Raw genomic sequence first — 57,671 nt, forward strand, 5'->3', positions numbered from 1 at the left:
GCGATCTTTTGATCCTGAAAAACAACATTAAAAGATCGCAGCCTGCGGCAGCTCCTACAGGGGATTGTGGGTATTAAAAAGCCCCGGGACTTGCGTCGCCGGGGCTGTGTATAACCATGAAAGAATCAGTGCCCGCCCAGATAGGCGTTACGCACCTCCTCATTCACCAGCAACTCCTTGCCGGTGCCGGTGAGGCGAATCTCGCCGTTGACCATCACATACGCGCGATCCGACAGCTTCAGCGCATGGTTGGCGTTCTGCTCGACGAGGAAAATCGTCATGCCGGTTTTCGCCAACTCCCGCAGGGTCGCAAAAATCTGCTTCACCACGATCGGCGCCAGGCCCAGGCTCGGCTCATCAAGCAGCAACAGCTTCGGCCGACTCATCAACGCGCGGGCAATCGCCAGCATCTGCTGCTCCCCACCGGACATGGTCATCGCCCGCTGGGTGCGCCGCTCTTCCAGCCGAGGAAACAGCGTGAACATGCGCTGCATGTCCTCTTTGGCGTACTTGTCGCCAATCGGGATGGTGCCCATCAGCAGGTTTTCCTCGACGGTCATGTCGGGGAACACCCGCCGGCCTTCCGGCGACTGCGCGATGCCGTGGGAGGCGATGTAGTGCGAGGACTTCTGGGTGATGTCGACGCCCTGATAAATGATCTGCCCGCCGGCCGCCCGTGGCTGGCCGAAGATCGACATCAGCAACGTCGATTTGCCGGCACCGTTGGAGCCGATCAGGCTGACGGTTTCCCCCTCGTTGATCTGCAGCGAAACACCTTTAAGCGCCTGGATCGGTCCGTAGAACACGTCGAGGTCTTTGAGTTCGAGGATCGGTTGCGTCATACCAGCTCCTCTTCGTCGGCGCCGAGATAGGCGGCAATCACTTTCGGGTCGTTACGAATCGCTTCAGGCCCGCCTTCGGCGATGACGATGCCGTGGTCCAGCACCACGATGTGGTCGGAAATGCTCATAACCATGCCCATGTCGTGTTCGATCAGCACCACGGTCAGATCGTGCTCGTCACGCAGCAGCCTGATCATCGCGCTCAGCGCTTCGGTTTCCTGAGGGTTGAGGCCGGCGGCCGGTTCGTCGAGGCAGATGATCTGCGGGCGCGTGCACATGGCCCGAGCGATCTCCAGACGGCGTTGCTGGCCGTAGGAGAGTTCACCGGCGAGACGGTTGGCGCAGTCGACCAGATCGACCACTTCCAGCCAGTAGAACGCAACGTCCAGCGCGTCGCTTTCAGCCTTGCGGTAGCCCTTGGTATTGAGGATGCCGGCGAGCATGTTGCGGTTGACCCACATGTGTTGGGCCACCAGCAGGTTTTCCAGCACCGACATTTCCTTGAACAGGCGAATGTTCTGGAATGTCCGCGCCAGCCCCGCACGGTTCACCAGGTGCGTACCACCGAACATCTTGTAATACAGACGGCTGAGGAAGGATTTCGGCGAAACGAAGTCGGTCGCTTTAAACGACTCGCCCAACAACTGGATCACGTTGGTCTGCTGGCCGCGCACATTGAGTTCGATCTTGCCGCCGGAGGCTTTGTAGAAACCGGTCAGGCAGTTGAACACTGTGGTTTTGCCAGCGCCGTTGGGGCCGATCAGGGCGAAGATCGAGTTGCGTTTGACCTTCAGGCTGACATCGCTCAAGGCCTTGATGCCACCGAAATGCATCATCAGTTTTTCAACAGAGAGTACGACTTCACTCATGGCGCAGTCCTCTCATAGTGAATGGCACCTTTGCGTGGAGTGACCCCGGTGCGGCTGATGCGGATCAGCCCGCGAGGTCGCCAGATCATCATCAACACCATCAGGATGCCGAACAGCAGCACGCGATATTCAGCGAAACCGCGCAGCAGTTCCGGAGCGACGGTGAGTACGAACGCGGCGATCACCACGCCGATGGTCGAGCCCATGCCGCCGAGCACGACGATGGCCAGAATCAGTGCCGATTCGAAGAAGGTGAACGAGGTCGGGTTGACGAAACCTTGATAGGTGGCGAAAAACACACCGGCCAGACCCGCCGTCGACGCGCCAATGGTGAACGCCGAAAGCTTGACCAGCACGTGGTTGAGGCCCATCGAACGGCAGGCGATTTCGTCTTCACGCAAGGCTTCCCACGCGCGACCGACCGGCATCTTCACCAGACGATGCTTGATGTACAGCACGGCCAATACCACGAGGAACAACACCGCGTAGATGAAGTAGTACTTCACGTCCGGGTTGTAGGCGATGCCGAAGAACTCGTGGAACGGCACCCCGCCATCCTTCGCGCGTTTGCCGAACTCCAGACCGAAGAAGGTCGGCAGTGGCGCCGGCATGCCGTTCGGGCCGCCAGTCAGCGACAACCAGTTATTGAGGATCAGGCGAATGATTTCACCGAAGCCCAACGTCACGATCGCCAGATAGTCGCCATGCAGACGCAACACCGGGAAACCGAGGATGCAACCGGCCAGGCCCGCCGTAATCGCCGCCAACGGCAGCACCGTCCAGAAACCCAGACCGAGATACTGGTAACCGAGCGCCAGACCGTAGGCACCGATGGCGTAGAACGCCACGTAACCGAGGTCGAGCAGACCGGCCAGACCGACCACGATGTTCAGCCCCAATCCCAGCAGCACGTAGATCAACCCGAGGATGACCACGCCCAGCAGATAGGAGTTGGAAACAAACGGCACGATGACCGCCAGCACAATCAGCAGCGGGATGATCCAGCGCAGGCTCGATTTATGGTCGCTGGGCAGTACGTGCACACCGGAACCGGTGCTCTCGAATCCGTCGAGAATCTTCAGGCCCTTGGGCGTTTGCAGGAACAGGCTGAGGGCGAAGCGGCCAATCATGACGATGCCGATGATCCACGCCACGCGGGTCGGTTCGAGATTGAAGCTGTACCCCTCAAGGACGACACCGACAATCGGCCCGAATACGATCAGGGCAATCAGGCCGGCCAGAATCGCCTCAACCAGGCTTTTTTTGATATCAATGCTTTTTTTGGTGGTTGAAGACATCGCTTACACCTTCGACACAAGAGGACGGCCCAACAGACCCTGCGGCCGGAAGACCAGAACAAGTACGAGCAGCGAGAAGCTGAACACGTCTTTGTAGTCGGAGTTGACCAGGCCGGAGAACAGCGACTCGGAGATGCCGAGGATGATCCCGCCCAGCATCGCACCCGGCAGCGAACCGATCCCGCCGAGTACCGCAGCGGTGAAGGCTTTAATGCCGATGACGAAGCCTGCGTAGAAGTCGAACGTGCCGTAGTTCATGGTGATCAGCACGCCGGCCAATGCCGCCATGGCTGCACCGATGATGAACACGTAGGAGATAACGCGGTCGGTGTTGATCCCCAGAATCGAGGCCATCTTGCGGTCTTGCTGAGTGGCGCGGCACATACGGCCGAGCTTGGTGTATTTGATCACATAGGTCAGCAGACCCATGCCGACGAACGCGGCCACCAGGATGAAGATCTTGGTGTAGGTGAGCTGAACGAAACCGGTGCCGATGTCGACGCGCCAGGCGCCAGTGAGCAGCGTTGGAACACCCTGTTGACGGGCGCCCTGGCTGATCTGGGCATAGTTTTGCAGGATCAGGGAGATGCCGATGGCGCTGATCAGCGGTGCCAGTCGGGTGGAGTTGCGCAGGGGTTTGTAGGCGACTCGTTCAATGACCCAGCCATACACCGCCGTGACGACGATGGTGAAGATCAGCGTGCCGAGCATCAGCAGCGGGAAAGATTCGATACCGAAGTAAGCCAGCAGAGCTAGACTGATTGCCGCCAGGTAAGCGGAAATCATGTAAACCTCACCGTGGGCGAAGTTGATCATGCCGATGATGCCGTAGACCATTGTGTAGCCGATGGCGATCAGGCCATAGACCGACCCGAGGGTCAGGCCGTTGACCAGTTGCTGCAGGAAAATACCATCCATAACGCAATCTCACGCAGTGAGAACCTGCACACCTGTGGGCGGGCGGCTCTTCTAGGGAAAATACAGATTTACGTCGGAGCAATGTCAGAGCGCGATTGACCCAATCACTCCAAACCCTGTGGGAGCTGGCTTGCCAGCGATAGTGGTGGATCAGTCAACCTGTGTGTCGACTGACCTGACGCCATCGCGGGCAAGCCCGCTCCCACAGTTATGGGAGGGGATCAACTGATCGCGTCAGCCCTTACTTCTGTTTTTCCAGCTGGTGATATTTGCCAGTCGCATCCCACTGGTACACCACGTAGTCGGAGACTTTCAGGTCACCCTTCTTGTCCCAGGCCTTCTCACCCATGACGGTTTTCACCGGATTGGCTTTCAGCCACTCGGCGGCTTTTTCGCCACTGTTGGACTTGGCGCCATTGAACGCGGCCGCCAAGGTCTGAACCGAAGCGTAAGCGTACAGGGTGTAGCCTTCAGGCTCGGTGCCGGCCTTGCGGAAGGCATCCACCACGGTTTTACTTTCCGGCAGCATGCGCGGGTCGGCGCCAAAGGTCATCAGCACGCCGTCGACGTATTGCGGGCCACCAGCGGTGGTCACCAGTTCGTCGGTGACGATGCCGTCGTCAGACATGAACTTCACGTCTTTCAGGCCTTCAGTGCGCAGTTGTTTGACCAACGGGCCGGCTTCCGGGTGCAGGCCGCCGAAGTAGACGACATCGGCGCCGGCGGCGCGGATTTTGGTGACCACGGCGCTGAAGTCTTTCTCGCCACGGGTCAGACCTTCGTACAGCACCGGTTTCACGCCGCGCTTCTCAAGTTGAGCCTTGGTGGCATCCGCCAGGCCTTGGCCGTAGGTGTCCTTGTCGTGCAGCACGGCAACCTTTTTGCCTTTGAGCACGTCGACGATGTAGTCGCCGGCGACGATGCCCTGCTGATCATCACGGCCGCACATACGGAACATGGCGCTGAGGCCGCGTTCGGTCACTTGCGGGTTGGTGGAACCTGGAGTGATCGCGATCACACCGGCTTCGTCATAGATTTCCGACGCTGGAATGGTCGAAGAAGAGCAGAAGTGACCGACGACGCCAGCGACTTTCTGGTTGACCAGGTCCTTGGCGACCGTCACCGCCTGCTTCGGTTCGCAGGCGTCATCGCCTTTGACCAGAACGATTTTTTCCCCGTTGACGCCACCTGCCGCGTTGACTGCGTCAGCCGCTGCCTGTGCACCCTTCATGTACTGCTCGCCAAATGCCGCGTTGGCGCCCGTCATTGGACCCGCTACGCCGATTTTGATATCAGCCTGAGCAAACGCAGAAACACCCAACGCAGTAGCCACTGCGAGGGCCAGAAAGCCTTTCTTGTAAAACGTCTGGGACATGAGGTGGTGCTCCAAGGTTTTTTTTAGTTGGCACTGCGACTTCACTTCACTGAATGCTCAGAGCAAGGGCCGTGCCATCGGTTTTTTATTCTTCAAAAAGTCGCTGCTTTCTTGTTATTTCGACTGTTTCGTTCCCATTTTCATTGGGCGTGCAACCGTCTAAACCGCGGAAGGTGAAACCATTTATTTCTAAAGGCGCAACCCGCTTGCGCCATCATTGCAACCGCGGCACCAAACGACGTGCAACCAGCCTGTAACAGCCCGCGTCACCGAACTGCACACTGCTGGTGCGGGACTGCTACAACCCGCACCATTACAGGCTAGTCGCTGCATCGGAAAGCGCCGCTTCCGGCAACATATTTCAACACTCAAATGACGATGCGCAGGCACTGGCCCGCGTGATACAGCGAGAACCCGGCCTCGTATAGACAACTGCGCAAGCCTACGCCCGCCAAGGGCTGCATCGGTGCGAAGGGGATTGGCAGTGCTTGTGGATTGCCGTTACACAGATAGTCGGCGAAAGCCTTGCCAACCACCGTGCCCGTCGTGACGCCACGGCCGTTATAGCCAGTGACGGCCACCAGTCCCGGCGCTGGCTCGAACAGACGCATCAGGTGATCGGGCGTAAACGCGATGCGCCCGGTCCAGGTGCATTCCCATTCGACCGGTTTCAAATTGGGGAAGTAATGCTGTTGCACGCGGTCGGCCCAGGCTTTCAGGAACCATGTCGGTTTCTGATTACCGTTGCCCAGGCTACCGAGCAATAACCGCCCTTCTTTGTCGCGGCGAATGCTGCTCAACACTTGGCGGGTGTCCCACGAACCCTGCCCGCCGGGAAGAATCTCCTGCGCAGCGTCTTCGGTGAGCGGCACCGAGGCGACCTGATAGTAATAACCGGGGAAGAAGTTGCGCTTGAGTTCGGTCCAGTCGCCCTCGGTGTAGGCGTTGGAAGCGATGACCACTTGTTCGGCGAGCACCGAACCGTGCTCGGTTTGCACCGACCAGTTCGAGCCCTGACGTTCGAGCCGGGTGACCGATGAATGATCGAACATCTGCCCGCCGAGGCCGATCACGGCATTCGCCAGCCCGGTGACATAAGCCATCGGATTGAGCGTGCCGGCGCGACGATCGAGCAACGCGGCGGCGATTTTTTGCGTCCCGGTGGCTTGTTCGCAAGCCTTGCCGGTGAGTAGCTCGACCGGTGCGCCACGACGTTTCCATTGTTGCTCGCGACTGCGCAGATCGGCCTCGCCCTTGGCGTTGTGCGCCATGTGCAACGTGCCTTCGCGGCGTAACTGGCAATCGATGTTGTACTTGTCCACAAGGCTGAACACCAGCGCGGGCGCGGCCCCGAGCATGCGATTGAGCTGACTGCCAACGGCCTCGCCGAAACCGGCTTCGATCTCGTCCGGTGGAATCCACATGCCGGCGTTGACCAACCCGACGTTGCGCCCGGAACCGCCGTGGCCAGCGCGATGAGCCTCCAGCACGCAGACGCTTTTGCCTTTTTCCAACAGATGCAGCGCCGCCGACAACCCGGTAAACCCGGCGCCGATCACGCAGACATCGACTTTGACTTCGCCCCTGAGCGCGGTGTTATCCGGCCTTTGCGGCGTGAGCTTTTCCCACAGACATTCTTCGCGTAACGGCATTGCCAGACTCCAACAGAAACCTGCCAAACACACAATTCAATGTAGGAAAGAAACCATTTGTGATGTAAACCCTGTGGCGAGGGGATTTATCCCCGATCGGCTGCGAAGCAGTCGTCGCTCTTAAATTTTCAGGGCCGCTGCGCAGCCCGTCGGGGATAAATCCCCTCACCACAAAAGCCCGCTCCCACAGGGGATCGGTGTCATTCCAAACTCAGTCGAACGTAATGCCCTGCGCCAGCGGCAACTCCAGCGAATAATTCACGGTGTTGGTCTGGCGGCGCATGTACCCGCGCCAGGCGTCGGAGCCCGACTCACGGCCACCACCGGTTTCTTTCTCGCCGCCAAACGCACCACCAATCTCCGCACCGCTCGGGCCGATGTTGACGTTGGCGATGCCGCAGTCACTGCCGACCGCCGACATGAACTGCTCAGCCTCGCGCACGTCCGTGGTGAAGATGCACGACGACAAGCCTTGCGGTACCGCATTGTTCAGGCGCAGCGCTTCCTCGAAATCGTTATAGCCAACCACATACAGAATCGGCGCGAAGGTTTCGCTGCAGACCACATCACTCTGTTCGGGCATTTCAACAATCGCTGGCGACACGTAGTAGGCGTTGGGGAACTGATCTTCCAGTTGGCGCTTGCCGCCAAACACCCGACCGCCCTCACTCAACGCCTGCTCCAGCGCGTCCTGCATGTTTTCAAAGCTGTGCTTGTCGATCAGCGGGCCGACCAGATTGCCTTCCAGCGGGTTGCCGATGCGTACTTTCGAATAAGCAGCCTTGAGGCGAGTGACGATTTCTTCCTTTACCGATTCATGGGCGATCAGACGACGCAACGTGGTGCAGCGCTGGCCTGCGGTACCGACGGCGCTGAACAGAATCGCGCGCACGGCCATGTCGAGATCGGCGCTCGGGCCGAGGATCATCGCGTTGTTGCCGCCCAACTCCAGAATGCTGCGAGCAAAACGTGCGGCGACTTTCGGCGCCACTTCGCGGCCCATGCGCGTGCTGCCGGTGGCGCTGATCAGGGCGACACGCGGATCATCGACCAGCGCTTCACCCGCGTCGCGACCACCGATGATCACTTGGCAAAGATTCGCCGGCGCATCGGTAAAATTCTTCACCACACGATCAAACAGCGCCTGACAGGCCAGCGCGGTCAGCGGGGTTTTCTCCGATGGCTTCCATACCACCGGGTTGCCGCAAACCAGCGCCAGCGTGGTGTTCCACGCCCACACCGCGACCGGGAAGTTGAACGCACTGATGACGCCGACCACGCCCAGCGGATGCCAGGTTTCACGCATGTGGTGGCCAGGACGCTCGGAGGCGATGGTCAAGCCGTACAGCTGGCGAGAAAGACCGACGGCGAAATCGCAGATGTCGATCATCTCCTGCACTTCACCCAGACCTTCCTGGGTGATTTTGCCCGCCTCCCACGAAACCAGTTCGCCGAGGTCGGCCTTGTATTCACGCAACACTTCACCGAACTGACGCACCAATTCGCCGCGACGCGGGGCCGGAATCTTGCGCCATTGCTCGAACGCATGATCTGCGCGACTGATGTGCTGCTCGACTTCGGCCGGGCCTTCCCAGTTCACAGCGGCGATGCGGCTGCCGTCGATCGGCGAATGCACCGGCACTTTGCCGTTCTGATACAGGGCCGGGTTCACACCTAGACGATCAAGCAATGCGGCAACCATGGGTCACTCCTCAAGCAAAAAACTGAATGTGTGCGGCCGCTGTTTGCACGACCGGGCAGGCCTTTAGTTGTAGCGTCACATTGGCAAGGCAACAAACGACCTTTACGCGAGATATCATTCCGTTTATTCATGCTGAGCATAGAAAGACAAGAAAAGGATCGGCCATGCTGAACAAACGCCACTTGCCCTCGATCACTGCCCTGCAGTGCTTCGAAGCCGTGACCCGCCACCTGAGCTTCACCCGCGCCGCCGAGGAGCTGAACCTGACCCAGAGTGCGGTGAGCAAGCAGGTCGCGCAGCTTGAGGAATTGTTACAACACTTATTGTTCCTCCGGGTGCGCCGACGTTTGCAGATGACCCCGGCCGGGGATTTGTACTTGGTCGAAGTACGAAAAATCCTCACGCAGGTGGAGATGTCGACTCATTACCTGCGTTCCTACGGCGGCGAGACCGAAGTCTTACGCGTATCGACGCCATCGACCTTCGGCGCGCGTTGGCTGGTGCCGCGCCTGAAAGGCTGGCGTTTGCGCCATCCGTCAATTCATCTGGACTTGTGCAACGAGCAGGAAGCAGATGATTTACTGCAAGGGCGCAGCGATCTGGCGTTTTATTTCGGTCAGGGTTCGCGGCCTGGCACGGAATGCCTGAAATTGTTCGGCGAAGAGCTGGTGCCGGTCTGCGCGCCAGGCAGCATGCCCGACAAGCCGTTTACTGATCCGACGCAACTCACCGATCTGGTCCTGCTGCAAAATGCCTCGCGCCCGCAGGCCTGGCACGACTGGTTCGACAGCCAGGGCTACCAGACCGAACACAGCTATCACGGGCCACGGTTTGAAACCTTTTATATGTGCATTCGTGCCGCACAGGTGGGTTGTGGCGTGGCGCTGTTGCCAAGGTTTCTGGTGGAAGAGGAATTGGCCGACGGTAAACTGGTCATTCCCTGGCAGTATGCAATGCCGAGCAGCGACGCCTATTACCTGGCGTACCCCGAACACGCGGCGGAAGTACCGAAGGTGCGCGACTTCGTCAAATGGATGCTCGAACAGATCGACAATCCCCTGTAGGAGCTGCCGAAGGCTGCGATCTTTTGATCTTCAAAACCAACATCAAAAGATCGCAGCCTTCGGCAGCTCCTACGAAAATTTGTCAAACGATCACAAACAGGCCATCCACAACCTGAGCTTGAGCGAGACGCGCGCGCAGATCGTCATCAATGGCGCAATCATCAGGTTTGTACAACCGGACACGACGATAGGCCGCGACCCGATCAATTTCCTGTCCCAGATAATCCCAGACAACTCTTGAACAGGAAGGGGCGCGATGATCAGCAGCCGAAACGCCAAGCTTCAATCCATTTAACCGTGTAATGCAGCTTTTGAAACTTGGAATGAGAATAGTTTGACTGATCTCGTTTGAAGTCAGCGATTCATAATCTACGAAAAAAAGGCGATCTCGCAGGTAATAAGCAACACCTTTATATCGATATCGTTCAAACCCGCCTTCTACCCCAGACATCTGTAACTGCTCATTTCGTTCATACACTATGTCATCGCCTTCTTCCCGCACATGCACAAGTGAACACAGAATGGAACCCGGTTCAGTCATCGCGTGGTAGTACTCGTGGTAATACCCCGTGTGAGCCTTCAGTTCTGGTGAGGATTGTTTGCGCAGGTGTTTCAAAACTCTTTGTGACACTGTTTCTTCATCGAAGAGCCTGGCTTTGCTGGTTTTTACGCCAATCAATGCAATGAACTGCTCGCTTGGCAGGCGCATTTCAAACTCTTCCACACCAAAAAAATCGCAAATCCGCTTGAGGTTAAAAGGTGCGGGCATACTATTCCCACAAAGATACTTATTAAATTGCCCACGATTAATACGAACCTTCCTACAGACCTCTGCGACAGATCTGTAGTGACCACACAGAAACCTCAAGTTTGCGGAAAAAAACTCACACATAAATCACTCAGCAAGAAACCCAGGAGAACTCACCATAGCAGCAACCAGCATCACATTTGAGCAACTTGCGAAATTGCATCAGATTAAATATGGCTGGATATTACGACTCCTGAAAGGCTTCAGGACTGGCGACACCATTAATTCGCCAGCACTCACAAAGCAAGGAGCTTGGAATGCTAGACATCATCAACGACTTTCTGTCAGGCAAGGTATTAATACCTTTAGTGCTTGGCCTGGGAAGCTACTTCACTGTCCGATCCGGATTTGTTCAGTTGAGGTATTTCCCCCATATGTTTGGCGTATTACACGGCAGTTGGCGCGGCAACAGCCATCACTTGAGTTCATTTCAGGCGCTTATGCTCAGCCTTGCCGGGCGAGTCGGCACGGGTAACATCGTCGGCGTCGGGATCGCGGTAAGCATGGGCGGGCCTGGTGCGGTGTTCTGGATGTGGATGACTGCTCTCTTGGGCATGTCGAGTAGCTTTTTCGAATGTACGCTGGGACAACTCTATAAGCGTAGCGATGGCAAAGGCCTCTATCGAGGGGGCCCGTCCTGGTACATCCAGCACGGTCTGGACAAGCGCTGGCTCGGCATGATCGCAGCCGTACTATTGCTGGTGACTTTTGGATTTGCGATCAACGGCCTCGAATCGCATGCGGTATCTCATTCACTAAAAGATGCGTTTGGCGTAGCACCGATCTGGTCAGGGCTTGCACTTGCGCTGATGCTGGGGGTCGTTTTCATTGGCGGGATAAAGCGCATAGCGGCAGTTGCTGACCTTCTGGTACCTATTAAAGTTCTCGCCTACATCAGCGTGACGGCCTACGTAATGGTTCTGCAGTTCGACCAAGTTCCAGCGATGCTCATGACCATTATTAACAGCGCGTTCGGGCTGGATCAGGCTTATGGCGGGCTGGTTGGCAGCGCAATCATCATGGGGGTGAGACGCGGAGTGTTTTCCAACGAGGCAGGACTGGGAAGCGCCCCCAATGTCGCGTCAGTGGCGAAGATCGGCCACCCGGTTGCACAAGGCGTCGTACAAGCACTGAGTGTTTTCATCGATACTTTCATAATCTGCACCTGTACCGCACTACTGATTTTGCTATCGGGTTTCTACACACCAGGATTTGAAGGTGACGGGATTGCGCTGGCACAAAACTCGCTGGCAGCAGTCGTTGGGGAATGGGGACGAATGTTTATCAGCGTAACACTTGCGCTCTTCGTATTCACGGCGATGCTTTACAACTATTACCTGGGAGAAAACAGCTTGCGGTTCATGTTGGGTGAGCCTCGTAAGACGCTGCTCTTGTACCGTGCGCTAGTACTGATATTAGTCTACTGGGGCTCCGTCGAAGACCTGTCCACTGTTCTGGCTTTTGCAGACATCACCATGACGCTGCTCGCGCTTGTCAACCTGGTAGCGATGTTCTTGCTCTTCAACATAAGCATGCGTGTTGTGCGCGACTATGACGAACAACGCCGCGCCGGGATATAGCTGCCCAGACATAAATACTCATAGCGAGAACGTTATTTCTTCGAGCACCCGCAAACAGACTGCCAAACGTTAAACAGAACATGCAAAGTCATTAAATCAATTAATGGCTTTGCAGCTACTGCATCAAATGCACCTAAGAATAAAATCTCAAGAACCATGCTTTCTTCGAGCCGTCACGCCCAGAACAAACAGAAGGACTTTATCCCATGAATCGCTTTTACCCCCTCAAGGCAAATGCAACTAATACTCCAACATACTTTATAGACTCGCATGCCACACCCAATCAGTTATTTGAAGACGCTTGTTTCAGAATTCGCGCTTCCGCGGGCCTTTTGGAGGCTTTCACATTAGTCACCATCAAGGGCACCAACGATTCTGATTTTTATAAACTAATACTTCCAGCGTACGTGCTACTTCAGGACGGCGTCGACACGCTGGAACAGATCACCTTCAAAGGAGGAGTCATTCATGTATAAAATCGTGACCCAGGAAATGCTCAGAGCTGCTTTGGTTAAAGCAGTTGAAATCAAGCTGATACCCAAGCACTCGTTGCTGGCCGATTATTTAAAAAGCGGGGTACAACTCGAACAAGTCATTCAAGCGGCACTTGAGGCGCAACCGAAAATAGCCAAGTTTTGTGGGCTGAGATGTATGGCCTCAGAGGATCTTTCACCCGAGAGTAAAAAAGCGCTGGCAATCCCCACCGCTGATATGCGCCACTAGCGCCATTGATTGAGACCGCGCCACAGCGCGGCGCACCTGGAGACCCCGTTATGAGCGAGAGCGTGTTTGCCGATCGCATCGTGCAGAACCTGCTCGACACCGACTTCTACAAATTGACGATGATGCAGGCGGTGCTGCACAACTACCCCAACGTCGAAGTCGAATGGGAGTTTCGTTGCCGTAACAGCGAGGATCTGCGCCCGTATCTGGCCGAGATCCGCTATCAGATCGAGCGCCTGGCCGAGCTGAGCCTGAGCGCCGACCAGTTGAATTTCCTTGAACGCATCAGCTTCCTGAAACCGGACTTCCTGCGTTTCCTCGGGCTGTTCCGCTTCAACCTGCGCTACGTGCACACCGGCATCGAGAACGGCGAGCTGTTCATCCGTCTGCGCGGGCCATGGCTGCATGTAATCCTTTACGAAGTGCCGCTGCTGGCGATCGTCAGCGAAGTGCGCAACCGCTATCGCTACCGCGAAACCGTGCTCGAGCAGGCGCGCGAGCAGCTCTATCGCAAGTTCGACTGGCTGACCGCCAACGCCTCGGCCGACGAATTATCGCAACTGCAGGTCGCCGATTTCGGCACCCGCCGCCGGTTTTCCTACCGCGTGCAGGAAGAAGTGGTGAACGTGCTCAAGCACGATTTCCCCGGGCGTTTTGTCGGCACCAGCAACGTGCACCTGTCGCGCGAACTGGACATGAAACCGCTGGGCACCATGGCCCATGAATGGATCATGGCCCACCAGCAACTCGGCCCACGGTTGATCGACAGCCAGATCGCTGCGCTTGATTGCTGGGTGCGCGAGTACCGAGGTTTGTTGGGGATCGCGCTCACCGACTGCATCACCACCGATGCCTTCCTCGGCGATTTCGATCTGTTTTTCGCCAAACTGTTCGATGGCCTGCGCCACGACTCCGGGGATCCTGTGGTGTGGGGCGAAAAATGCATCGCGCATTACCACAAGCTCGGCATCGACCCGATGAGCAAGACGCTGGTGTTCTCCGACAGCCTGACCCTGCCCAAGTCGCTGGAGATCTTCCGCGCGCTGCACGGTCGGATCAACGTCAGCTTCGGCATCGGCACCAACCTCACCTGCGACATTCCGGGTGTCGAACCGATGAGCATCGTGCTTAAAATGACCGCCTGCAACGGCCAACCGGTGGCGAAGATCTCCGACGAGCCAGGCAAGTCCCACTGCAAAGATCCGAATTTCGTCGCCTATTTGCGACACGTGTTCCAGGTTCCTGCCGATTCCCGTCTATCTAGCAAGGAGTGAATTCATGCAAGCCGTACAGCGTGAGATTGCGCAGCAGCTCAAGGTGCAACCGCCGTTCGCCGACTACCAGGCCCTGCAGGCCGAAGTCGCCCGGCGCATTGCCTTTATTCAGGATTGCCTGGTCAATTCCGGGCTCAAGACGCTGGTGCTGGGCATCAGCGGCGGCGTCGATTCGCTGACCGCAGGCCTGCTGGCCCAGCGCGCGATGCGCGAACTGCGTGACCAGACTGGCGACAACGACTACAAATTCATCGCCGTGCGCCTGCCGTACGAAACCCAGTTCGACGAGCACGACGCCCAGGCCTCGGTGGATTTCATCGCCCCGGATGAACGCCACACCGTCAACATCGGCCCGGCCGTGAAGTCGCTGGCCAGTGAAGTCGCAGCCTTTGAAGGCAAGCACGCGGTCTCGGTGGATTTCGTCCTCGGCAACACCAAGGCGCGGATGCGCATGGTTGCTCAGTACACCATCGCCGGCGCAGCGCACGGGCTGGTGATCGGCACCGACCACGCGGCGGAAGCGGTGATGGGTTTCTTCACCAAGTTCGGTGACGGCGCCTGCGATCTGGCGCCGCTAAGCGGCCTGGTGAAAAATCAGGTGCGCGCGATTGCCCGCAGCTTTGGCGCGCCGGAGTCGCTGGTCGAGAAAGTGCCGACGGCGGATCTGGAAGACCTGTCGCCGGGCAAACCCGACGAAGCGTCCCACGGCGTGACCTATGCCGAAATCGACGCCTTCCTGCATGGCGAACCGGTGCGCCAGGAAGCGTTCGACATCATCGTCGCAACTTACAACAAGACCCATCACAAACGCGTGATGCCATTCGCCCCGTAAGTTGCAAGCCCCTGTAGGAGCTGTCGAGTGAAACGAGGCTGCGATCTTTTGATCTTCAAAAACAAAATCAAAAGATCGCAGCCTTCGGCAGCTCCTACAGAAAACAAAAAAGCGTCCCGAGGGACGCTTTTTTTATGCCTGACTCAATTACTTGACGGTAATCGTGCCTTTCATCATCGAGATGTGGCCAGGGAACGAGCAGAAGAAGCCGTAGCCACCGTCTGCAATCTTCGCCACATCGAAGGTCAGCGAGTCGGTTTCCTTGGCGCCGATGATCTTGGTGTGGGCGATGATGCGCGCGTCACCTTCCGGCAGGTAGTTCTTGTCGATACCGGCGGCCAGGCCAGCGGTAGCGATTGGCTGCATGTCAGCTTCTTTGCTGATCACCAGGTTATGGCCCATGACGTTTTTCGGCAGGCTGCCGGAGTGGGTCAGTTCGACGGTGAAGGTCTTGCAGCTCTTGTCGATCACGATTTCCTTGGTGTTGAAGGACATCTGATCGGTGGAGTCAACGGTGGTTTTGCACTCGGCAGCCATCAATTGGCTGCTGGCCAGGGCCAGCAGGGATACCGCAACAACTTTGGAAAACATGGTGAATCTCCAAGGCAGGGTTAACAAAAACACTAATGGTGGAAAGACTGCCTGAAATCTTCGCAAGTTCCTATGACTTGAGTCAAAAATTGTATACAACTTTCAGGCTATGACACTCATCGAGACAATCTAACGGCCAGATTCCCCGGCCCGCCCTATGATCGGCGCATCTACTGAGACGGAGTGCCTGTCATGTTCTTTAACGGTCTGTTGTGCAGTTTGCTCGCCGCCTACGCCTGTGGCGCCAGCGGTACCTTTGAATCACCGGAGCGCGAAGTTTAGTCCTTGGATCGAGGCCTGCCAGCCATTACCCTGTGACGGATTGACCCAGGAGGAAGGCATGTCTGTGAAATCCGTGTGTGTATTTTGTGGTGCCAACGCCGGCACCGTCCCGGCTTACACCGAAGCCGCCATCGCCCTTGGCCAAGCCCTCGCCGAGCGTAAGCTGACGCTGGTTTACGGCGGTGGCGCCGTGGGTTTGATGGGAATTGTCGCCGACGCTGCCCTGGCCGCCGGCGGCGAAGTGATCGGCATCATTCCGCAGAGCCTGATGGACAAAGAGATTGGCCATAAAAGCCTGACACGCCTGGAAGTGGTCGACGGCATGCACGCGCGCAAGGCGCGCATGGCTGAACTCAGCGATGCGTTCATCGCCCTGCCCGGCGGCCTCGGCACGCTGGAAGAGCTGTTCGAAGTCTGGACCTGGGGCCAGCTCGGTTACCACGGCAAACCGCTGGGGCTGCTGGAAGTGAACGGTTTTTACAGCAAACTCACTGCTTTTCTTGACCACATCGTCGGCGAAGGCTTCGTTCGCGCGCCACACCGTGACATGCTGCAAGTGAGCGAATCGCCACAAACGCTGCTCGATGCTCTGGATAACTGGAAGCCGACCGTCACGCCAAAATGGGTCGACCAAAAACCCGGCTAACCGCAAGGCACCGATACAGGGCAGAATACGCGCCGCTCAACCTCACCTTCGACCAAGAGGAACGCCCATGGCCAAACCCAATTACTCCTTCGCCAAACGTCAACGAGACCTGGCAAAGGAACAGAAGAAAGAGGAAAAGCTTCAGCGCAAGAAACAAACAGCTGAAGAAGCAGCACTGAACCCTGAGGGTGAAGTGGCAACAGAAGATGATGTTGATGCAATTGAAGCACCGAAAGATCAGGCGCCCGACGCCTGAGCCCCACCGGGTTTGATGATCGAATCAGACCCTGCGGATTTGTGACGGGGCTGGCGGTTCCACCGCCGGCCCTCACAGCCCTTCCCCTCAGAATTTGCCACAAAACCCTGTGGGAGCGGGCTTGCCCGCGATGATTGCGGCACAGCCAAAAAAGTCATCACAGACACTCCGCCATCGCGGGCAAGCCTGCTCCCACAGGGTGCTTTATCACTCATTGATGGGCATTACGGTGACGCGCACTTCCGGGTCGTGATTGCCGCCGCCAAGGATCACCCCGCGCAACGGCGATACATCGGAAAAATCCCGCCCCCACGCCAATGTGATGTGTTCCAGCGCCGGTTGCACATTGTTGGTCGGATCAAAATCCACCCAGCCCAGCACCGGACAAAACACCGACACCCAGGCATGTGACGCATCGGCGCCGATCAAGCGTGGCTGCCCCGGTGGTGGCTGAGTCAGCAGATAGCCACTGACATAACGCGCCGCCAGGCCTCGCGAGCGCACACACGCCAGCATCAAATGAGCAAAGTCCTGACAGACCCCGCGACGCCGCTCCAGCACTTCCACCAGCGGCGTCGCCACCTGGGTCGCTTCGGCATCAAAAGTGAATTCGCTGAAAATCTTCTGCATCAAGGCTTGCACGCCGAGCATCAATGGCTGCCCAGGTGAAAAGCAGCTTTGCGAGAACTCGACGAAGCTGCGCTTCAAATGTACATACGGTGACTGGAACCGATAGCGACACGCCTCAAGTATTTCGGCGGACAACGGCTGACTGCTGTAGGTCAACGCATCGCGGGTCTGCTCCCATGCCGGCGACTGCTTGAAATCCAGCGCAGGCCGCGCCAGCACTTCCACCGTCAGCCGTGCATTGACCTGCAATTCATCGTGCGGCCGTTCGAAGGCCAATCGGGTCAGCGGGTTGCCAAACACATCCAGCTCATCGCGGCGCGCCGTCGGCTCCGGGCTGATCAACAACGCTTGTTCAGTGCAGCGCTGCCAGGCGCATTCGCGCGGCCACAGATGCGCCAGTTGCTGCGCCAGCGATACCGGACTGTCGTAGTGATAACAGGTGTCGTGGAAGATCTGGTAATGCGCGCTCATCAGACGGACACCGTACGCTGGCTGACATCATCGACATGGGCGAAATGGCGCAACGCCAAACGATCCGAGACCTGACCACTGGCCTCGGCGATGGCTTGCAGTAGATCCGCCAGGCCATCGAGGGCCGCACGCACACTGTTCTCGCCGAACAACGGGTTTTCCAGGCAGCCCAGATCGAACCGCGCCAGACGTTCGACCAACTGCGGCAATCCCGCCTCCCGTGGCGCACCGAAATCATCGTTCAAACGCTTCAGTGTGCGCGTCACCAATTTCAACTGGAACAACACCGCGTGCGGGTTTTGCTCATCGAGCAGCAACAGATCAAGCACTGGAATCAATTGCGCCACCGCCAGATAACGCGAGCGATAGGTGATGCTGCTGTTGCCCAGTTCCAGCAGCCATTCCAGCCCCGACTGATCGAACGCGCCGGCGCCGCGTAGAAATGCCGCCAGACTGCTGCTGAGAAATTGCAGACGCTCAATGCGTCGACCAATCATCAGAAAGCGCCAGCCTTCGTCGCGGGTCATGTCGTCGAGGGCAAAACCGGACAACGCCGCCAGCGACATCACCAGGCGGTTGAGAAAATCCAGCAACTCGCCGAAATCCGGCTCGTCGGTGTCCAGCTCAGTGGCTTCGCGCTGCAATTCGACCAGTGCCTGCCAGTTCTCCCGCGAAAGCTTGCCGCGCACCTGCGAGGCGGCCCACTGCAAGCGTTGCAGGTTGGAGCGCAGGCTGAACGACCAGTCATCGCCGAGCAGTGCGGCCAGCAAACGTTCAGGCAACTCACCTTCGTCCGGTAACAGCGTCAGTCGTTCGCCGAGGTCGACGGCTGCCTGCAAGGCTTGCGGGTCATCGCCGTCGACATATCGCGCGAGCATGATCCGAAGCAGTCGCGCACTGTCGTCACAGCGCTCGCAATAACGGCCGAACCAGAACAGGTTTTCCACCACCCGCGACGGCAGATAGGGATCGCGCCTGACAAGATCATGCACGCCGACATTGCGCTGGGTTTTCCATTGTTCGCCACTCGGCGGACGCTCGCCCAGCACCCAGGTGTCCTTGCTTGCGCCGCCGCGCTGCATCGACACCACCTCGGCATCAGCCTCGGCGGCCACCCGGGTCAGGCCACCGGGCAGCACACGATAACCGTCGCGACTGGCGACGGCGTACATGCGCATGCCGATCGCTCGGGGTTGCAGTTGACCGTTCTCGGCCTGCCAGATCGGCGCGTGGGACAGTTGCGCCAATTCTTGCGCTACGTAGGCATAAGGCCGCGCTTGCATGCGCAAAGCGAGACCCTGGCGCTGTTTTTCGCTCAGATCCCGGCCAAATACGGGCGCAAAAGTCTGTGAGGGAAACGCCGGTTTGATCAACAGTTCCGGAAGTTTTTCCAGCGCCTGTGCCAGCACCGGCGCCTCGCCGCACCACCACGTGGCAATCGACGGCAGGATCAGTTCTTCGCCGAACAGGTATTGATTGATCTTCGGCAGAAACCCCAGCAACCCCGGCGACTCCAGCACGCCGCTACCCAACGCGTTAGTCACCAGCACGCGGCCCTGACGCACCGCTTCGAGCAGACCGGGAACGCCGAGTGCCGAGTCCGTGCGCAACTCCAGCGGGTCGCAGAAGTCGTCGTCGAGTCGGCGCATGATCGCGTGCACGCGGCGCAACCCGCTGAGGGTTTTCAGGTAGACCGTAGCATCGCGCACGGTCAGGTCACCGCCCTCGACCAGGGGATAACCGAGCTGGCGGGCGAGATACAAATGTTCGAAGTAGCTTTCGTTGAAGCGCCCCGGCGTGAGCAAGACCACCAGCGGCGCGTCATCGCCGCTCGGCGCCTGACGCACGAGGGTTTCCTGCAAGGTGCGGAAGAAACCGGCCAGGTGCTGCACCTTCAGGTCGCGGTACAGCTCGGGAAAGGCGCGAGAGACAATGGTGCGATTTTCCAGCGCATAACCGGCACCCGAGGGTGCCTGGGTGCGATCAGCCGTAACCCACCAGCGGCCGTCTGGCGTGCGCGCCAGATCCACCGCGTAAAGATGCAGAAAAGCCCCTTCCGGCGGCGCAATGCCCTGACACGGCCAGAGAAAATTGTTGTGGCCGAAGACCAGTTCCGCCGGCAGCAACCCCTCACTGATCAGCTTTTGTGGGCCATAGAGATCCGCCAGCACGGCATTGAGCAGGCGCGCACGCTGAGCGATCCCGGCTGACAACTGTTGCCATTCATTCGCCGCAATCACATGCGGCAGCAAATCCAGTTCCCACGGCCGATCTGCGCCTTTGGGATCGGCATAAACGTTATAGGTGACGCCGTTTTCCTGAATCTGTCGCGCCAGCAACGCCTGCCGCTGCACCAACTGCGCCGGGCTGCTGCGCTGCAACTGATCGAACAGCCGCTGCCAGTGCGGGCGCACCGCGCCACTGCCGTCGAGCAGTTCATGATAAGTGCCCGCCGTCAGCGGGTAGCGGTCTAGCAGGTCAGGCATGGAAAGCTCGGCAGACAGCAGGGAACGGTCAGACTAACGCAGGCACATGACGTGCGGATAGACGAAAAATCCGCATGTCGTGTAGGCCTTAGAAACGTCGTAAATCGATTGTCATCGGCAGCTCGTCACTGATTTCCACGTTCGGTATAGGAAGTTTCCCTGGCGTGTGTCCGACACGGAAGAATCGCGCCATGCGCCGGCTCTCCGCTTCGTTGGCATTGACCGGCAACGTCTCGTAATTACGCCCGCCGGGATGAGCGACGTGGTACTGACAGCCGCCCAGCGAGCGTCCCATCCAGGTATCGAGCAGGTCGAACACCAGCGGTGCGTGGACAGGTATCGTCGGTTGCAGGCAGTTGGCCGGTTGCCAGGCGCGGTAACGCACACCGGCGACGAATTCACCGACGCGCCCGCTCGGGTGCAACGGCACCGCGACGCCATTACAGGTCAGCAGATAACGCTGCGGCGGCAGCCCTTTGACCTTGACCTGCAAACGCTCCAGCGATGAATCGACATAACGCACCGTGCCACCTGCCGCGCCCTCCTCACCCAACACATGCCAGGGCTCCAGCGCCTGTCGCAGTTCCAGTTCAATGCCGTTGACGGCGTAATCGCCAACCTTGGGGAACCGAAACTCCAGGTGCGCGGCGAACCATTCCGCCCGCAGCGGATAACCGGCATTGTTCAGTTCGACGATAACGTCAGCGAAATCCTGCTCGATAAAGTGCGGCAACAAGAAGCGATCGTGCAGCTCGGTGCCCCAGCGCGCCAGTTTCGGCGGCGCATAAGGTTCACGCCAGAACCGTGCGACCAACGCCCGCAGCAATAACTGTTGAGCCAGGCTCATGCGCGCATGCGGCGGCATTTCGAATGCGCGCAACTCCAGCAAGCCGAGACGCCCGGTGGCGCCATCCGGCGAATACAGTTTGTCGATGCAGAACTCGGCACGATGAGTGTTGCCAGTGACGTCGATCAGCAAATTGCGCAGCAGTCGATCGACCAGCCACGGCGCGCACTCCTCGCCCGGTTCCGGCATCTGCGCGAAAGCGATTTCCAGTTCATACAGCGCGTCATTGCGCGCCTCGTCAACGCGCGGCGCCTGCGACGTCGGGCCGATGAACAAACCGGAAAACAGATACGACAGCGAAGGATGGTTGTGCCAGTAGCTGATCAGACTGCGCAGCAGATCAGGGCGGCGCAGGAACGGCGAATCCGCCGGCGTCGCGCCACCGAGCACAAAGTGGTTACCGCCGCCGGTACCGGTGTGGCGGCCGTCGATCATGAACTTCTCGGTGGTGAGCCGCGTCTGCCGCGCTTCTTCATAGAGGAATTCGGTGCGCTCGACCAACTCGTCCCAGGTCGCCGACGGCTGCACGTTGACCTCGATCACGCCAGGGTCCGGGGTGATGCGGAAGTTGCTCAGGCGTAAATCGTTCGGCGGCTCGTAGCCTTCCAGCAGTACCGGACAATGCAGTTCTTCGGCGGTGGCCTCGATCGCTGCAACCAGCTCTAGATAATCCTCGACCCGCTCCAGCGGCGGCATGAACAGGTACAACCGCCCCTCGCGGGCTTCGGCACAGAACGCGGTGCGGGTCAGCCAGTCGGCGGATTCGTCGATCTTCGGGGCCCGCTCGTCAACCAGCGCCGGTTCGCCGTGACGGTTGAGCTGCGCGGTTTGCGGCAGTTCGGGAAAGTCCTGATTCGGATCTTGAGGGTGAATAAACGGGTATTCGGCGGCCTTTACCCACGGCTGCGAACCGAGCGGCAGGCGATAGCCCAGTGGCGAATCCCCCGGCACCAAGCGGCAATGCTCGTCTCGCAGGTACCAGCGTCCGCTTTGCCATTGATCGCCCTTGGCGGTACGCGCCAGCGGCAGCACTTGGCCGATCACCTTGTTCAGGCCCTGACTGAAGACTTTGCGCAGGCGTGCACGCTCCAGCGGTTCCTCCAGACGTGAATCTTCGGCACTGACGTTGCTCGGCAACGTGCCCTCGCGCCAGAGGTAATAGAAGTTGTCTTCGTAGGCCGGGAACACAAAACGTGTAGGCAGTTTCAGGCGTTCGGCGACACTGGCGAGAAAACGCCCGGCCAACTCACCCGTGGCACCGTAATCCTGTTGTTCGTCAGCAATCAGCGCGTCGTTGTGCCAGATCGGTATGCCGTCGCGGCGCCAATAGCAATTGAGCGACCAGCGCGGCAGTTGCTCGCCGGGATACCACTTGCCTTGACCAAAATGCACCAGGCCCTTCGGCGCGTAGTGCTTGCGCATGCGCTGGAACAGTTCGGCGGAGAGCCGGCGTTTATCCTCACCGAGTGCGGCGGTGTTCCACTCGGCGCCATCGGGGTCATCGATAGAGACGAAAGTCGGCTCGCCGCCCATGGTCAGGCGTACGTCGTCTGCCAGTAGATCGGCATCGATCTGCCGGCCCAGTGCCTGAATCGCCAGCCATTGCTCATCGGTGTAAGGCTTGGTGACGCGCGGCGCCTCCCATATTCGTTCCACCGACATTTCGTGGCTGAACACGCATTCGCACGGTTCGACCAAGCCACTGATCGGCGCTGCCGAGGACGGATCGGGACTACAGGCCAAAGGGATATGCCCTTCACCGGCGAACAACCCGGACGTGGCATCCAGACCAATCCAGCCAGCACCCGGCAAGTACACCTCACACCAGGCGTGCAGGTCGGTGAAATCCACGTCGGTGCCGGACGGGCCGTCGAGACTTTTCACGTCGGCCGTCAGTTGAATCAGATAACCGGAGACAAATCGCGCAGCCAGGCCAAGGTTGCGCAGCAGTTGCACCAGCAACCACGCCGAGTCGCGGCACGAGCCGGACGCATGTTCGAGGGTGTGCTCCGGGGTTTGCACGCCGGGCTCCATGCGAATCAGGTAGCCGATGTCTTCGCTCAGGCGCTGATTGAGCGCGACGAGGAAGTCCACTGCCGGCAGCGGCGTGCGGTCGATGGCGTCCAGATACGCTTTGAATTTCGGTGTCAGCGGCAGGGTTTCGAGATACGGCGCCAGTTCCTTGCGTTCATCGGCGGCGTAGGCAAAGGGGATTTTCTCGGCGTAGGGTTCGAGGAAGAAATCGAAGGGATTGAACACGGCCATTTCGGCCAGCAGATCGACTTCGATGCGCAATTCATCGGTTTTCTCCGGGAACACCAACCGCGCGAGGTAGTTGCCCTGCGGGTCTTGCTGCCAGTTGATGAAATGCTGCTCGGGCGAGACTTTCAGCGCATACGACAGAATCCGCGTGCGGCTGTGGGCGGCCGGGCGCAGGCGAACGATCTGCGGGCCGAGTTCGACAGCGCGGTCGTAGCGGTAATGCGTGACGTGATGCAATGCGACATGAATCGACACGGCGTGCCTCCTGCGAGCCTAAGCGTATTCGAAAGCGCGCAAGACTTATGCCATGCAGAGGCTTGGGCGCTTTCCCGGAATGCTCAGGGCAGTACAGCACCAAAATCGGGCGATGCGGGGAAATGGTTGGGCGAAGTTGCGCCTAAATGTGGCGAAGATCAAAAGATCGCAGCCTGCGGCAGCCCCTACAGGGAAACGCGAATCCCACTGTAGGAGCTGCCGCAGGCTGCGATCTTCTGACTCAAAAAAAAACGCCAACCCGAAAGTTGGCGTTCTGTTCAGCTAAAAAGCAACTTAGCGCGGTACGACCGGCTTGCGGGTCGGCTTCGGCCCTTTGCCTTTCGCGGCGTCCTTACGTTCCTTGGCCGCCTGCTGGTTGCGGGCAAACGCCGCAGCCTTGGCCTGTTCACGCTTGTCCCAAGGATTACCACCATCACTGGCACGTGGCGGCAAGCCGGTGTGCTGAGTGAGGATCTTGGTGGTCTTCTCTTTGCCTTCCTTCGCCACTTTATGGCTGCCGGCCGGCGTCGAGTTCTTGCGACGGGCGCTCTGATAGCTGTCGGTGGTCGGCTGGTGCGTCGGGATCAACTGATCCTTGCCCGAACCGATCAGGTCGGCGCGGCCCATGCGGATCAACGCTTCACGCAGCATCGGCCAGCCTTTCGGGTCGTGATAACGCAAGAACGCCTTGTGCAGACGACGCTGCTCTTCGCTCTTGACGATGGTCACCGCGTCACTCTTGTAAGTGACTTTGCGCAGCGGGTTCTTGCCCGAGTGGTACATCGCGGTGGCGGTGGCCATCGGCGACGGGTAGAACGCCTGCACCTGGTCGGCGCGGAAGCCGTTGCCCTTGAGCCACAGAGCGAGGTTCATCATGTCTTCGTCGGTGGTGCCCGGGTGGGCGGCGATGAAGTACGGAATCAGGTACTGCTCTTTGCCCGCTTCCTTGGTGTACTTCTCGAACATGCGCTTGAACTTGTCATAGCTGCCAATGCCCGGTTTCATCATCTGGTTGAGCGGACCTTCCTCGGTATGTTCCGGGGCGATCTTCAGGTAACCGCCGACGTGGTGGGTCACCAGCTCTTTGACGTACTCCGGCGACTCGACCGCGAGGTCGTAACGCAGGCCGGAGGCAATCAGAATCTTCTTCACACCCGGCAACGCACGGGCGCTGCGGTACAGCTGAATCAGCGACGAGTGGTCGGTGTTCAGGTTCGGGCAGATGCCCGGGAACACGCAGGATGGCTTGCGGCACGCCGATTCGATTTCCGGCGTCTTGCAGGCGATGCGGTACATGTTCGCGGTCGGGCCGCCGAGGTCGGAAATGACGCCGGTGAAGCCCGGGACCTTGTCGCGAATCTCTTCGATCTCGCGAATGATCGATTCTTCGGAACGGTTCTGGATGATCCGGCCCTCGTGCTCGGTGATCGAGCAGAAGGTGCAGCCACCGAAACAGCCACGCATGATGTTCACCGAGAAACGGATCATGTCGTAGGCCGGGATCTTCTCCTTGCCGTACGCCGGGTGCGGAACACGGGCGTAAGGCATGCCGAACACGTAGTCCATTTCTTCCGTGGTCATCGGAATCGGCGGCGGATTGAACCAGACGTCGACTTCGCCGTGCTTCTGCACCAGCGCACGGGCGTTGCCCGGGTTGGTTTCCAGGTGCAACACGCGGTTGGCGTGGGCATACAGAACGGCGTCGCCACGCACTTTTTCAACCGACGGCAGACGAATCACGGTCTTGTCGCGGGTCATGCGCGGGCTGGCCAGGATCTGTACGACCTTGGCTTCCTGCGGATCTTCAACCGGACCTTTTTCCTGCTCGATGGCGCAGGCCTGGGTGTCCTGGGTGTTCACGTACGGGTTGATGATCTTGTCGACCTTGCCCGGACGATCGATGCGCGTCGAGTCGACTTCGTACCAGTCTTTCGGCGTATCGCGACGAATGAACGCGGTGCCGCGCACGTCGGTGATGTCTTCGATTTTGTGTCCGTAGGACAGACGCTGGGCGACTTCGACAATCGCGCGCTCGGCGTTGCCGTACAGCAGAATGTCGGCGCAGGCGTCGATCAGGATCGAGTTACGCACACGATCCTGCCAATAGTCGTAGTGGGCGATACGACGCAGGGAAGCTTCAATGCCGCCGAGGACGATCGGCACGTTTTTGTAAGCCTCTTTGCAGCGCTGGCTGTAGACCAGGCTCGCGCGATCCGGACGTTTGCCGGCCATACCGCCTGGGGTATAGGCGTCGTCGGAACGGATTTTCTTGTCGGCGGTGTAGCGGTTGATCATCGAGTCCATGTTGCCGGCCGCGACGCCGAAGAACAGGTTCGGCTCGCCGAGCTTCATGAAGTCGTCTTTGGACTGCCAGTTTGGCTGGGCAATGATCCCGACGCGGAAGCCTTGCGACTCCAGCAGCCGGCCGATGATCGCCATGCCGAACGAGGGGTGATCGACGTAGGCATCACCGGTGACGATGATGATGTCGCAGGAATCCCAGCCAAGCTGATCCATCTCCTCCCTGCTCATCGGCAGGAATGGCGCTGGCCCGAAACATTCGGCCCAGTACTTTGGATAGTCAAATAACGGCTTGGCTGCTTGCATGTCGGTAACCGGTGTTGGCTTTCATTGAATTTCGCGGGCGCGGAATATAGCACAAATTTTGACCAATTCCGACGGCTGTGGTCGGAAATTGGTGGCGACCCTATCGCTGGCAAGCCAGCTCCCACAGGACCGATGCGATCCCTGTGGGAGCTGGCTTGCCAGCGATGGGGCCCTTCAGGACGCTAAATTACTCGTCGTCGTCGAAGTTATAGCTGCCCGGCGCAAGGTTTTCGAAACGGGTGTACTTACCGATAAACGCCAGGCGGATAAAGCCGATCGGCCCGTTCCGCTGCTTGCCGATGATGATTTCGGCAATACCTTTATGCTCGGTCTCCGGGTGATAAACCTCGTCCCGGTACACAAACATGATCACGTCAGCATCCTGCTCGATCGCTCCGGATTCCCGGAGGTCGGAGTTGATTGGACGTTTGTTCGGCCGCTGCTCCAAGGAACGGTTGAGCTGGGACAGCGCCACCACCGGGCAGTTGAATTCCTTGGCCAGGGCTTTCAAGGAACGCGAGATTTCCGAAATCTCGTTGGTCCGGTTGTCGCCACCGGAGCCCGGAATCTGCATCAACTGCAGGTAGTCGATCATGATCAGGCCGATCTCGCCGTGTTCACGCGCCAGACGCCGGGTCCGCGCACGCATTTCCGACGGGCTGATACCAGCCGTGTCGTCGATGAACAGTTTGCGGTCATTGAGCAGGTTGACCGCCGAGGTCAGCCGCGGCCAGTCGTCGTCTTCCAGTTGGCCGGAACGCACCTTGGTCTGGTCGATGCGGCCCAGCGAGGAGAGCATACGCATGACCAGCGATTCGCCTGGCATCTCGAGGGAATACACCAGAACGGCCTTGTCGCTGCGCAGTACGGCGTTTTCCACCAGGTTCATCGCGAAGGTGGTTTTACCCATCGATGGACGACCGGCGACGATGATCAAGTCAGCCGGCTGCAGGCCACTGGTTTTCTCGTCGAGATCGGTGTAGCCAGTGGACAGGCCGGTAATCGCGTTGTCAGTGTTGAACAGCGTGTCGATGCGATCGATGGCCTTGGTCAGCAAATCGTTCACGCCTACCGGGCCACCGGTTTTCGGCCGGGCCTCGGCAATTGCGAAGATCTGGCGCTCGGCTTCGTCGAGGATTTCCTCGGCAGTGCGCCCTTCCGGGTTGAAGGCGCTGTCGGCGATCTCGGTGCTGATACCGATCAGTTGGCGCAACGTCGCACGCTGGCGGACGATCTGCGCATAGGCCTTGATGTTGGCGACGGACGGCGTGTTTTTCGCCAGTTCGCCGAGGTAACCGAGACCGCCGACTTGCGAGGTCTGACCTTCCTTGTCCAATTGTTCGGCAAGGGTCACGACGTCGATCGGCGAGTTCTGATCGGCCAGCTTGGCGATCGCACGGAAGATCAGGCGGTGGTCATGTCGATAGAAATCGCCGTCGGAGACTTGATCGAGCACGCGTTCCCAGGCGTTGTTGTCCAGCATCAGACCACCGAGTACGGCCTGTTCGGCCTCGATGGAATGCGGCGGCACCTTCAGGGCAGCGGTTTGCAGATCGTATTGCTCGGGAGCGGAGATATCGTTCATGGCCACTTGTGTTGTTTGGAAAAACAGGGAGTTCAGAAAGACAAAGGGCACGACCTGTAAACAGGATCGTGCCCGATGTTAACCGTCTGACGGACAAGCCGCCAGCCGATCAGGTGTTGCTTAAGCTGCTACCACGACAACGCGTACGGTGGCTTCAACTTCGGCGTGCAGGTGCACAGCCACGTCGAATTCACCTACGTTGCGGATGGTGCCGTTCGGCAGACGAACTTCGCTTTTCGCAACTTCAACGCCGGAGGCGGTCAGTGCGTCAGCGATGTCGTGAGTACCGATCGAACCGAACAGCTTGCCTTCGTCGCCAGCGGTGGCAGTGATGGTCACTTCCAGCTCGGCCAGTTGGGCAGCACGGCTTTCAGCCGATGCTTTACGGTCTGCAGCAGCTTTTTCCAGCTCGGCACGACGCTCTTCGAACGCAGCGATGTTCGCTGGGGTCGCGGCGGTAGCTTTGCCGTAAGGCAGCAGGTAGTTACGACCGTAACCGGCCTTAACGTTTACTTTGTCACCCAGGTTGCCCAGGTTGGTGACTTTTTCCAGAAGGATCAGTTGCATGTGAAAATCCTCTAACTTTTAACCTTCACCGTTCGCGCTGTCGGTGTCTTTCGACACGTGACGACCGCGAAAATCAATCAGGCTGTCGACAATGGCCAAGACCACGAGCAACGGATAGATCAGCTGCATGAACAGCAACAGCGTGACGTACAACCCCACCAGCCAGAAACCGGCCAGTCGCTTCTGCCCGACCAGCCCGTGAATCAGGGCCAGTCCGGCGAACACCAGCGGTACACTGCACAACGGCGTCAACATGGCCATCTGTGCACCGAGATTCGGGCCCAGAAGCATCAACGCCAGCAGTAACATCGCCGGCCCCAGCGGGATCCGGATGGCGCGAAACTCGCGACCAAAACCACCCGGGTTGTACAACAACGCCTGCCAATGACGCCCGACAATCAGGCTCAGCACGCTGACGATCTGCAACAAAGCCGCAATCAGTCCGGTCAGGACTGGCGCAATCAGGGACGCGAAACGCGCTTGCTCTTCGACCGACAATTGCTTGTAGGTCTCACCGAGAAGCGCAGGCATGACCTTTATCAAGGCTTGCGCGAGCATCTCGATCTGGGCTGCAAACGCTGCCCCGAGCACCACCGAAAACACCACCCCTACCGCCACGCTGACCAGCAGCGTGCGAACCCAGGATTCACTTGCGCGCAAAACCAACGCAAGTCCCGAAGACCCCAGCAGCACCAGAAGTGCCCGTGGATCATCGGCGTACAACCACCAGACCAAGGCCGGCAGCAGTCCCAGGGACAGAACGCCAAGAGCGTCCGTCAATCCGCGCCGCAGCAGCACAAGGCTCCCGGCGGCAGCGCCCAACCAATACAACAACGGCAATGTTGCACATCCGGCCACTACAAGAGTGGCCTGCATGCGGCCGCGCATGATGAACTCAGCTAAGGCACGCATGCATTCAATCCTTTGCTACTTGTCGACTGCCCGGTCTCAGCGGCCGTGGCTGTCGGTGTAGGCCAGCAGGGCCAGGAAGCGGGCGCGCTTGATAGCGGTGGCCAGCTGACGCTGATAACGAGCTTTGGTACCGGTGATGCGGCTTGGAACGATTTTGCCGGTCTCGGATACGTAGGCTTTCAGAGTGTTGAGATCTTTGTAATCGATCTCCTTCACGTCTTCAGCGGTGAAGCGGCAGAATTTACGACGACGGAAGAAACGTGCCATTTGATAGGCTCCTTAAAAGGTCCGTGGATTACTCGTCAGCGTTATCGCTGTTGTCGCTGTCATCACTATCAGCGCTATCAGCGCCTTCGTGCTCAGGACGGTCGCGACGCTCACGGCGCTCACTGCGGTTTTCTTCAGCCTTGAGCATCTCGGATTGGCCGGTAACGGCTTCTTCGCGACGGATGACCAGGTTACGGATCACTGCATCGTTGTAGCGGAAGTTGTCTTCCAGCTCGGCCAGGGCCTTGCCAGTGCACTCAACGTTCAGCATCACGTAGTGAGCCTTGTGAACATTGTTGATTGCGTAGGCCAGTTGACGACGGCCCCAATCTTCCAGACGGTGGATTTTGCCGCCGTCTTCTTCGATCAGCTTGGTGTAACGCTCAACCATGCCGCCGACTTGCTCGCTTTGATCCGGGTGGACCAAAAAGATGATTTCGTAATGACGCATGAATGCTCCTTACGGGTTGTAGCCTGCCGCTCAAAAACGGTCAGACAAGGAGTGAATGACACTTATGGACTTGCTGGCGCGGGGCACATGCGTGCCTGCCGTCACAGCAAGGGGCGCAATTGTAGAGAAGGGACAGAAGAGGTGCAAGGCAATTGGTGATTATTTGAACAATCACCAATAAACACTGTAGGAGCTGCCGCAGGCTGCGATCTTTTGATTTTGCTTTAAAGACAAGATCAACAGATCGCAGCCTTCGGCAGCTCCTACAGGGGGCTTATTTCTTGGCAGCAGGCTTGGCTTTTACGCCGCGTTGGCGCTGGGCCTCGAACAGGCAGACGCCCGTAGCGACCGAGACGTTGAGGCTGCTGACGCTACCGGCCATCGGCAGTTTCACCAGATAGTCGCAGTGCTCGCGAGTCAGGCGACGCATGCCTTTGCCTTCGGCGCCCATGATCAGAATGGTCGGGCCCGTCAGATCCTGGTCGTAAATGCTGACTTCAGCTTCGCCTGCCGTGCCGACAACCCACAGACCGCGCTGCTGAAGCTTTTCCAGCGTGCGCGCAAGGTTGGTTACAGCGACCAACGGAATCACTTCCGCCGCGCCGCAAGCGACTTTACGCACCACCGGAGTCAGGGTTGCCGACTTGTCTTTCGGCACGATCACCGCCAGCGCGCCGGCCGCATCGGCCGAACGCAGGCAGGCACCGAGGTTGTGCGGATCGGTCACGCCGTCGAGCACCAGCAGCAACGGTGCGCCATCGGTGCGATCAAGCAGCTCGTCGAGCATCGCTTCGCCCCAGACCTGGCTTGGGCTCACTTCAGCGACCACGCCCTGATGAACGCCTTCAACCCAGGCGTCCATTTCGCGGCGCTCGGCCTGACCGACCTGGACACGATTTTCGTTGGCCAGCTCCACCAGCGTCTGCACGCGCGGATCGTTGCGGCTTTCCGCCAGCCAGATCTGCTTGACGCGCTTCGGGTGGTGACGCAGCAACGCTTCTACCGCGTGAACGCCGTAGATTTTTTCCAACTGACTCATGACTTCGCCTTCGGTTTACGTGCCCCGCCACTTTTGGCTGGAGCAGAACCCGCTTTTGGCGGGCCTTTACGATGTTTGCTCGGTTTTGCTGGCTTGCCGCCGGAGGCCTTTTCAGGCGCCGACCGCCCGGTCTTTCCCCCAGGCGCCGCTTTACCACCGTTTTTGGCGTCGGAAAGCAGAGCCTTCTTCATTTCACGGCTTTTACGCAGCTCGGCGTTTTTCGCCACAGCGTCGCTTGGGCGATAGGCTTCAGCAGCTTTCTCTTTGGCCGGTCGACGACCAGCGGTTTTCGCTGGCGCCGCTTCGGCCTTTTCCTTCGCGGCTGGCGCGGCAGTTTCAGCACCACGCTTCTTGCGACCGATCGGCGCGCTGATGGTTTTTTCAGCCATCTCGAAGTCGATCTTGCGTTCGTCGAGGTCAACGCGCATCACGCGCACTTCAACGGTATCGCCGAGACGGAAGCTGCGACCGGTGCGCTCGCCCGCCAGGCGGTGATGCACAGGATCGAAGTGGTAGTAATCGCCCGGCAGCGCGGTGACGTGCACCAGGCCTTCGACGTAGATATCGGTCAGTTCGACGAACAGACCAAAACCGGTCACTGCAGTGATTACACCCGGGAACGACTCGCCCACGCGATCCTTCATGAACTCGCACTTGAGCCAGTTCACCACGTCGCGGGTCGCTTCATCGGCACGGCGCTCGCTCATCGAGCACTGCTCGCCGAGTTGCTCCAGCGCCGCTTCGTCGTACGGATAGATACGCGCTTTCGGAATGGTCATCGCACCGGCACGGCGAACGTGCGGGGTGTCCTGTTTCGAATGGATCACGCTGCGGATCGCGCGGTGCGTGAGCAAATCCGGGTAACGACGGATCGGCGAAGTGAAGTGGGTATAGGCTTCGTAATTCAGGCCGAAGTGGCCCTGATTGTCAGCGCTGTACACCGCTTGGCTCAGCGATCGCAGCATCACGGTCTGGATCAGGTGGAAATCCGGACGATCCTTGATGCTTGCCAGCAGTGCCTGGTAGTCCTTCGGCGACGGGCCGTCTTTGCCTTTATGCAGGGACAGGCCGAGCTCGCCAAGGAAGGCGCGGAGTTTTTCCAGACGCTCCGGTGGCGGGCCGTCGTGAACGCGGTACAGCGCAGGAATTTCGTGCTTCTTGAGGAATTCGGCGGTGGCCACGTTGGCCGCCAGCATGCATTCTTCGATCAGCTTGTGCGCATCGTTACGGGTGGTCGGACGGATCTCGGCAATCTTGCGCTCGGTACCGAAGATGATCCGGGTTTCCTGCGTTTCGAAATCGATCGCGCCACGTACGTGACGAGCAGCCAACAGAACCTTGTACAGCGCATACAGCTGCTTGAGGTGCGGCAGAACGTCGCTGTACTCACCGCGAAGCTGACGCGCCTCGGTGATTTTCGGCGTTTCCAGCATCGCGCTGACTTTGTTGTACGTCAGGCGAGCGTGGGAGTGGATCACCGCTTCATAGAAGCAGTAGTCGGTCATTTCGCCGGATTTGGAGATGGTCATCTCGCAAACCATGGCCAGACGATCGACGTGTGGGTTCAGCGAGCACAGGCCGTTGGACAACTGCTCAGGCAGCATCGGCACCACGCGCTCGGGGAAATACACCGAGTTGCCGCGCACTTGCGCTTCGTTGTCCAGCGCCGAACCGATTTTCACGTAGCTGGAAACGTCGGCAATCGCCACGTACAACTTCCAGCCGCCGGAGAACAGGCGCAGCTTGCCCGGTTTGGCTTCGCAGTAAACAGCATCGTCGAAGTCGCGGGCATCTTCGCCGTCGATGGTGACGAACGGCAGATGGCGCAGATCGACGCGCTTCTCTTTGTCTTTTTCTTCGACTTCCGGCTTGAGCTTGGCCGCTTCTTTCAGTACGGCTTCAGGCCAGACGTGCGGAATGTCGTAGGTGCGCAGGGCGACATCGATTTCCATGCCCGGCGCCATGTAGTTGCCGACCACTTCGACCACGTCGCCTTGCGGCTGGAAGCGCGGCGTCGGCCAGTGGGTGATTTTCACCTCGACGAACTGACCGATCTGCGCGTTGGCGTTGCGGCCCGGCGTGACCAGCACTTCTTGCTGGATCTTCGGGTTGTCGGCAACGACGAAACCAATGCCGCCTTCTTCAAAGTAGCGACCGACGATGGTTTCGTGAGCACGCGACACGACTTCGACGATCACGCCTTCACGGCGACCACGACGATCAAGACCGGAAACACGGGCCAGCGCACGGTCACCGTCGAACACCAGACGCATTTGCGCCGGGCTCATGAACAGGTCATCGCTGCCGTCGTCCGGCACCAGGAAGCCGAAACCGTCACGGTGACCGCTGATGCGACCGAGGATCAGGTCAAGCTTGTCGACCGGCGCGTAGGTGCCACGACGGGTGTAGATCAGTTGTGCGTCGCGCTCCATGGCGCGCAGACGGCGGCGCAGGGCTTCGATCTGGTCTTCGGTGGTCAGACCGAACTCTTCGACCAGTTGCTCGCGGGCAGCAGGCGAACCCCGATCGGCGAGGTGCGCCAGGATCAGTTCGCGGCTAGGAATAGGGTTTTCATATTTTTCCGCTTCACGAGCGGCCTCGGGATCGAGGGACTGCCAATCGGCCATTAGAGAGTTTTCACCTTGTCTATATGCGGGTTAGTTTGGCATAGGCGCCATGAAACGGGAAATTTCCGACTCTATAAGGCCCATATCAGGGCCTGCAGCGTCACTTGGAAGCCGTTTTGAACACCGCCGGTAAAAAAAATCATGTTTTTTGCAGAGAGGGGTTTACAGTTAAAAAGACGCTCCGTATAGTGCGCGCCATCGACGACGCACAAGCGTTGCCGATACTGCCCAGATGGTGAAATTGGTAGACACGCCAGCTTCAGGTGCTGGTGACCTTACGGTCGTGGAAGTTCGAGTCTTCTTCTGGGCACCAATTTCGAGATTGAGACTAGATCAGTTTCAAGGCTCACACAAAAACCCGCGAAAGCGGGTTTTTTGCATTCTAAGCCCAGGTTTTCTTAAAACTGATTTATTAAAATTAAATCAGGGGTTTACAGATCAAAAGACGCTCCGTATAGTGCGCCACATCAACAGCGGCAACGCTGGCGATGATTGCCCAGATGGTGAAATTGGTAGACACGCCAGCTTCAGGTGCTGGTGACCGCAAGGTCGTGGAAGTTCGAGTCTTCTTCTGGGCACCAATTCAAATCCAAGGTTACGACCATGGATTTCACAAAAACCCGCGAAAGCGGGTTTTTGCGTTTCTGCCTTCCAGAAAACCAGAATCCCACTGTAGGAGCTGCCGAAGGCTGCGATCTCTTGATCTTGCTTGTGATTGCCCAAAAACAAGATCAAAAGATCGCAGCCTTCGGCAGCTCCTACATGAACGCAGAGCCTCTCGCAAGGCGCACTTGAGAAACAATATCGTTTATCATTGTTGCAAGTTTTTGCAATGCGACAGTGAGGAACCCTGCGAATGACGTTTCGAAATACCCTGCGCCGAGGCCTGACCTTCACCCTCCTCGGCCTGGCGCTCGCCACTCCCCTCACCCAGGCTGCCGATGCGGTTTCCCTGACTCTCTATAACGGCCAGCACAAGGAAGTCGGCGACGCGATCGCCAAAGCCTTCGAAGCCAAGACCGGCATTCACGTCAATGTCCGCAAAGGCAGCAGCAACCAGCTCGCCAGCCAGGTCATCGAAGAGGGCGACCGCTCCCCCGCCGACGTGATCTACACCGAAGAATCGCCGCCACTGAACAATCTCGGCGAACTCGGCCTGCTGGCAAAAACCGATGACGCCACTTTGGCCGTCCTGCCGGAAAAATACGTCGCCGGCAACGGCACCTGGATCGGCGTGACGGCGCGCGTTCGCGTGGTTGCCTACAACCCGAAACTGGTCGATGAAAAAGACCTGCCGAAATCGGTGATGGAATTCTCTGATCCGCAGTGGCAAGGCAAAGTCGGCTTCGTACCGACCAGCGGCGCATTCCAGGAACAGGCCGTAGCCATCATAAAGATGCACGATCGCGACGCCGCCGAAGAATGGCTGACGGGCCTGCGCGCGTTCGGCAAGACCTACAGCAACAACATGGTTGCGCTCAAAGCCGTGGAAAACGGCGAAGTCGCTACCGTGCTGGTGAACAATTACTACTGGTTTGCCCTGCAACGCGAGAAAGGCAAACTCGACTCGAAACTGCATTATTTCACTGGCGGCGACGTCGGTGGCTTGATCACCGTATCCAGTGCTGCCGTGCTGAAATCCAGCAAACATCCAAAAGAAGCCCAGCAATTTCTTGCCTACATGGCCAGCGAAGAAGGTCAGCGCGTGATCACTCAGACCACCGCCGAATACCCGCTGCACAAAGGCATGGAATCGGATCGCGGGCTCAAGCCGTTCAGCGAACTGGAAGCACCGAACGTAACGCCGGCCGATCTGGGCAATGCCGAAGAAGCGCTGGAACTGGAACGTGAAGTTGGCTTGAACTGATGGCCGCATCGTTATCCGCCCCCGCCGCGCGCGGGGGTTACGTACCAAAGCGCAAGCGGCCGTCGATCTGGCTGGTGCTGCCTGTGTTGCTGCTGGTGGTGCTAAGCCTTTTGCCGCTCGCCTACGTCGGACTGAAAGCCTGGCAGGCCGGCTGGGCCGAGGCGCTGCACTTGCTGTGGCGCCCGTACGTGTTCGGCCTGCTGCGCAATACGCTGGCACTGATGGTTGGGGTAACCCTCACCTGCGGCGTGATTGGTCTGTCGCTCGCCTGGCTGCTGGAACGCAGCAATTTGCCCGGCCGGCGTCTATGGGGCGTGATTCTGTGTCTGCCGTTCGCAGTGCCGGCATTTGTCAGCAGTTTCACCTGGGTTTCGCTGAGCGCGCAGTTCGAAGGGCTGGGCGGGGCGATTCTGGTCATGAGCCTGTCGAAATACCCGCTGATCTTTCTGCCGGTAGCGGCAACCCTTCGCAATCTTGATCCGTCGCTTGAAGAGTCTGCCCGCACGCTGGGGCAGAATCGCTGGGGGGTGTTTTTCCGCGTCACCCTGCCGCTGCTTTGGCCGTCGTTGTTGGCCGGTTCGCTGTTGATTGCTTTGCACATGCTGGTGGAATTCGGCGCGCTGTCGATCATCGGCCTGCAAACCTTCACCACGGCGATCTATCAACAGTTCGAACTGGAATTCAGTAACGCCAACGCGGCGATGCTTTCTGCGGTGCTGCTGGCGCTGTGCCTGGTGTTGTTGTGGCTGGAGCTGCGTGTGCGCGGCAAAGGCCGGCATGTGCGCACCGGCCAAGGCGCGGCGCGCCAGGCTGAACAGGTTAGGCTGGGACCATGGGCCACGGTCGGTCAGTTGTATTGCCTGATGCTGGCGATTGTCGGCAGCGGGATTCCACTGGGCATGCTGGCCTACTGGCTCGCGGTCGGTTCGTCGGCAGCGTTTCCGGTGGCGGCGATTACTGAAGCATTGCTGTCGTCGCTGGCACTGTCGCTCGGTGGCGCGGCGCTGTGCCTGGTACTGGCGGTGCCGGTCGGGTTGTTGGTGGTGCGTTACAAAGGCCAACTGGCGATCTGGGCCGAACGCCTGCCATATCTGTTACACGCGTTGCCGGGCCTGGTGATTGCGCTGACGCTGGTGTATTTCGCCCTGCATTACGTGCCGGCGCTGTATCAGACTTCAGGATTGCTGCTGATCGCTTATGCGCTGCTGTTTCTGCCATTGGCGCAGGCACCGATCCGTACGGCGCTGAACAAAGCTGCGCCGCAGCTGGAAGAGGCTGCACGCACGCTGGGCGCTTCGTCGTTCACAGCGTTTTGCCGAGTGACGCTGCCGATCATCTTCTCGGCATTGGGCGCGGCGTTTGCGCTGGTGTTTCTCGATGCGATGAAGGAATTGACGGCGACGTTGCTGTTGAGTCCGACCGGGCTTAATACGCTGGCGACCGAGGTCTGGGCGCATACCGCGAACGTCGAGTTTGCGGCGGCGGCGCCTTATGCGGCGTTGTTGATTTTGGTTTCCGGGTTGCCGGTTTATCTGTTGACGACGCGGATGTATTTGAGCCGCTGAAAGATCGCAGCCTGCGGCAGCTCCTACATGGGATTAATGTTGGAGCTGCCGCAGGCTGCGATCTTTTGATCTTAAGCCCTGAACTGCCCCAGACTGGCTTTCAGCTGTGCAGCCAAACCATCCAACACCTTGCCACTCGCCGTGGTTTCCACGACCGCCTGCGCCGCCTTCTCGGCCTGCGCATGAATCGTCTCGACCCGTCCACGCACCGCCTGCGCACCCTGCGCCTGATGCGCTGCAGCCTGCGTCGCCAGGCCAATCGCCGCGTGCACCTGCTCGACCGACGTCTGCACCGATTGCTGCAACCGCGCGCTGTCACGCAACACCAGCAAACCTTCGCTGGCCTGACGCCCGGCCTGACCGATCGCCTCGACCGCCTCACGCGCACCCTGCTGCAAAGCAACAATGTGCGCCTGAATATCGCCGGTAGAACTTTGCGTCTTGCTCGCCAACGCACGCACCTCATCCGCCACTACCGCGAACCCACGCCCGGTTTCACCCGCGCGCGCTGCTTCAATTGCCGCGTTCAGTGCCAGCAAATTGGTCTGCTCGGCGATCCCGTGGATCACCGTCAGCACCACTTCAATCTGTTCACTCTGCTGCGCCAGTCGCTGGATGACTTTCGCTCCAGTGTCGACCTGCCCGGCCAACGCCTCAATCAAGCCGCCGACCTTGGCCGACGTGCGCGTGTTCTCATCCGTGGCCTGACGAATATCCACCACCTGCTTCAACGCCGCCTGCATGGCGTGGCTTTCCGATTGCGCCTCATCAGCCATTTGCGACAGCGCGCGCAGGCTTTCCGCCACTTCGTCACGCTGCATCCCGGCCGCCGCATCGGCACCGGCATTGCGCAGAGTCATTGCGCCAATTTCGACGCCGGTGCGCTGCGCGACATCGCCCGCCTCGCGCACGATCGGCTGCAACTTATCCACAAAGCGATTGACCGCCGCGGCCATGTCGCCGATTTCGTCCTTGCTGTTGATCTGCACACGCTTGGTCAGATCACCCTCGCCCGCCGCCAGGTCATCCATCGCGGCATTGAGCATCTTCAGGCGATTGACCACGCGATGGCCCAACACCACAGCCAACAACAGCAGCACACCGCAGCCAACCAGCGCCAGGCCCAAGCCGATTCTCCAGCGCAGGGTCGCCGCTGCTTCTTGCACCGTGCTCGCGGTATTGGCCTTCATCTCGGCGGCGGTGGATTGCGCCGATTGCAGACGCGCTTGCATCGCCGTGGCGCTGTCCGCTGCAGCGCCTTTGAGGCTGTCGCCGACCAGTTGATCGCTGCTGGCGATCAGCGCCGAGAAACGTTTGTCCAGCGCTGCCAGATCAGTTTCCACCGAGGCCGTGGAAACGCCCATCAGCACCTTGCCGATTTCCACGCCATTGGGGTTGATCGAGGCTTCGAGGTAGTAGACCGACGGATCGTTTTTCGCCGCATCCAGCACTTTATCCAGCGCACGCTCGCCCTGGCCTTTTTCCAGCAAGGCCTTGTTGATCGGGTTTTCGCGATTGAGATAACGGGTCAAGTGCTGGCCGGTGGCGTCGTCGTAGACCACGAACAGCACATTGGGATTACGCTGGGCCCGGCGGGCGAATTCAGACAAGGTCGGCACGTCGCTGTCCCACATGGCGCGCGGTGCGACAGAGGCCAGCAACTGCGCCATGTCATTGGCCGAATCCTTCAGATCCTTTTCCAATGTCGTACGCAGTTGCGCCTGCTCGTCCTTCAGCCGCGAGGACAGACCGGCAGTCAGGCGCTGACGGGTGCTGGCGGACAGGGCGTCGAGACTCGACGTGACTTCACGCCCCGCCTGCTCCAACTCGCCCGAGAGTTTCTGGCTGTCGGCGCCGAGGCGCACAGCCAAATCAGCTTCCAGCGCCGTGACGGTGCTCCGTGTCAGGGCGACGGCCACCAGCACTTGCACCAAAAGGGCGATACCAAGGGTAACGAATACCGGGCGCAACAAACGGCTTTGTAACAGTGAGAGAACGGCCGACACTGTGAATACCTCTACTTCTGACGCCATTAATTTGATGGCACTCTTGTAGGAAGATTCACAGCAAAGGTCATGCCGTCCAACAGGCATAAACGACAAAGGCCCCGATTAAGGGGCCTTTGTTTTTTACATCAACGACTTATCAAGCAAACGGATGGCGCAGAACGATGGTTTCGTTGCGGTCCGGGCCCGTCGAAATAATGTCGATCGGTGCGCCGATCAACTCTTCGACGCGTTTGATGTAGGCACGAGCGTTAGCTGGCAGCTCTTCCAGGGTCTTGGCGCCCACGGTCGATTCGGTCCAGCCCGGCACTTCTTCGTACACAGGCTGCAGGCCTACGTAGCTGTCAGCGTCGGTCGGAGCAACGGCGTTGCCTTGCGCGTCTTTGTAGCCGACGCAGATGTTGATGGTTTCCAGGCCGTCGAGTACGTCCAGCTTGGTCAGGCAGATGCCCGAGATGCTGTTCACATCGATCGCGCGACGCAGGATAACGGCGTCGAACCAGCCGCAACGACGGGCACGGCCGGTGGTAGCACCGAACTCGTGACCTTGCTTGGCCAGGTGTGCACCGACGTCGTCGAACAGCTCAGTCGGGAACGGGCCCGAACCAACGCGAGTGGTGTAAGCCTTGGTGATACCCAGGATGTAATCCAGGAACATCGGGCCAACGCCCGAACCGGTCGCCACGCCACCAGCGGTGGTGTTGGAGCTGGTCACGTACGGGTAGGTACCGTGGTCGATGTCGAGCAACGAACCCTGGGCGCCTTCGAACATGATGTCCTTGCCGGCGCGACGCAGGTCGTGCAGCTCGGCAGTGACGTCGAGCATGAGCGGCTTGAGCAGCTCAGCGTATTCCTTGCACTCGGCCAGGGTCTTTTCGAACTCGATGGCCGGCTCTTTGTAGTAACCGACCAGCATGAAGTTGTGGTAATCCACCAGTTCACGCAACTTGTCTTCAAAGCGCGGCATGTTCAGCAGGTCGCCAACACGCAGGCCACGACGAGCGACCTTGTCTTCGTAAGCCGGGCCGATGCCGCGACCGGTGGTACCGATCTTCAGCTCGCCACGGGCCTTTTCACGAGCCTGGTCCAGCGCTACGTGGAAGGACAGGATCAGCGGGCAGGACGGGCTGATACGCAGACGCTCGCGCACCGGTACGCCTTTCTCTTCCAGCTTGGTGATCTCGCGCAGCAGGGCGTCAGGTGCAACCACCACGCCGTTGCCGATCAGGCACTGCACGCCTTCGCGCAGCACGCCCGACGGGATCAGGTGCAGGACGGTTTTTTCACCGTCGATCACCAATGTGTGACCAGCGTTGTGGCCACCTTGGTAGCGCACTACGGCGGCAGCATGTTCGGTCAGCAGATCAACGATCTTGCCTTTGCCCTCATCACCCCATTGGGTGCCCAGGACTACGACATTCTTACCCATAACACTTGTCCTCATTCGCGCAAACTTGGTGCCGGCGATGGCCGGCAGGAAAACTCAAGAAGCCAGTGGCGATACTTGCCAAAGCCCGTTCTGCTGAATCAATTGCCGGTCGCAGTCCGCATCACGGGCGGCGGCCAAAGGTTGCCCAGGCAAAGCCTGAACGACACGCTGACCCTCACTGCGCAACTGGCAAACCTGCTGCCAGAGTGCCGCATCCGTACTGTCAGGCATCCAGATACCGCCAGACGGTAGCTCGATCTCAGCACGCCCCAGGGTCACCAGGGTTTTCAAATCGGTGGAGAAGCCTGTCGCCGGACGGGCGCGACCAAAATCCGCGCCGATGTCGTCGTAGCGACCGCCCTGAGCGATGGACTGGCCAACGCCCGGCACGAACACCGCGAACACCACACCGGTGTGGTAGTGGTAGCCACGCAGCTCGCCCAGATCGAAATACAGCGGCAGCTCCGGGAAACGCGCCGACAGACGCTCGGCGATCGCCAGCAAATCTTCCAGTGCCGCCAGCACCGGCGCCGGCGCATTGGCCAGACGCTCGCGGGCAGCGCTCAACACTTCACGGCCGCCACACAGATCAACCAGCGCACGCAGCATGCCGGACAGATCGGCCGGCAGGCCTTCGGTCAAGGTAATGACCTCGTCGATGGCCTTGCGTTGCAACGCATCGAACAACTGCTGCTCGACTTCACCGGACAGACCGGCAGCACGCGCCAGACCACGGTAGATACCGACATGACCGAGGTCCATGTGCACATCCGGCACATCGGCCAGTTGCAACATGGCCAGCATCAGACTGATAACTTCAACGTCGCTGCTCGGGCTGGCGTCGCCGTACAACTCGGCGCCCAACTGGATCGGGCTGCGCGAGGACGACAATGCCCGCGGCTGCGCATGCAGCACGCTGCCGGCGTAGCACAGACGGCTCGGGCCTTCGCGACGCAGGGTGTGCGCATCAATGCGCGCCACTTGCGGCGTGATGTCGGCACGGAAACCCATCTGCCGGCCCGATTGCGGGTCGATGACCTTGAAGGTACGCAGATCCAGGTCCTGGCCCGCGCCGGTCAGCAGGGATTCCAGGTACTCGATATGGGGAGTCACGACAAACTCGTAACCCCAGCTCTGGAACAGATCCAACACCTGACGACGCGCGACTTCAATGCGCGCCGCTTCCGGTGGCAGTACTTCTTCGATGCCATCTGGCAGCAGCCAGCGGTCTACCGTTGCCATTACGCCATTCCCCTTTGATCCGGGCGGCCAGCCTGCGGGCGAGCCTTGAGTGAAGCAGAAAATGACCGATCCGTTCAAAACGCACGCGCATGAACGACGCGGCGAAAGGCCTGTTACCGGCTTCGCCCATCACTTTCCTCGAAATACTCTCGGGCCATTCAACCCGATGCCTGCAACAAAAAACAGCAATCAAACGTGCAGACGCAAAAAAGCCGGGAATTTCCCGGCTGCCGCATCATACACACGTTTTCCCAAAGGATCACCCCGCCCGAGGTTTTAGCCGCCGGGCGGAATGATTCAGGTCAACGTCGTATCAAGGCTTGGACTTTTCCAGGTAACGGAAGAAGTCGCTGCTTGGGTCGAGGACCAGGACGTCGGATTTGTTCGCGAAGCTTTCACGGTAGGCGCGCAGGCTACGGTAGAAACCGTAGAACTCCTGATCCTGACCATAGGCCTTGGAGTAGATCGCAGCGGCCTGGGCATCACCGTCACCGCGAATCTCTTCGGATTCACGATAGGCTTCAGCCAGCAGCACGCGGCGTTGACGATCGGCGTCGGCACGGATGCCTTCAGCCAGTTCGTTACCCTTGGCGCGGTGCTCGCGAGCTTCACGCTCACGCTCGGTGCTCATACGTTCGAACACGCTGCGGTTGACTTCTTTCGGCAGATCAATGGCCTTGACCCGGACATCGACCACTTCGATACCCAGCTCTTTTTCCGCCATCTTGTTCAGCGAGGCAGTGATGTCAGCCATCAGTGCGTCACGTTCACCCGACACCACTTCGTGCAGGGTGCGCTTGCCGAACTGGTCACGCAGACCGGATTCCAGACGACGCGACAGACGCTCGTCGGCGATTTGCTTGAGGCCCGAAGTTGCGGTGTAGAAGCGCTCGGCATCTTTCACGCGCCACTTGGCGTAGGCATCGACCATGACAGCTTTCTTTTCCAGCGTCAGGAAGCGCTGTGTCGGTGCATCCAGCGTCATCAGCCGCGCGTCGAATTTACGCACCTGGTTAACGTAAGGCACTTTCACATGCAGGCCCGGCTGAACATCGGCCTGAACCACACGACCGAATTGCAGCAGCACCGCACGCTCGGTCTGAGCGACGATGTAGAAGCAGTTCCAGCCAACCAGTAGCACGACGACGCCAACAATAAGGGCGATCAGCGATTTATTGCTCATCAGCGGGTCTCCCTTGTGCGCGACTGCGGCAGGTCAGTGACGTGCGGCGTGACATCCGTGTTGCTGGCGGCAGCCGAACCGGTGACCGGCGCATTGCTGCCCGAACTGTTCTGAATCATTTTGTCCAACGGCAGGTAAAGCAGGTTGCTCTGGCCGTTCTTGTTACCGGTCACGAGTACCTTGCTGGTATTGCTGAAGACTTCCTGCATGGTGTCCAGGTACAGACGCTGGCGGGTCACTTCAGGGGCCTTGCGATACTCGGCGACCAGTTTAGTGAAGCGATCAGCCTCACCCTTGGCGCGCGAGACCGTTTCGTCGCGGTAACCGTTGGCATCCTCAAGGATACGCTGGGCCTGACCACGGGCTTCGGGCACGACGCCGTTGGCGTAGGTTTCAGCCTGGTTGCGCGAACGCTGCTCGTCTTCACGGGCGCGGATCACGTCATCGAAGGCTTCTTGCACTTCACGCGGTGCCGCTGCGCTCTGTACGTTGACCTGAGTGACGGTGATACCGGTGCGATAGGTATCGAGGAAGCGTTGCAGACGCTCCTTGATTTCGCTGGCCATCAGCTCACGACCTTCGGTCAGCACCTGGTCCATGGCGGTGGAACCCACCACGTGGCGCAGGGCGCTGTCGGTCGCGTGCTGCAGGCTGATTTCCGGCTGATCAACGTTCAGCACGAAATCCTGCAGGTTGCTGATCTTGTACTGCACGGTCAGCGGTACTTCGACGATGTTCTCGTCTTCGGTCAGCATCTGGCCCTGCTTGGTGTACGCCCGCTCACGCGTGACGTTTTCCATGTACTTCTTGTCGATCGGCGGGAAGTAGATGTTCAGGCCCGGGCCGACGGTCTCGTAGTACTTGCCGAAGCGCAGCACCACGGCTTGCTCCTGCTCGTCGACCACATATACCGCGCTGTACAGCCAGACAGCCGCGAGCACGACCAAGCCGATGCCGAGCAGGGCGCCGAAGCCACCACCACTGCGACCCGAACCACCGCCGTCATCACCGCGTTTCTTACCACCACCGAACAACCCGTTCAGGCTTTCCTGCAGCTTTCGGAAGGCCTCGTCGAGATCCGGTGGCCCCTTGCGGTCGCCGTTATTGCGGCGCTTGCCACCCCAAGGATCCTGATTATTCGAGTTGCCACCCGGCTCATTCCAAGCCATAGCGCTCTCCATCTGATAAAGCAAAGACGCACCCACGGCGCGCCGACCAATGCTACAGAATGCCTGCCGTTACGGCACAACCGCTTCTTCAGGCTTTTATTGCAAAGTGTGTTGCTCGATGAATTCCATCGGCTGCAATCCTTCGCGGCTTACCAGTCGATTCAACTCGACACGGGGCAAACGAACGGCCAGCAAACTGATGCCTTCTTCGTCGTGTTCTTCTTTCTGCACCGCACCGAGTTCGAAAAACTGCGCACGCAGTCGCGCGAATCGTTGCGGCAAGCGCAAGGTACCGATAAACAAATCACTGCCAAGTAACTCGGCGATGGCTTGCTCAAGCAATTCCAGACCACTGCCATCACGCGCCGACAGCCAGACCCGCTGGGGCTTGCCGTTTTCGTCGCGCTGGATTTGTGGCTCAACGCCTTCAAGCAAATCGAGTTTGTTATAGACCTCGAGGATCGGCAAGTCCTGGGCTCCGATCTCGCCCAGCACCAGCATCACCTGCTCGATCTGCAACATGCGATCCGGTTCGGCCGCATCGATCACGTGCAACAGCAGGTCGGAATTGCTCGACTCTTCGAGCGTAGACCGAAATGCCTCGACCAGCTTGTGCGGCAAGTGACGAATGAAGCCCACCGTGTCCGCCAGGACAATCGGCCCCAGGTCGTCCAGTTCCAGACGGCGCAGGGTCGGATCGAGCGTGGCAAACAACTGGTCGGCCGCGTACACGTCGGATTTCGTCACGTTGTTGAAGAGCGTGGATTTGCCGGCGTTGGTGTAGCCCACCAGAGACACGGTAGGAATGTCCGCACGGGAGCGGCCGCGACGCGATTGCTCGCGCTGGCTGCGCACTTTCTCCAGCCGGCCCTTGATCTGACGCAGGCGCACCCGCAGCAGACGACGGTCGGTTTCGAGTTGGGTTTCACCCGGGCCGCGCATGCCGATACCGCCACCTTGACGCTCAAGGTGAGTCCAGCCACGAACCAGGCGCGTGCTCATGTGGTCAAGCTGGGCCAGTTCGACCTGGAGCTTACCTTCATGGGTACGGGCGCGTTGGGCGAAGATATCGAGAATCAGACCGGTACGGTCGATCACGCGACACTCGAAAACACGTTCGAGGTTACGTTCCTGACTGGGCGTGAGGATGTGATTGAAAATCACCAGATCGGCTTCTTCAGCCTTGACCAGGTCGCGCAGCTCCTCGACCTTGCCGCTGCCGATCAGGAATTTGGCGGTTGGCCGATGACGCGGCACGTTAAAAAACGCAACGGTCTCGGCGCCCGCCGAATTAGCCAATTCCTGAAACTCCTGCGGATCTTCGCGCGCCTCAGGGTCCTGTCCATCCAAGTGAACGAGGATCACTCGTTCACCACCACCGTGGCGCTCAAAGAACAAAGGAGACTCCTATCAGGCGTTACCTGGCTCAGCGTCACCTGCTTCGGATTCGGTTGCGCTAGGCAGACGAATTGGACGAACCGGCACGACTGTCGAGATAGCGTGTTTGTAAACCATCTGGCTCACGGTGTTTTTCAGCAGGATCACGAACTGGTCGAACGACTCGATCGTGCCTTGCAGTTTGATACCGTTGACCAGGTAGATGGAAACCCCAACTTTCTCTTTACGTAAAGTATTCAAGTAAGGGTCTTGTAGCGAATGCCCTTTTGACATGTGCCGCACTCCTTTAAGGATTCAATAATAAAAAATAGGTAATTCAGATGGCTTTGGCCGTCACACCCCCAAGGATAGACGGCAATTGCAAGGACTCAGCTCAATATGGAGATGGTCCCAAGGTATTTCAAGGCGCGTGGCAGATTGTCGCAATCAAGACTGTCCAGCCAGTGTAAATCTTCCCAGCTGCGCAGCCAGGTGAACTGGCGTTTGGCCAATTGGCGCGTGGCGATGATGCCGCGCTCTTGCATTTCGGCCAACGTCAGCTTGCCATCCAGGTAATCCCAGACTTGGCGGTAACCTACTGCACGTATAGACGGCAACCCGGCATGCAGGTCACTTCTTTTACGCAGGGCTACGACCTCGTCGATGAATCCCTGTTCCAACATATTTGTGAATCTTTGTTTAATGCGCTCGTGCAATACCTGACGATTTGCCGGGGCAATGGCCAAGTTCGCGACAGTATAGGGCAATTGTTGCAGTCCCGAAGCGGCTGCTTCAGTACTTTGCGCAGATTGTTGCTGACGCAGGGCGGTCATGCTCTGACCGCTGACCCGATAAACTTCCAGCGCCCGACTCAAGCGCTGCGGATCGTTCGGGTGAATCCGCGCCGCCGACACCGGGTCGATGATCGCCAATTGATCGTGCAAGGCTTGCCAGCCAAGGCGTGCAGCTTCTTCTTCGATCTGCGCGCGGATATCCGCATCGGCCGCTGGCATATCCGCCAGACCTTCAACCAAAGCCTTGTAATAGAGCATCGTGCCGCCGACCAGCAGCGGAATTTTTCCGCGTGCGGTGATTTCAGCCATGGCTTGCAGGGCATCGCGACGGAAATCCGCAGCCGAATAGGCTTCGGCCGGGTCGAGGATGTCGATCAAACGGTGCGGATATTCGGCCAGCAGTTCTTTCGAAGGCTTGGCGGTGCCGATGTCCATGCCGCGATAGACCAACGCCGAATCGACACTGATCAGCTCGCACGGCAGCACCTTGGTCAGCTCGATGGCCAGATCGGTCTTGCCCGCAGCGGTCGGGCCCATCAGAAAAATCGCTGGAGGGAGCTGGTTCATCAACGACCGCGCAGGAACAGTTTGTCCAGATCGTCCAGGCCCAGTTGGGTCCAGGTCGGTCGGCCATGGTTGCATTGACCGCTGCGCTCGGTGTTTTCCATGTCGCGCAGCAGGCCGTTCATTTCCGGCAATGCCAGGCGCCGGTTGGCGCGGATCGCGCCGTGGCAGGCCATGGTGCCAAGCAATTCGTTGAGGTGTGCCTGAATCCGGTCGCTGGTGCCGTATTCCATCAAGTCCGACAGCACGTCACCGACCAGGCGGTTGGCTTCAGCCTGCTTCAACAAGGCCGGAATCTGACGGATCGCCAAGGTTTCCGGGCCAAGACGCTGCAATTCAAAGCCCAGACGCTGGAACCATGCCGCGTGCTCTTCAGCACAATCGGCTTCGCGCTGACTGACGGCCAGCGACTCCGGCACCAACAAGGGCTGGCCGCTCAAGCCTTCGCTGGCCATGGCGACCTTCAAGCGTTCATACATGATTCGCTCGTGGGCAGCGTGCATGTCCACCAAAACCAGGCCTTGAGCGTTCTCAGACAGAATGTAGATGCCCTTGAGTTGCGCCAATGCGTAACCAAGCGGTGGAATGTCTTCCTGACCGGCGGGCAGCGCGTTGGCGTTGGCTTCAGGCAACGGTGCAAAAAATTCGCGATACGCGGCTTGAGCTTCGGCGGCCGGCGGCATGCCTGACTGCGGCCGCGGCGTGTACTGATACTGGTAAGCGCCGCCAGCGCTGGCACCGGACGAGGTATTGAACGCCGGTTGCGCCTGCGGTTGCTCCAGCAGCGCATTGGCCGCCAGACGCATTTCACCTTGCGGGCCGAATTCCCCGGCATCGAGGCCGCTTGGACGAACGATGGCGGTGGTTACTGAGCCGGCCAGTTGATCTTCCGGACGCACATCGCCCAACGCGCGATGCAGCGTGCCATACAGGAAGTCATGCACCATGCGCCCGTCACGGAAGCGCACTTCATGTTTGGTCGGGTGCACGTTGACGTCGACGGCTGCCGGATCGACCTCGAAAAACAGCGCAAACGTCGGGTGGCGACCATTGAACAGCACGTCGCGATAGGCCTGGCGCACCGCATGGGCGACCAGTTTGTCGCGCACTGCCCGGCCATTCACAAAGAAATACTGCAAATCCGCCTGACTGCGGTTGAAGGTCGGCAAACCGACCCAACCCCACAGATGCAAGCCGTTGCGCTCGATCTCGATGGGCAGCGCCTGCTCAAGGAACCCCGAGCCACAGATCGCCGCCACACGCCGGGCGCGGGCCGCATCATCGTGGGCCTCGTGCAGGCTGAGGATGGTTTTGCCGTTGTGACGCAGATGGAACGCGACGTCAAAACGCGCCAGCGCCAGACGCTTGATCACTTCTTGCAGGTGATCGAATTCGGTTTTTTCGGTCTTGAGGAATTTGCGCCGCGCCGGAGTGTTGAAGAACAGGTCACGGACTTCCACCGAAGTACCGACCGGATGCGCGGCCGGTTGCACCCGCGGCGCCATGTCACGGCCTTCGGTTTCGACCTGCCAGGCTTGCTCGGCATCGCGGGTACGCGAGGTCAGCGTCAGCCGCGCCACGGAGCTGATCGACGCCAGTGCCTCACCCCGGAAACCGAGGCTCATCACTTGTTCGAGGTCTTCGAGGTTGCGGATCTTGCTGGTGGCGTGACGGGCCAGCGCCAGCGGCAGGTCATCGGCGGAAATGCCGCTGCCATCGTCGCGTACGCGCAGCAGTTTAACGCCGCCCTGCTCGACGTCGACATCAATGCGCTTGGCGCCGGAGTCGAGGCTGTTTTCCAGCAACTCCTTGATGACCGAAGCCGGACGTTCAACCACCTCACCGGCGGCAATCTGGTTCGCCAACCGTGGGCTGAGCAGTTCGATGCGCGCGGCAGCGTTCAGCACTTCGTTCATTCTTTGGACGCCAGTTCGGTGCCAGGAATGGTCAGGTGCTGGCCGACTTTCAGCTCATCGCTTTTCAGGTTGTTCGCACTGCGCAATGTGGCCGGCGACACCTGATAGCGCACACCGATCATCGCCAGCGTTTCACCCGGGCCGACGCGGTGATCACGCGGGCCTTGGGCGATCTTGCCGGAGTCACGCAGCCAGGCAATGTAGGTGCCCGGTGGCGGATTCTGCTGGAAGAACTGCCGCACGCCGCTGCTGATCGAGCGCGCCAGCGCTTGCTGGTGGCCCGAGGCCGAGAGTTTGTTGGCTTCGTTGGCGTTGGAGATAAAGCCGGTTTCGACCAGGATCGACGGGATGTCCGGCGACTTCAGCACCATGAACCCGGCCTGCTCCACACGCTGTTTGTGCAGCGGCGTGACGCGACCGATGTTGGTCAGGACTTTCTGGCCGACGTTGAGGCTGGAGGTCAGCGAGGCGGTCATCGACAGGTCGAGCAGCACGCCCGCGAGCATGCGGTCCTTGTCGTCGAGGCTGACGTTGCCGGCACCGCCGATCAAATCGGAACGGTTTTCGCTGTCGGCCAGCCAACGGGCGGTCTCCGAGGTTGCGCCGCGATCAGACAGGGCAAACACCGAGGCGCCAAAAGCGGCCGCCGAAGGCGCGGCGTCGGCGTGAATCGATACGAACAGGTCAGCGCCCTTCTTGCGGGCGATTTCGGTACGGCCACGCAACGGGATGAAGTAGTCGCCAGTACGGGTCAGTTCGGCGCGGAAGCCTTTCATGCCGTTGACTTGACGCTGCAATTCGCGAGCGATCTGCAACACCACATCTTTCTCACGCTGGCCGCGCGAGCCGGATGCACCCGGGTCTTCGCCACCGTGACCGGCGTCGATCACCACAATAATGTCGCGCTTGCCGGCCGGGGCTGGCGGCAACTTGATCGCTGGTTCTGTCGGGGTCACCGGCACGGCTGGTACGGTTGCGACCGAAGGTGTCGGCGCAGGTGCAGGTTCGGCATCGGCTGCGTTATCGAAGAGATCGACCACCAGACGGTTGCCGTATTGGCCATTCGGCGCCAGCGAGAAGCTTTTCGGGGTGACGGCTTTCTTCAGGTCAATGACCACGCGCAGATCGGTCGGCGTGCGCTGAGCCGAACGCATCGCGGTGATCGGCGTGTTGGCAGTCTGCACATTCAATGGCGCACCGAGGGTGGCACCATTGATGTCGATCACCAGCCGGTCAGGCGCGGTCAGGGTGAAGACGCTGTGCTGCACCGGTCCGCTGAGGTCGAAGACCAGTCGCGTGTTATCCGGCGCTCGCCACAAGCGCACGCTGTTGACCTTTGAATCGGCCACAGCGTTGACGGTTACTGCCATCAACAACAGTCCAACGGCAGCCACCAACGCGCGAAAGCGCATACCTAACCCCATCATTTAATTGGATTCCAATGCCAAAGCGGCACACCAGGCCTCGCCACGCGAGCGCTGGGATAAAATTTTCAGCGAACGCCCGCTGTCTTGCGGGCTAATGGTAATGGTCAGGTCAGGCTTTGGCAAAAAGCCTGCACCTTTATCGGGCCACTCGATCAGGCACAGGGCATCGTCTTCGAAATAGTCGCGGATGCCGAGAAACTCCAGCTCTTCCGGATCGACCAGTCGATACAGGTCGAAGTGGAAGGCGCGGACGTCGCCGATCTCGTAGGGCTCGACCAGGGTGAAGGTCGGACTTTTTACCGCACCGACGTGACCGAGCCCACGAATGATGCCTCGCGACAGCGTGGTTTTGCCCATCCCCAGATTGCCTTCAAGGAAAATCAGGCCATGGCCCTGGGTCACGCGGGCGATCCGTGCGCCAAAGTCGCTCATGGCCTGTTCATCGGCCAGGTACAGGGTTACTTCAGACACGGTGCATGCTCCTCCAACAACTGACGAATGGCTGGAATCAGATCACTGGCCGCCAGCCCACGGCCCAATTTGCCTTGTTGCATCCCCGCATTGGCGTGCAGCCAGACCGCCAGGCAAGCGGCATCAAAACCGTCCATGCCTTGCGCCAGCAGCGCACCGGTCAAACCGGCCAACACATCACCGAGTCCCGCAGTGGCCATGGCGGGATGGCCTTGGTGACACAACGCCAGACGGCCATCGGGATGAGCAATCAGGCTGCCCGCGCCTTTGAGCACGACCACCGCTGAGTATTTTTTGCTCAGCGCCAGCGCCGCCGCCGGACGATCCGCCTGCACCTGCGCTGTGCTGATTCCCAGCAAGCGCGCCGCTTCACCCGGATGCGGGGTGATCACACAGTCCTTGGGCAGATCAACGAAACCACTCGCAAGCAAGTTGAGCGCGTCGGCGTCCCACACTTGCGGCAATGCCGCATTGGCTGCCGCCGACAACAACGCGCGCCCCCAACTGGCCTGCCCCAACCCCGGCCCCACCACCAGCACCGAGACTTTCTCCAGCAACGCCATCAACTGATTGGCCGACGAAGTCCCGAGCGCCATCGCTTCTGGCACTCGCGTCAACGCTGCCGGGACATGTTCAGGACGGGTCGCCAGCGAAACCATGCCCGCGCCGCTGCGCAGGGCCGTTTCGGTGCTGAGTAAAATCGCCCCGCCAAAACCGTGATCGCCACCGATCAACAGCACGTGGCCGAAACGGCCCTTGTGCGCAGCCGGTGCTCGCGGTGCCAACCTTGGAAGGTTAGCCGCGTTAAGCCGCTGAGCGATGAGCGGTAGGTCACGATAGATGTCGGCACTGGCCTGTAAATCGTTAAACAGCAATTCACCGATGTGATCCGCCGCGTCCCCGGTGAACAGGCCGAGTTTCAGGCCGATGAAGGTAACCGTCAGATCAGCTCGTACGGCGACACCCAGCAGGTGCCCGGTGTCAGCACTCAGTCCAGAAGGGATATCGACGGCCGTCACCGGCAGGCCACTGGCGTTGATGGCCTTGATCGCTGACACGTAAGGCTCGCGCACATCCCCGCTCAGACCCGTGCCGAGCAATGCATCGAGAATGATCCCGCGCAGTTCGCTCTGAGCCTGCCAGCCCTGGACCGCGACACCTTCCGCCAACGCCTCGGCATGGGCCAGCGCAGCATCGCCCTGCAGACGCTGCGGATCGCCGACCGCCAAAACGTGCACGTTCCACCCGGCTCGCCGGGCCATGGCCGCGACCAGGTAACCGTCACCGGCATTGTTGCCATGCCCGGCCAGCACCGTCAGTTCAGTCGCCGACGGCCATTGCCGCACCAGCGCTCGCCAGGTCGCATGCGCAGCGCGCTGCATCAGTTCGAAGCCCGGCGTGCCGGCGGCAATCAGCCGCGCATCGAGTTCGCGCACCTGTGCGGCGCCATACAGCGCGTCGGGTAATTGATCTTTCGTGTGCGGCATGCGTCTTCGGGCTCCGATGTCTGGCAGAATTATACGCACCTCAGCTCCGGTTTCTCTCGCCTCATGTCCGCCATCACCACAGACCTGCCCGCCCTCGCCCAATCGATCAAGAATTGGGGCCGCGAGCTGGGCTTTCAGCAAGTCGGCATCAGCGGTCTGGATCTCGCCGAGCATGAACAGCATCTGCAGCGCTGGCTCGAAGCGGGCTACCACGGCGAAATGGACTACATGGGCGCCCACGGCAGCAAACGTTCGCACCCGGAAGAACTGGTGCCGGGCACGTTGCGCGTGGTTTCGCTGCGCATGGACTACCTGCCCGGCGACACCGAAATGGCCAAACGCCTGGCTCAACCGGAAAAAGCCTACGTCTCGCGTTATGCCTTGGGCCGCGATTACCACAAATTGATCCGTAAACGCGTTCAACAATTAGCCGACAAGATTCAATCCGAGATCGGCCCGTTCGGTTTCCGTGCCTTTGTCGACAGCGCGCCGGTGCTGGAAAAAGCCATCGCCGAACAGGCTGGACTGGGCTGGATCGGTAAAAACACCTTGGTATTGAATCGCAAGGCTGGCAGTTATTTTTTCCTCAGCGAATTGTTCGTCGATCTGCCGTTACCGGTGGATGAGCCTCACAGCACTGAACATTGCGGCCGCTGCACCGCGTGCCTCGACATCTGCCCGACCAACGCGTTCGTCGGCCCGTATGTGCTGGACGCGCGACGCTGCATTTCGTACCTGACCATCGAACTGAAAAACGCGATTCCTGAAGACCTGCGCCCGCTGATCGGCAACCGTGTGTTCGGCTGTGACGACTGCCAGATCGTCTGCCCGTGGAACCGCTTCGCCAAACCTTCCGGCGAAAGCGACTTCAAGCCACGGCACAATCTCGACAACGCGGAACTGGCTGAGTTGTTTATGTGGGACGAGGACAAATTCCTCAGCAGCACCGAAGGCTCACCGCTGCGCCGCGCCGGGTATGAGCGCTGGTTGCGCAATCTGGCGGTAGGGCTCGGTAATGCGCCGTCGAGCATTCCGGTGCTGGAAGCGTTGAAGGCGCGGCGGGACTATCCGTCAGAGCTGGTACAAGAACACGTCGAATGGGCTCTGAAACAACACGGAATCGCATAATCCCCTGTAGGAGCTGCCGCAGGCTGCGATCTTTTGATCTTGAACGTCAAAAGATCGCAGCCTTCGGCAGCTCCTACATGGAATATCGCGTTACGGTTGATCGTTGTAAACGAACTTGGGCATTTCCCAGTGGAAGCGGATCGCCAGCAACCGCAGCAGGAAGCCGCCGAACAGGGTGATGAGGATCGCCTGCTCGCCCGGCACGTTCAGATACAGGCAAAGCATGTAGCACCACGCTGCCGCGACCGAGACGCTGGCGTAGAGTTCTCGGCGGAAGATCAACGGGATGTCGTTGCAGAAGATGTCACGCAGGATGCCGCCGAAGACGCCGGTGATCACACCGCTGACCGAGGCGACCAACATGCCGTGGCCCATTTCCAGTGCGGTCATGCAGCCGATCAGTGTGAACGCCACCAGGCCGACGGCGTCGAGCACCAGAAACAGTGAGCGCAGGTGACGCATCCAGCGCGCGGTAAATACGGTGAACATCGCCGCCACCGAGGTCAGCACCAGGTATTCAGGGTGTTTGACCCACGTCAGCGGGTAGTGCCCGAGCAGCACGTCACGCACCGAACCGCCGCCCAACGCCGTGACGCAGGCGATCAGCACCACGCCAAACCAGTCCATGCCACGACGCCCGGCAGACAGCGCGCCAGTCATGGCTTCAGCGGTGATGGCAATCAGATAGAGCATCAGCAACATGGTGGCGATCCAGTCAGGAAGGCGCGCAGTCTAGCCATTTCGGCGCGGCACCAAAAGAGGACGCCACATTCGATGCAATCTTCTGTAGGAGCTGCCGCAGGCTGCGATCTTTTGATCTTTGTTTTGAACCTGAAAATCAAGATCAAAAGATCGCAGCCTTCGGCAGCTCCTACCGGGATCGCATCAGAATTTGATGAAGTGCCTGCGGTAGTGCTGTAGCTCGGCGATGGATTCGCGGATGTCGTCCAGCGCCAAATGCGTGCTGCCCTTTTTGAAGCTGTCGCGCACGTCCGGTGCCCAGCGCGCCGCCAGCTCCTTGAGCGTCGAGACGTCGAGGTTGCGGTAGTGGAAGTAGCTTTCCAGCCCTTTCATGTGGGTATACAGGAAGCGGCGATCCTGGCAGATGCTGTTGCCGCAGATCGGCGACTTGCCTTTCGGTACCCATTTCTCCAGGAACGCGATGGTCTCGGCTTCGGCTTCGGCCATGCTGATACGGCTGTCGCGCACGCGCTGGGTCAGGCCGGAGTTGCCGTGGGTGCGGGTGTTCCACTCGTCCATGCGGGCGAGCACTTCATCGCTGTGATGAATGGCGATCACCGGGCCTTCGGCCAGGGTGTTGAGGTCACTGTCGGTGACAATGGTGGCCATTTCGATGATGACGTCGTTGTCCGGATCCAGACCGGTCATTTCCAGGTCGATCCAGATCAGGTTCTGCGGGTTTTGCATAATGGGGCTCCTAGGCAATGCTGCGCAGTTTAGCCTAGGCAGCTTGCCGGGCGTGCTAAACTCGCGGCCGTTTTACCTAATCGCTGCATTCTTCAGACGGAACACCCATGGCCAAACGCCAACTCAATCGTCGTCAAAACTGGCGCATCGAAAAGATTCAGGGCGAACGCGCCGCACGCGCCGCCAAACGCGAGTCCTCGGCTGTCGAAGCCCTTGAGGGCGGCGACCTGGGCCCGGAACAAACCGGTCTGGTGATCGCTCACTTCGGTGTGCAGGTCGAGGTCGAGGCCATTGACGGCGAACAGGCTGGCCAGGTTTTCCGCTGTCACTTGCGCGCCAACCTGCCGGCGCTGGTGACCGGCGACACGGTCGTCTGGCGTGCCGGCAATCAGGGCATCGGTGTGATCGTCGCGCAATTGCCGCGTACCACCGAGCTGTGCCGTCCGGACAGCCGTGGCCAGTTGAAGCCGGTCGCCGCCAACGTCGACATGATCGTCATCGTCTTCGCGCCGCTGCCCGAGCCGCATGCCAACCTGATCGACCGTTATCTCGTAGCCGCCGAACACGCCGGCATCCGCCCGTTGTTGCTGCTGAACAAGTTCGACCTGATCGACGAGCAGAACGCACCGGCGCTCAACGCGCTGCTGGCGGTGTACCGCACGCTCGGTTATCCGGTGCTGGAAGTGTCGGCGCACCACGGTGACGGCATGGAACAACTGCAAAAGCAGCTCGACGGGCGCATCAGCGTGTTCGTCGGTCAGTCCGGTGTCGGCAAGTCGTCGCTGGTCAACAGCTTGCTGCCTGAAGTGGAAACCCGTGTCGGGCCGTTGTCCGAGCTGTCCGGTCAGGGCACGCACACGACGACCACCGCGCGGTTGTTCCACTTCCCAGGCGGCGGCGAACTGATCGACTCCCCGGGTATTCGCGAATTCGGCCTCGGCCACGTCAGCCGCGCCGACGTTGAAGCCGGTTTTATCGAGTTCAATGATTTGCTCGGCACTTGCCGTTTCCGCGACTGCAAACACGACCGTGAACCGGGCTGTGCGCTGCTCAAGGCGCTGGAAGATGGCCGCGTGCAGCAACAACGCATGAACAGCTACCGCTCGATCATCGCCAGCTTGCCTGAAAACGGCTATTAAACAGTCGTACCGGTAGCCCTTTGCCCAAGGGCTGCCGGATGTCGGTTTTCACCTGACACCTCCCTACCGCTTTTAAACATCAGGCTTTTCTGTAGGACTTCTGCACGCCTGTTTGCAGGACATTTCTCTTTCTCCGCCCAAGCCTTGTAGGCTCATTTCATGGGCCTACATTGAGTTCCTCGTCGCACGTTCGCGCCAAAGAGGAACCCCCATGCAAACCTACCATTTGTTCATCAGCCACTCGTGGAACTACTCCCACGCCCACGACAACCTGGTGCGCCTGCTCAGTGCCCACCCCGACTTCACCTACAAGAATTTCTCGGTGCCGACGCACAACCCGATCATGGGCGCACAGACCGACCAGCAGCTCGAAGAAGCCATCGAAAACAAGATTCGCCCCTGTTCCGCCGTTCTGATCATGGCCGGCATGTATTCGACCTACAGCAAGTGGATCAATAAGGAAATCGAGATCGCCAAGCGCATGGGCAAGGTGATCATCGCGGTGAAACCGTTCGGCGCCGAGCGTATTTCCACGGTGGTGCGTAACGCCGCAGACGCCGAATGCGCGTGGAACACCAACAGCATCGTCGGCGCGATCCGTCTGCACACGGCGGCCTGATCATGCGCAAGGGACTGTTTATCGGCATCAACGACTACACCCATATTTCGCGCCTGAGCGGTTGCAGCAATGACGCCATGGCCATGGCCTCGGTGCTGAAAACCGACGCCGACGGCGACCCCAATTTCAAGAACGTAGTGCTGACCTCTGCCGAGGATTACCTGGGCCGGGAGATGCTCGAAGACCAGATCCGCGAGCTGTTTTCCGGTGACTGCAACGTCGCTCTGCTGTACTTCGCCGGGCATGGCGGCTTCGACACCGACAATGATGAGGGCATGCTGCTGCCCCAGGATTATCGCAACGCCAAGGATGGCATCCGCATCAGCGACATCCTCAACTGGGCGAGCAAAGCCACGCGCATCAAGAACAAAGTGATCATCCTCGATTGCTGCCAAAGCGGCGCCGCCGGCGAGGTGCGCGCCTTGCGCAGCGAAAGCAGTGTGGTCGGCGAAGGCATGACCATTCTGACCGCGTGCAAAAAGGAAGAACCGGCCATGGAAGGCGCGCAACACGGCGTGTTTACCGGTTTACTGCTGCAGGCTCTGCACGGTGGCGCGGCGAATATCCTCGGCAAGATCACCCCCGGAAGCCTCTATTCCTTCGTCGACAACGCCCTCGACGCCTGGGAACAACGCCCGGTGTTCAAGACCAACGTGTCGCAGTTCATTTCCCTGCGTGAAGTCTCGCCGCTGATCCCCAAAGAGATCCTGCGCAAGCTGCCCGAGTGGTTTGCCGAAGCCGAATCAACCTACCCTCTCGACCCCAGCTACGAGCCGACCGAAGCGACGTTCAACCCCGAGCACGGCGAGGTCTTCGCCCAGCTGCAAAAGTGCAATCGCCACAGCCTGATCGAACCGGTCGACGCCGAGCACATGTACTACGCCGCCCTCCACTCCACCGGCTGCCGCCTCACCGCGCTCGGCGCCTACTACCGCGAACTCGCGATTAAAGGACACTTCTGATGCCTGTCTTCATCAGCTACCGCCACATGGATCGTATGCAGGCCATGGCAATCAACAGTCGCCTGAAACAGGCCAACATCAAAACCTACCTGGATGTGCTCGACCCGGAATCGCAGACCACCGATGACATTACCGGCGTCATCACCCGCAACATCACCGAGTGCACGCACTTGCTCGCGG

General features: G+C 59.4%; 50 protein-coding genes and 2 tRNA genes (1 of these 52 running past the window's edge). 18 read left to right on the plus strand and 34 right to left on the minus strand.

Features of this window, described 5'->3' with window-relative positions; all coding sequences use genetic code 11:
• Positions 1-125 precede the first annotated feature (125 nt).
• From PMI37_RS03775 to amaB, 7 genes are all read right to left on the minus strand, one after another.
• Positions 126-842 carry an ABC transporter ATP-binding protein gene (locus tag PMI37_RS03775; RefSeq protein WP_008078275.1) on the minus strand — a complete coding sequence of 239 codons (717 nt, stop codon included), beginning with the start codon at positions 840-842 and terminating at the stop codon, positions 126-128.
• Positions 839-1,711 (minus strand): ABC transporter ATP-binding protein, encoded by an 873-nt coding sequence (locus PMI37_RS03780; RefSeq protein ID WP_008078277.1) that lies wholly within the window; start codon positions 1,709-1,711, stop codon positions 839-841. The genes PMI37_RS03775 and PMI37_RS03780 overlap by 4 nt, the downstream gene beginning before the upstream one ends.
• Positions 1,708-3,009, minus strand: a complete 1,302-nt coding sequence (gene livM / locus PMI37_RS03785; RefSeq protein WP_008078279.1) for a high-affinity branched-chain amino acid ABC transporter permease LivM — start codon at positions 3,007-3,009, stop codon at positions 1,708-1,710. The genes PMI37_RS03780 and livM overlap by 4 nt, the downstream gene beginning before the upstream one ends.
• 3 nt (positions 3,010-3,012) lie before the next feature.
• Complete coding sequence (locus PMI37_RS03790) at positions 3,013-3,927, minus strand: ABC transporter permease subunit (protein ID WP_008078282.1); 915 nt, start codon at positions 3,925-3,927, stop codon at positions 3,013-3,015.
• A 241-nt stretch (positions 3,928-4,168) separates the two neighbouring features.
• Positions 4,169-5,302: an ABC transporter substrate-binding protein gene (locus PMI37_RS03795; RefSeq protein WP_008078283.1), complete on the minus strand. Its 1,134-nt coding sequence runs from the start codon at positions 5,300-5,302 to the stop codon at positions 4,169-4,171.
• Between the two features lie 368 nt (positions 5,303-5,670).
• Complete coding sequence (gene amaA / locus PMI37_RS03800) at positions 5,671-6,954, minus strand: L-pipecolate oxidase (protein ID WP_008078285.1); 1,284 nt, start codon at positions 6,952-6,954, stop codon at positions 5,671-5,673.
• Positions 6,955-7,165: 211 nt separating this feature from the next.
• Complete coding sequence (gene amaB, locus PMI37_RS03805) at positions 7,166-8,656, minus strand: L-piperidine-6-carboxylate dehydrogenase (RefSeq protein ID WP_008078287.1); 1,491 nt, start codon at positions 8,654-8,656, stop codon at positions 7,166-7,168.
• Positions 8,657-8,820: 164 nt separating this feature from the next.
• On the opposite strand from amaB, the gene PMI37_RS03810 reads away from it, so the two are divergent.
• Complete coding sequence (locus PMI37_RS03810) at positions 8,821-9,720, plus strand: LysR family transcriptional regulator (protein ID WP_008078289.1); 900 nt, start codon at positions 8,821-8,823, stop codon at positions 9,718-9,720.
• Between the two features lie 82 nt (positions 9,721-9,802).
• On the opposite strand, the gene PMI37_RS03815 is transcribed toward PMI37_RS03810, so the two are convergent.
• The gene (locus PMI37_RS03815; RefSeq protein WP_008078290.1) at positions 9,803-10,612 is read right to left on the minus strand and encodes a helix-turn-helix domain-containing protein; all 810 of its coding nucleotides are present in this window, start codon (positions 10,610-10,612) and stop codon (positions 9,803-9,805) included.
• Between the two features lie 173 nt (positions 10,613-10,785).
• Here PMI37_RS03815 and PMI37_RS03820 point away from each other — a divergent pair, with 173 nt between their 5' ends.
• The 5 genes from PMI37_RS03820 (at position 10,786) to nadE (ending at position 14,937) form a co-directional block, all read left to right on the plus strand.
• Positions 10,786-12,108, plus strand: a complete 1,323-nt coding sequence (locus tag PMI37_RS03820) for an alanine/glycine:cation symporter family protein (RefSeq protein ID WP_008078291.1) — start codon at positions 10,786-10,788, stop codon at positions 12,106-12,108.
• Positions 12,109-12,314: 206 nt separating this feature from the next.
• Positions 12,315-12,584 (plus strand): hypothetical protein, encoded by a 270-nt coding sequence (locus tag PMI37_RS03825; protein ID WP_008078292.1) that lies wholly within the window; start codon positions 12,315-12,317, stop codon positions 12,582-12,584.
• A complete protein-coding gene (locus PMI37_RS03830; RefSeq protein WP_008078293.1) occupies positions 12,577-12,831 on the plus strand; it encodes a hypothetical protein in 255 nt (84 codons plus the stop codon). The genes PMI37_RS03825 and PMI37_RS03830 overlap by 8 nt, the downstream gene beginning before the upstream one ends.
• 50 nt (positions 12,832-12,881) lie before the next feature.
• Positions 12,882-14,105, plus strand: coding sequence for a nicotinate phosphoribosyltransferase (pncB, locus tag PMI37_RS03835; RefSeq protein WP_008078294.1), 1,224 nt, complete (start codon positions 12,882-12,884; stop codon positions 14,103-14,105).
• A gap of 4 nt (positions 14,106-14,109) precedes the next feature.
• Complete coding sequence (nadE, locus tag PMI37_RS03840; protein WP_008078295.1) at positions 14,110-14,937, plus strand: ammonia-dependent NAD(+) synthetase; 828 nt, start codon at positions 14,110-14,112, stop codon at positions 14,935-14,937.
• 147 nt (positions 14,938-15,084) lie between these two features.
• Here nadE and azu read toward each other — a convergent pair whose 3' ends face one another.
• Positions 15,085-15,528 carry an azurin gene (gene azu, locus PMI37_RS03845; protein ID WP_008078296.1) on the minus strand — a complete coding sequence of 148 codons (444 nt, stop codon included), beginning with the start codon at positions 15,526-15,528 and terminating at the stop codon, positions 15,085-15,087.
• Positions 15,529-15,868: 340 nt separating this feature from the next.
• On the opposite strand from azu, the gene PMI37_RS03850 reads away from it, so the two are divergent.
• Positions 15,869-16,456: a TIGR00730 family Rossman fold protein gene (locus tag PMI37_RS03850; protein ID WP_008078297.1), complete on the plus strand. Its 588-nt coding sequence runs from the start codon at positions 15,869-15,871 to the stop codon at positions 16,454-16,456.
• A gap of 67 nt (positions 16,457-16,523) precedes the next feature.
• Positions 16,524-16,712: a hypothetical protein gene (locus PMI37_RS03855; protein WP_008078298.1), complete on the plus strand. Its 189-nt coding sequence runs from the start codon at positions 16,524-16,526 to the stop codon at positions 16,710-16,712.
• 207 nt (positions 16,713-16,919) lie between these two features.
• Here PMI37_RS03855 and PMI37_RS03860 read toward each other — a convergent pair whose 3' ends face one another.
• The 11 genes from PMI37_RS03860 to rnr all read right to left on the minus strand — a co-directional run bounded on the left by PMI37_RS03860 (position 16,920) and on the right by rnr (position 33,718).
• The gene (locus PMI37_RS03860; protein ID WP_008078299.1) at positions 16,920-17,813 is read right to left on the minus strand and encodes a transglutaminase family protein; all 894 of its coding nucleotides are present in this window, start codon (positions 17,811-17,813) and stop codon (positions 16,920-16,922) included.
• A complete protein-coding gene (locus tag PMI37_RS03865) occupies positions 17,813-20,299 on the minus strand; it encodes a circularly permuted type 2 ATP-grasp protein (protein ID WP_008078300.1) in 2,487 nt (828 codons plus the stop codon). Before PMI37_RS03865 ends, PMI37_RS03860 begins: the two co-directional genes overlap by 1 nt.
• An 88-nt stretch (positions 20,300-20,387) precedes the next feature.
• Positions 20,388-23,663: a transglutaminase family protein gene (locus PMI37_RS03870; protein WP_008078301.1), complete on the minus strand. Its 3,276-nt coding sequence runs from the start codon at positions 23,661-23,663 to the stop codon at positions 20,388-20,390.
• Between the two features lie 294 nt (positions 23,664-23,957).
• Positions 23,958-26,270 (minus strand): YgiQ family radical SAM protein, encoded by a 2,313-nt coding sequence (locus PMI37_RS03875; RefSeq protein ID WP_045122956.1) that lies wholly within the window; start codon positions 26,268-26,270, stop codon positions 23,958-23,960.
• A gap of 187 nt (positions 26,271-26,457) precedes the next feature.
• On the minus strand, positions 26,458-27,855 hold the full coding sequence (dnaB, locus tag PMI37_RS03880; protein WP_008078305.1) for a replicative DNA helicase: 1,398 nt from the start codon (positions 27,853-27,855) through the stop codon (positions 26,458-26,460).
• A gap of 120 nt (positions 27,856-27,975) precedes the next feature.
• Complete coding sequence (gene rplI / locus PMI37_RS03885; protein WP_008078307.1) at positions 27,976-28,422, minus strand: 50S ribosomal protein L9; 447 nt, start codon at positions 28,420-28,422, stop codon at positions 27,976-27,978.
• A gap of 18 nt (positions 28,423-28,440) precedes the next feature.
• Entirely contained in the window at positions 28,441-29,334 is an 894-nt protein-coding gene (locus tag PMI37_RS03890; RefSeq protein WP_008078309.1) for a hypothetical protein, read from the minus strand.
• A 36-nt stretch (positions 29,335-29,370) separates the two neighbouring features.
• Positions 29,371-29,601, minus strand: coding sequence for a 30S ribosomal protein S18 (gene rpsR, locus PMI37_RS03895; protein WP_002551829.1), 231 nt, complete (start codon positions 29,599-29,601; stop codon positions 29,371-29,373).
• Between the two features lie 28 nt (positions 29,602-29,629).
• On the minus strand, positions 29,630-30,052 hold the full coding sequence (rpsF, locus tag PMI37_RS03900; RefSeq protein ID WP_003236224.1) for a 30S ribosomal protein S6: 423 nt from the start codon (positions 30,050-30,052) through the stop codon (positions 29,630-29,632).
• Between the two features lie 274 nt (positions 30,053-30,326).
• Positions 30,327-31,091, minus strand: a complete 765-nt coding sequence (gene rlmB / locus PMI37_RS03905; RefSeq protein ID WP_008078316.1) for a 23S rRNA (guanosine(2251)-2'-O)-methyltransferase RlmB — start codon at positions 31,089-31,091, stop codon at positions 30,327-30,329.
• A complete protein-coding gene (gene rnr / locus PMI37_RS03910; protein ID WP_008078318.1) occupies positions 31,088-33,718 on the minus strand; it encodes a ribonuclease R in 2,631 nt (876 codons plus the stop codon). Before rnr ends, rlmB begins: the two co-directional genes overlap by 4 nt.
• A gap of 226 nt (positions 33,719-33,944) precedes the next feature.
• Between rnr and PMI37_RS03915 the strand changes: the two genes are divergently transcribed.
• The 5 genes from PMI37_RS03915 (at position 33,945) to PMI37_RS03935 (ending at position 37,150) form a co-directional block, all read left to right on the plus strand.
• Positions 33,945-34,031: transfer RNA gene (locus PMI37_RS03915), tRNA-Leu, on the plus strand.
• A gap of 181 nt (positions 34,032-34,212) precedes the next feature.
• Positions 34,213-34,299: transfer RNA gene (locus PMI37_RS03920), tRNA-Leu, on the plus strand.
• A gap of 22 nt (positions 34,300-34,321) precedes the next feature.
• Complete coding sequence (locus PMI37_RS31125) at positions 34,322-34,513, plus strand: hypothetical protein (RefSeq protein WP_008078319.1); 192 nt, start codon at positions 34,322-34,324, stop codon at positions 34,511-34,513.
• A 61-nt stretch (positions 34,514-34,574) separates the two neighbouring features.
• Positions 34,575-35,585: an extracellular solute-binding protein gene (locus PMI37_RS03930; protein ID WP_008078321.1), complete on the plus strand. Its 1,011-nt coding sequence runs from the start codon at positions 34,575-34,577 to the stop codon at positions 35,583-35,585.
• On the plus strand, positions 35,585-37,150 hold the full coding sequence (locus PMI37_RS03935) for an ABC transporter permease (RefSeq protein WP_008078324.1): 1,566 nt from the start codon (positions 35,585-35,587) through the stop codon (positions 37,148-37,150). Before PMI37_RS03930 ends, PMI37_RS03935 begins: the two co-directional genes overlap by 1 nt.
• Positions 37,151-37,221: 71 nt before the next feature.
• On the opposite strand, the gene PMI37_RS03940 is transcribed toward PMI37_RS03935, so the two are convergent.
• The 12 genes from PMI37_RS03940 to PMI37_RS03995 all read right to left on the minus strand — a co-directional run bounded on the left by PMI37_RS03940 (position 37,222) and on the right by PMI37_RS03995 (position 52,215).
• Positions 37,222-39,156, minus strand: coding sequence for a methyl-accepting chemotaxis protein (locus PMI37_RS03940; RefSeq protein WP_008078326.1), 1,935 nt, complete (start codon positions 39,154-39,156; stop codon positions 37,222-37,224).
• 139 nt (positions 39,157-39,295) lie between these two features.
• Positions 39,296-40,585 (minus strand): adenylosuccinate synthase, encoded by a 1,290-nt coding sequence (locus PMI37_RS03945; RefSeq protein WP_008078328.1) that lies wholly within the window; start codon positions 40,583-40,585, stop codon positions 39,296-39,298.
• 54 nt (positions 40,586-40,639) lie between these two features.
• On the minus strand, positions 40,640-41,827 hold the full coding sequence (locus PMI37_RS03950) for an ATP phosphoribosyltransferase regulatory subunit (protein ID WP_007915833.1): 1,188 nt from the start codon (positions 41,825-41,827) through the stop codon (positions 40,640-40,642).
• 313 nt (positions 41,828-42,140) lie between these two features.
• Entirely contained in the window at positions 42,141-43,010 is an 870-nt protein-coding gene (gene hflC / locus PMI37_RS03955; RefSeq protein ID WP_008078329.1) for a protease modulator HflC, read from the minus strand.
• Positions 43,010-44,179, minus strand: coding sequence for an FtsH protease activity modulator HflK (gene hflK / locus PMI37_RS03960; RefSeq protein ID WP_008078330.1), 1,170 nt, complete (start codon positions 44,177-44,179; stop codon positions 43,010-43,012). The genes hflC and hflK overlap by 1 nt, the downstream gene beginning before the upstream one ends.
• Positions 44,180-44,275: 96 nt before the next feature.
• Positions 44,276-45,577, minus strand: a complete 1,302-nt coding sequence (gene hflX, locus PMI37_RS03965) for a ribosome rescue GTPase HflX (RefSeq protein WP_008078331.1) — start codon at positions 45,575-45,577, stop codon at positions 44,276-44,278.
• Between the two features lie 12 nt (positions 45,578-45,589).
• Complete coding sequence (gene hfq / locus PMI37_RS03970; protein WP_007902656.1) at positions 45,590-45,850, minus strand: RNA chaperone Hfq; 261 nt, start codon at positions 45,848-45,850, stop codon at positions 45,590-45,592.
• A 95-nt stretch (positions 45,851-45,945) separates the two neighbouring features.
• Complete coding sequence (miaA, locus tag PMI37_RS03975) at positions 45,946-46,917, minus strand: tRNA (adenosine(37)-N6)-dimethylallyltransferase MiaA (RefSeq protein ID WP_008078332.1); 972 nt, start codon at positions 46,915-46,917, stop codon at positions 45,946-45,948.
• A complete protein-coding gene (gene mutL, locus PMI37_RS03980) occupies positions 46,917-48,818 on the minus strand; it encodes a DNA mismatch repair endonuclease MutL (protein ID WP_177323294.1) in 1,902 nt (633 codons plus the stop codon). Before mutL ends, miaA begins: the two co-directional genes overlap by 1 nt.
• Before the next feature lie 8 nt (positions 48,819-48,826).
• Positions 48,827-50,254 carry an N-acetylmuramoyl-L-alanine amidase gene (locus PMI37_RS03985; protein ID WP_202949183.1) on the minus strand — a complete coding sequence of 476 codons (1,428 nt, stop codon included), beginning with the start codon at positions 50,252-50,254 and terminating at the stop codon, positions 48,827-48,829.
• Positions 50,255-50,257: 3 nt separating this feature from the next.
• Entirely contained in the window at positions 50,258-50,728 is a 471-nt protein-coding gene (gene tsaE, locus PMI37_RS03990; RefSeq protein ID WP_008078335.1) for a tRNA (adenosine(37)-N6)-threonylcarbamoyltransferase complex ATPase subunit type 1 TsaE, read from the minus strand.
• A complete protein-coding gene (locus PMI37_RS03995; protein WP_008078336.1) occupies positions 50,716-52,215 on the minus strand; it encodes a bifunctional ADP-dependent NAD(P)H-hydrate dehydratase/NAD(P)H-hydrate epimerase in 1,500 nt (499 codons plus the stop codon). Before PMI37_RS03995 ends, tsaE begins: the two co-directional genes overlap by 13 nt.
• A gap of 63 nt (positions 52,216-52,278) precedes the next feature.
• On the opposite strand from PMI37_RS03995, the gene queG reads away from it, so the two are divergent.
• On the plus strand, positions 52,279-53,343 hold the full coding sequence (queG, locus tag PMI37_RS04000; protein ID WP_008078338.1) for a tRNA epoxyqueuosine(34) reductase QueG: 1,065 nt from the start codon (positions 52,279-52,281) through the stop codon (positions 53,341-53,343).
• 90 nt (positions 53,344-53,433) lie between these two features.
• On the opposite strand, the gene PMI37_RS04005 is transcribed toward queG, so the two are convergent.
• Entirely contained in the window at positions 53,434-54,045 is a 612-nt protein-coding gene (locus PMI37_RS04005; RefSeq protein ID WP_008078339.1) for a trimeric intracellular cation channel family protein, read from the minus strand.
• A 183-nt stretch (positions 54,046-54,228) separates the two neighbouring features.
• Complete coding sequence (orn, locus tag PMI37_RS04010) at positions 54,229-54,771, minus strand: oligoribonuclease (protein WP_008078340.1); 543 nt, start codon at positions 54,769-54,771, stop codon at positions 54,229-54,231.
• Between the two features lie 107 nt (positions 54,772-54,878).
• On the opposite strand from orn, the gene rsgA reads away from it, so the two are divergent.
• The 4 genes from rsgA to PMI37_RS04030 form a co-directional block, all read left to right on the plus strand.
• On the plus strand, positions 54,879-55,910 hold the full coding sequence (gene rsgA / locus PMI37_RS04015; RefSeq protein WP_008078342.1) for a small ribosomal subunit biogenesis GTPase RsgA: 1,032 nt from the start codon (positions 54,879-54,881) through the stop codon (positions 55,908-55,910).
• Positions 55,911-56,121: 211 nt separating this feature from the next.
• Entirely contained in the window at positions 56,122-56,529 is a 408-nt protein-coding gene (locus PMI37_RS04020; RefSeq protein WP_008078343.1) for a TIR domain-containing protein, read from the plus strand.
• Positions 56,530-56,531: 2 nt separating this feature from the next.
• Positions 56,532-57,491, plus strand: coding sequence for a caspase family protein (locus tag PMI37_RS04025; RefSeq protein WP_008078344.1), 960 nt, complete (start codon positions 56,532-56,534; stop codon positions 57,489-57,491).
• Positions 57,491-57,671: the start of a toll/interleukin-1 receptor domain-containing protein gene (locus tag PMI37_RS04030; RefSeq protein WP_008078345.1), read on the plus strand. It continues 305 nt past the right edge of the window; only the first 181 of its 486 coding nucleotides appear in the window; its start codon is at positions 57,491-57,493; its stop codon lies off the right edge, out of view. Before PMI37_RS04025 ends, PMI37_RS04030 begins: the two co-directional genes overlap by 1 nt.

The sequence above is a fragment of the Pseudomonas sp. GM80 genome (genome assembly GCF_000282515.1).
Lineage (GTDB): Bacteria > Pseudomonadota > Gammaproteobacteria > Pseudomonadales > Pseudomonadaceae > Aquipseudomonas.

Bases quoted from the DNA above. Each gene is read 5' to 3' on its own strand.
- PMI37_RS03860 (WP_008078299.1), bottom strand. From the start codon at position 17,813: ATGAGCGCGCATTACCAGATCTTCCACGACACCTGTTATCACTACGAC.
- PMI37_RS03820 (WP_008078291.1), top strand. From the start codon at position 10,786: ATGCTAGACATCATCAACGACTTTCTGTCAGGCAAGGTATTAATACCT.
- PMI37_RS04025 (WP_008078344.1), top strand. From the start codon at position 56,532: ATGCGCAAGGGACTGTTTATCGGCATCAACGACTACACCCATATTTCG.
- PMI37_RS03950 (WP_007915833.1), bottom strand. From the start codon at position 41,827: ATGGCAACGGTAGACCGCTGGCTGCTGCCAGATGGCATCGAAGAAGTA.
- PMI37_RS03855 (WP_008078298.1), top strand. From the start codon at position 16,524: ATGGCCAAACCCAATTACTCCTTCGCCAAACGTCAACGAGACCTGGCA.
- PMI37_RS03875 (WP_045122956.1), bottom strand. From the start codon at position 26,270: ATGCAAGCAGCCAAGCCGTTATTTGACTATCCAAAGTACTGGGCCGAA.
- PMI37_RS03790 (WP_008078282.1), bottom strand. From the start codon at position 3,927: ATGGATGGTATTTTCCTGCAGCAACTGGTCAACGGCCTGACCCTCGGG.
- PMI37_RS03865 (WP_008078300.1), bottom strand. From the start codon at position 20,299: ATGCCTGACCTGCTAGACCGCTACCCGCTGACGGCGGGCACTTATCAT.
- orn (WP_008078340.1), bottom strand. From the start codon at position 54,771: ATGCAAAACCCGCAGAACCTGATCTGGATCGACCTGGAAATGACCGGT.
- PMI37_RS03810 (WP_008078289.1), top strand. From the start codon at position 8,821: ATGCTGAACAAACGCCACTTGCCCTCGATCACTGCCCTGCAGTGCTTC.
- hflK (WP_008078330.1), bottom strand. From the start codon at position 44,179: ATGGCTTGGAATGAGCCGGGTGGCAACTCGAATAATCAGGATCCTTGG.
- miaA (WP_008078332.1), bottom strand. From the start codon at position 46,917: ATGAACCAGCTCCCTCCAGCGATTTTTCTGATGGGCCCGACCGCTGCG.
- PMI37_RS03935 (WP_008078324.1), top strand. From the start codon at position 35,585: ATGGCCGCATCGTTATCCGCCCCCGCCGCGCGCGGGGGTTACGTACCA.
- PMI37_RS03775 (WP_008078275.1), bottom strand. From the start codon at position 842: ATGACGCAACCGATCCTCGAACTCAAAGACCTCGACGTGTTCTACGGA.
- PMI37_RS03825 (WP_008078292.1), top strand. From the start codon at position 12,315: ATGAATCGCTTTTACCCCCTCAAGGCAAATGCAACTAATACTCCAACA.
- PMI37_RS03930 (WP_008078321.1), top strand. From the start codon at position 34,575: ATGACGTTTCGAAATACCCTGCGCCGAGGCCTGACCTTCACCCTCCTC.
- livM (WP_008078279.1), bottom strand. From the start codon at position 3,009: ATGTCTTCAACCACCAAAAAAAGCATTGATATCAAAAAAAGCCTGGTT.
- PMI37_RS03795 (WP_008078283.1), bottom strand. From the start codon at position 5,302: ATGTCCCAGACGTTTTACAAGAAAGGCTTTCTGGCCCTCGCAGTGGCT.
- rsgA (WP_008078342.1), top strand. From the start codon at position 54,879: ATGGCCAAACGCCAACTCAATCGTCGTCAAAACTGGCGCATCGAAAAG.
- PMI37_RS03850 (WP_008078297.1), top strand. From the start codon at position 15,869: ATGTCTGTGAAATCCGTGTGTGTATTTTGTGGTGCCAACGCCGGCACC.
- dnaB (WP_008078305.1), bottom strand. From the start codon at position 27,855: ATGAACGATATCTCCGCTCCCGAGCAATACGATCTGCAAACCGCTGCC.
- rplI (WP_008078307.1), bottom strand. From the start codon at position 28,422: ATGCAACTGATCCTTCTGGAAAAAGTCACCAACCTGGGCAACCTGGGT.
- azu (WP_008078296.1), bottom strand. From the start codon at position 15,528: ATGTTTTCCAAAGTTGTTGCGGTATCCCTGCTGGCCCTGGCCAGCAGC.
- hflC (WP_008078329.1), bottom strand. From the start codon at position 43,010: ATGAGCAATAAATCGCTGATCGCCCTTATTGTTGGCGTCGTCGTGCTA.
- queG (WP_008078338.1), top strand. From the start codon at position 52,279: ATGTCCGCCATCACCACAGACCTGCCCGCCCTCGCCCAATCGATCAAG.
- PMI37_RS04020 (WP_008078343.1), top strand. From the start codon at position 56,122: ATGCAAACCTACCATTTGTTCATCAGCCACTCGTGGAACTACTCCCAC.
- PMI37_RS03780 (WP_008078277.1), bottom strand. From the start codon at position 1,711: ATGAGTGAAGTCGTACTCTCTGTTGAAAAACTGATGATGCATTTCGGT.
- PMI37_RS03830 (WP_008078293.1), top strand. From the start codon at position 12,577: ATGTATAAAATCGTGACCCAGGAAATGCTCAGAGCTGCTTTGGTTAAA.
- hfq (WP_007902656.1), bottom strand. From the start codon at position 45,850: ATGTCAAAAGGGCATTCGCTACAAGACCCTTACTTGAATACTTTACGT.
- nadE (WP_008078295.1), top strand. From the start codon at position 14,110: ATGCAAGCCGTACAGCGTGAGATTGCGCAGCAGCTCAAGGTGCAACCG.
- PMI37_RS03995 (WP_008078336.1), bottom strand. From the start codon at position 52,215: ATGCCGCACACGAAAGATCAATTACCCGACGCGCTGTATGGCGCCGCA.
- PMI37_RS03985 (WP_202949183.1), bottom strand. From the start codon at position 50,254: ATGGGGTTAGGTATGCGCTTTCGCGCGTTGGTGGCTGCCGTTGGACTG.
- PMI37_RS31125 (WP_008078319.1), top strand. From the start codon at position 34,322: ATGGATTTCACAAAAACCCGCGAAAGCGGGTTTTTGCGTTTCTGCCTT.
- PMI37_RS03945 (WP_008078328.1), bottom strand. From the start codon at position 40,585: ATGGGTAAGAATGTCGTAGTCCTGGGCACCCAATGGGGTGATGAGGGC.
- rlmB (WP_008078316.1), bottom strand. From the start codon at position 31,091: ATGAGTCAGTTGGAAAAAATCTACGGCGTTCACGCGGTAGAAGCGTTG.
- rnr (WP_008078318.1), bottom strand. From the start codon at position 33,718: ATGGCCGATTGGCAGTCCCTCGATCCCGAGGCCGCTCGTGAAGCGGAA.
- PMI37_RS03890 (WP_008078309.1), bottom strand. From the start codon at position 29,334: ATGCGTGCCTTAGCTGAGTTCATCATGCGCGGCCGCATGCAGGCCACT.
- PMI37_RS03815 (WP_008078290.1), bottom strand. From the start codon at position 10,612: ATGTGTGAGTTTTTTTCCGCAAACTTGAGGTTTCTGTGTGGTCACTAC.
- pncB (WP_008078294.1), top strand. From the start codon at position 12,882: ATGAGCGAGAGCGTGTTTGCCGATCGCATCGTGCAGAACCTGCTCGAC.
- amaB (WP_008078287.1), bottom strand. From the start codon at position 8,656: ATGGTTGCCGCATTGCTTGATCGTCTAGGTGTGAACCCGGCCCTGTAT.
- rpsF (WP_003236224.1), bottom strand. From the start codon at position 30,052: ATGCGTCATTACGAAATCATCTTTTTGGTCCACCCGGATCAAAGCGAG.
- amaA (WP_008078285.1), bottom strand. From the start codon at position 6,954: ATGCCGTTACGCGAAGAATGTCTGTGGGAAAAGCTCACGCCGCAAAGG.
- PMI37_RS04005 (WP_008078339.1), bottom strand. From the start codon at position 54,045: ATGTTGCTGATGCTCTATCTGATTGCCATCACCGCTGAAGCCATGACT.
- rpsR (WP_002551829.1), bottom strand. From the start codon at position 29,601: ATGGCACGTTTCTTCCGTCGTCGTAAATTCTGCCGCTTCACCGCTGAA.